51 protein-coding genes are annotated in these 50,687 nt (G+C 68.9%); 29 read left to right on the top strand and 22 right to left on the bottom strand.

Annotated elements, in window-relative coordinates:
* Window positions 1-179: 179 nt before the first annotated feature.
* The 8 genes from GT007_RS15865 to GT007_RS15830 all read right to left on the bottom strand — a co-directional run bounded on the left by GT007_RS15865 (window position 180) and on the right by GT007_RS15830 (window position 8,501).
* Entirely contained in the window at window positions 180-923 is a 744-nt protein-coding gene (locus tag GT007_RS15865) for a glycosyltransferase family 2 protein (protein WP_160122605.1), read from the bottom strand.
* Entirely contained in the window at window positions 920-1,558 is a 639-nt protein-coding gene (locus tag GT007_RS15860) for an HAD family hydrolase (RefSeq protein ID WP_160122604.1), read from the bottom strand. Before GT007_RS15860 ends, GT007_RS15865 begins: the two co-directional genes overlap by 4 nt.
* Before the next feature lie 4 nt (window positions 1,559-1,562).
* On the bottom strand, window positions 1,563-2,183 hold the full coding sequence (locus GT007_RS15855; RefSeq protein WP_160122603.1) for a PI-PLC domain-containing protein: 621 nt from the start codon (window positions 2,181-2,183) through the stop codon (window positions 1,563-1,565).
* A 77-nt stretch (window positions 2,184-2,260) separates the two neighbouring features.
* Window positions 2,261-3,892 carry a CTP synthase gene (locus GT007_RS15850; RefSeq protein ID WP_160122602.1) on the bottom strand — a complete coding sequence of 544 codons (1,632 nt, stop codon included), beginning with the start codon at window positions 3,890-3,892 and terminating at the stop codon, window positions 2,261-2,263.
* Between the two features lie 118 nt (window positions 3,893-4,010).
* On the bottom strand, window positions 4,011-5,495 hold the full coding sequence (locus tag GT007_RS15845; RefSeq protein ID WP_160122601.1) for a tripartite tricarboxylate transporter permease: 1,485 nt from the start codon (window positions 5,493-5,495) through the stop codon (window positions 4,011-4,013).
* The gene (locus GT007_RS15840; RefSeq protein ID WP_160122600.1) at window positions 5,495-5,938 is read right to left on the bottom strand and encodes a tripartite tricarboxylate transporter TctB family protein; all 444 of its coding nucleotides are present in this window, start codon (window positions 5,936-5,938) and stop codon (window positions 5,495-5,497) included. The genes GT007_RS15845 and GT007_RS15840 overlap by 1 nt, the downstream gene beginning before the upstream one ends.
* Window positions 5,935-6,924 carry a Bug family tripartite tricarboxylate transporter substrate binding protein gene (locus GT007_RS15835; protein ID WP_160122599.1) on the bottom strand — a complete coding sequence of 330 codons (990 nt, stop codon included), beginning with the start codon at window positions 6,922-6,924 and terminating at the stop codon, window positions 5,935-5,937. The genes GT007_RS15840 and GT007_RS15835 overlap by 4 nt, the downstream gene beginning before the upstream one ends.
* Before the next feature lie 254 nt (window positions 6,925-7,178).
* The gene (locus GT007_RS15830; protein ID WP_160122598.1) at window positions 7,179-8,501 is read right to left on the bottom strand and encodes an NAD(P)/FAD-dependent oxidoreductase; all 1,323 of its coding nucleotides are present in this window, start codon (window positions 8,499-8,501) and stop codon (window positions 7,179-7,181) included.
* 131 nt (window positions 8,502-8,632) lie between these two features.
* Between GT007_RS15830 and GT007_RS15825 the strand changes: the two genes are divergently transcribed.
* From GT007_RS15825 to sthA, 17 genes are all read left to right on the top strand, one after another.
* Window positions 8,633-9,736 carry an extracellular solute-binding protein gene (locus tag GT007_RS15825; protein ID WP_160122597.1) on the top strand — a complete coding sequence of 368 codons (1,104 nt, stop codon included), beginning with the start codon at window positions 8,633-8,635 and terminating at the stop codon, window positions 9,734-9,736.
* Entirely contained in the window at window positions 9,733-10,671 is a 939-nt protein-coding gene (locus GT007_RS15820; RefSeq protein ID WP_236571693.1) for a 2-hydroxyacid dehydrogenase, read from the top strand. Before GT007_RS15825 ends, GT007_RS15820 begins: the two co-directional genes overlap by 4 nt.
* A gap of 1 nt (window position 10,672) precedes the next feature.
* A complete protein-coding gene (locus GT007_RS15815) occupies window positions 10,673-11,437 on the top strand; it encodes a class II aldolase/adducin family protein (protein ID WP_160122596.1) in 765 nt (254 codons plus the stop codon).
* A complete protein-coding gene (locus tag GT007_RS15810) occupies window positions 11,434-12,513 on the top strand; it encodes an ABC transporter ATP-binding protein (protein WP_160122595.1) in 1,080 nt (359 codons plus the stop codon). Before GT007_RS15815 ends, GT007_RS15810 begins: the two co-directional genes overlap by 4 nt.
* 4 nt (window positions 12,514-12,517) lie before the next feature.
* Window positions 12,518-13,351 (top strand): ABC transporter permease, encoded by an 834-nt coding sequence (locus tag GT007_RS15805; protein WP_160122594.1) that lies wholly within the window; start codon window positions 12,518-12,520, stop codon window positions 13,349-13,351.
* 3 nt (window positions 13,352-13,354) lie between these two features.
* Window positions 13,355-14,143, top strand: coding sequence for an ABC transporter permease (locus GT007_RS15800; protein WP_160122593.1), 789 nt, complete (start codon window positions 13,355-13,357; stop codon window positions 14,141-14,143).
* Between the two features lie 64 nt (window positions 14,144-14,207).
* Window positions 14,208-15,800: an amidohydrolase gene (locus tag GT007_RS15795; protein ID WP_236571692.1), complete on the top strand. Its 1,593-nt coding sequence runs from the start codon at window positions 14,208-14,210 to the stop codon at window positions 15,798-15,800.
* Window positions 15,800-16,741, top strand: a complete 942-nt coding sequence (locus GT007_RS15790) for an ABC transporter permease (protein ID WP_160122591.1) — start codon at window positions 15,800-15,802, stop codon at window positions 16,739-16,741. Before GT007_RS15795 ends, GT007_RS15790 begins: the two co-directional genes overlap by 1 nt.
* Window positions 16,738-17,592 carry an ABC transporter permease gene (locus tag GT007_RS15785; RefSeq protein WP_160122590.1) on the top strand — a complete coding sequence of 285 codons (855 nt, stop codon included), beginning with the start codon at window positions 16,738-16,740 and terminating at the stop codon, window positions 17,590-17,592. Before GT007_RS15790 ends, GT007_RS15785 begins: the two co-directional genes overlap by 4 nt.
* A gap of 41 nt (window positions 17,593-17,633) precedes the next feature.
* Complete coding sequence (locus tag GT007_RS15780; protein ID WP_160122589.1) at window positions 17,634-19,232, top strand: ABC transporter substrate-binding protein; 1,599 nt, start codon at window positions 17,634-17,636, stop codon at window positions 19,230-19,232.
* Window positions 19,233-19,235: 3 nt separating this feature from the next.
* Window positions 19,236-20,669 carry an amidohydrolase family protein gene (locus GT007_RS15775; protein WP_160122588.1) on the top strand — a complete coding sequence of 478 codons (1,434 nt, stop codon included), beginning with the start codon at window positions 19,236-19,238 and terminating at the stop codon, window positions 20,667-20,669.
* Entirely contained in the window at window positions 20,666-21,631 is a 966-nt protein-coding gene (locus GT007_RS15770; protein WP_160122587.1) for an ABC transporter ATP-binding protein, read from the top strand. Before GT007_RS15775 ends, GT007_RS15770 begins: the two co-directional genes overlap by 4 nt.
* Window positions 21,628-22,671, top strand: a complete 1,044-nt coding sequence (locus tag GT007_RS15765) for an ABC transporter ATP-binding protein (RefSeq protein ID WP_160122586.1) — start codon at window positions 21,628-21,630, stop codon at window positions 22,669-22,671. Before GT007_RS15770 ends, GT007_RS15765 begins: the two co-directional genes overlap by 4 nt.
* A 14-nt stretch (window positions 22,672-22,685) precedes the next feature.
* Complete coding sequence (locus GT007_RS15760) at window positions 22,686-23,417, top strand: hypothetical protein (RefSeq protein ID WP_160122585.1); 732 nt, start codon at window positions 22,686-22,688, stop codon at window positions 23,415-23,417.
* Between the two features lie 43 nt (window positions 23,418-23,460).
* The gene (locus GT007_RS15755; protein ID WP_160122584.1) at window positions 23,461-24,630 is read left to right on the top strand and encodes an iron-containing alcohol dehydrogenase; all 1,170 of its coding nucleotides are present in this window, start codon (window positions 23,461-23,463) and stop codon (window positions 24,628-24,630) included.
* An 18-nt stretch (window positions 24,631-24,648) separates the two neighbouring features.
* On the top strand, window positions 24,649-25,428 hold the full coding sequence (locus GT007_RS15750; RefSeq protein ID WP_160122583.1) for an ATP-grasp domain-containing protein: 780 nt from the start codon (window positions 24,649-24,651) through the stop codon (window positions 25,426-25,428).
* A 56-nt stretch (window positions 25,429-25,484) separates the two neighbouring features.
* On the top strand, window positions 25,485-26,984 hold the full coding sequence (gene sthA, locus GT007_RS15745) for a Si-specific NAD(P)(+) transhydrogenase (protein ID WP_160122582.1): 1,500 nt from the start codon (window positions 25,485-25,487) through the stop codon (window positions 26,982-26,984).
* Here sthA and GT007_RS15740 read toward each other — a convergent pair.
* On the bottom strand, window positions 26,981-28,531 hold the full coding sequence (locus GT007_RS15740; RefSeq protein WP_160122581.1) for an AMP-binding protein: 1,551 nt from the start codon (window positions 28,529-28,531) through the stop codon (window positions 26,981-26,983). The two genes, sthA and GT007_RS15740, sit on opposite strands and share 4 nt — an antisense overlap.
* 2 nt (window positions 28,532-28,533) lie before the next feature.
* Window positions 28,534-29,400: an IclR family transcriptional regulator gene (locus GT007_RS15735; protein WP_160122580.1), complete on the bottom strand. Its 867-nt coding sequence runs from the start codon at window positions 29,398-29,400 to the stop codon at window positions 28,534-28,536.
* 168 nt (window positions 29,401-29,568) lie between these two features.
* Between GT007_RS15735 and GT007_RS15730 the strand changes: the two genes are divergently transcribed.
* From GT007_RS15730 to GT007_RS15705, 6 genes are all read left to right on the top strand, one after another.
* Complete coding sequence (locus tag GT007_RS15730) at window positions 29,569-30,465, top strand: NAD(P)H-dependent flavin oxidoreductase (protein ID WP_328798950.1); 897 nt, start codon at window positions 29,569-29,571, stop codon at window positions 30,463-30,465.
* Window positions 30,462-31,442 (top strand): Bug family tripartite tricarboxylate transporter substrate binding protein, encoded by a 981-nt coding sequence (locus GT007_RS15725; protein ID WP_160122578.1) that lies wholly within the window; start codon window positions 30,462-30,464, stop codon window positions 31,440-31,442. The genes GT007_RS15730 and GT007_RS15725 overlap by 4 nt, the downstream gene beginning before the upstream one ends.
* Window positions 31,443-31,517: 75 nt before the next feature.
* Entirely contained in the window at window positions 31,518-32,243 is a 726-nt protein-coding gene (locus GT007_RS15720; protein WP_160122577.1) for a TenA family transcriptional regulator, read from the top strand.
* A gap of 3 nt (window positions 32,244-32,246) precedes the next feature.
* Window positions 32,247-32,537, top strand: coding sequence for a 2Fe-2S iron-sulfur cluster-binding protein (locus tag GT007_RS15715; protein ID WP_160122576.1), 291 nt, complete (start codon window positions 32,247-32,249; stop codon window positions 32,535-32,537).
* 5 nt (window positions 32,538-32,542) lie between these two features.
* Window positions 32,543-32,836: a ferredoxin gene (locus GT007_RS15710; protein WP_160122575.1), complete on the top strand. Its 294-nt coding sequence runs from the start codon at window positions 32,543-32,545 to the stop codon at window positions 32,834-32,836.
* The gene (locus GT007_RS15705; RefSeq protein ID WP_160122574.1) at window positions 32,836-33,138 is read left to right on the top strand and encodes a 2Fe-2S iron-sulfur cluster-binding protein; all 303 of its coding nucleotides are present in this window, start codon (window positions 32,836-32,838) and stop codon (window positions 33,136-33,138) included. The genes GT007_RS15710 and GT007_RS15705 overlap by 1 nt, the downstream gene beginning before the upstream one ends.
* Window positions 33,139-33,160: 22 nt before the next feature.
* Here the strand turns inward: GT007_RS15705 and GT007_RS15700 are convergent, their stop codons facing one another.
* A complete protein-coding gene (locus GT007_RS15700) occupies window positions 33,161-34,504 on the bottom strand; it encodes a glutamate--cysteine ligase (protein ID WP_160122573.1) in 1,344 nt (447 codons plus the stop codon).
* A gap of 29 nt (window positions 34,505-34,533) precedes the next feature.
* Window positions 34,534-35,247 (bottom strand): 16S rRNA (uracil(1498)-N(3))-methyltransferase, encoded by a 714-nt coding sequence (locus tag GT007_RS15695; protein ID WP_236571691.1) that lies wholly within the window; start codon window positions 35,245-35,247, stop codon window positions 34,534-34,536.
* A gap of 30 nt (window positions 35,248-35,277) precedes the next feature.
* On the opposite strand from GT007_RS15695, the gene ubiA reads away from it, so the two are divergent.
* From ubiA to GT007_RS15680, 3 genes are all read left to right on the top strand, one after another.
* Window positions 35,278-36,174, top strand: a complete 897-nt coding sequence (ubiA, locus tag GT007_RS15690) for a 4-hydroxybenzoate octaprenyltransferase (RefSeq protein ID WP_160122571.1) — start codon at window positions 35,278-35,280, stop codon at window positions 36,172-36,174.
* On the top strand, window positions 36,171-36,815 hold the full coding sequence (locus tag GT007_RS15685) for a class I SAM-dependent methyltransferase (RefSeq protein ID WP_160122570.1): 645 nt from the start codon (window positions 36,171-36,173) through the stop codon (window positions 36,813-36,815). The genes ubiA and GT007_RS15685 overlap by 4 nt, the downstream gene beginning before the upstream one ends.
* A 121-nt stretch (window positions 36,816-36,936) precedes the next feature.
* On the top strand, window positions 36,937-37,500 hold the full coding sequence (locus GT007_RS15680; RefSeq protein ID WP_160122569.1) for a HupE/UreJ family protein: 564 nt from the start codon (window positions 36,937-36,939) through the stop codon (window positions 37,498-37,500).
* Here GT007_RS15680 and GT007_RS15675 read toward each other — a convergent pair.
* The 4 genes from GT007_RS15675 to GT007_RS15660 all read right to left on the bottom strand — a co-directional run bounded on the left by GT007_RS15675 (window position 37,497) and on the right by GT007_RS15660 (window position 41,720).
* Window positions 37,497-38,228 carry a hypothetical protein gene (locus tag GT007_RS15675; RefSeq protein ID WP_160122568.1) on the bottom strand — a complete coding sequence of 244 codons (732 nt, stop codon included), beginning with the start codon at window positions 38,226-38,228 and terminating at the stop codon, window positions 37,497-37,499. The two genes, GT007_RS15680 and GT007_RS15675, sit on opposite strands and share 4 nt — an antisense overlap.
* A gap of 69 nt (window positions 38,229-38,297) precedes the next feature.
* Window positions 38,298-39,008: a ribonuclease activity regulator RraA gene (locus GT007_RS15670; RefSeq protein WP_160122567.1), complete on the bottom strand. Its 711-nt coding sequence runs from the start codon at window positions 39,006-39,008 to the stop codon at window positions 38,298-38,300.
* 8 nt (window positions 39,009-39,016) lie between these two features.
* Window positions 39,017-40,765, bottom strand: a complete 1,749-nt coding sequence (araD, locus tag GT007_RS15665; protein ID WP_408015555.1) for an L-arabinonate dehydratase — start codon at window positions 40,763-40,765, stop codon at window positions 39,017-39,019.
* A gap of 4 nt (window positions 40,766-40,769) precedes the next feature.
* On the bottom strand, window positions 40,770-41,720 hold the full coding sequence (locus GT007_RS15660; RefSeq protein ID WP_160122565.1) for a Bug family tripartite tricarboxylate transporter substrate binding protein: 951 nt from the start codon (window positions 41,718-41,720) through the stop codon (window positions 40,770-40,772).
* 82 nt (window positions 41,721-41,802) lie between these two features.
* Between GT007_RS15660 and GT007_RS22825 the strand changes: the two genes are divergently transcribed.
* The gene (locus GT007_RS22825) at window positions 41,803-42,492 is read left to right on the top strand and encodes a GntR family transcriptional regulator (protein ID WP_160122606.1); all 690 of its coding nucleotides are present in this window, start codon (window positions 41,803-41,805) and stop codon (window positions 42,490-42,492) included.
* 16 nt (window positions 42,493-42,508) lie between these two features.
* Here GT007_RS22825 and GT007_RS15650 read toward each other — a convergent pair whose 3' ends face one another.
* From GT007_RS15650 to GT007_RS15630, 5 genes are all read right to left on the bottom strand, one after another.
* Complete coding sequence (locus GT007_RS15650; RefSeq protein ID WP_201451942.1) at window positions 42,509-43,264, bottom strand: hypothetical protein; 756 nt, start codon at window positions 43,262-43,264, stop codon at window positions 42,509-42,511.
* A gap of 339 nt (window positions 43,265-43,603) precedes the next feature.
* A complete protein-coding gene (gltA, locus tag GT007_RS15645) occupies window positions 43,604-44,911 on the bottom strand; it encodes a citrate synthase (protein ID WP_160122564.1) in 1,308 nt (435 codons plus the stop codon).
* A 128-nt stretch (window positions 44,912-45,039) separates the two neighbouring features.
* Window positions 45,040-45,564, bottom strand: a complete 525-nt coding sequence (locus GT007_RS15640; protein ID WP_160122563.1) for a thermonuclease family protein — start codon at window positions 45,562-45,564, stop codon at window positions 45,040-45,042.
* Window positions 45,565-45,680: 116 nt separating this feature from the next.
* A complete protein-coding gene (locus tag GT007_RS15635) occupies window positions 45,681-46,880 on the bottom strand; it encodes a CHAD domain-containing protein (protein WP_160122562.1) in 1,200 nt (399 codons plus the stop codon).
* A 4-nt stretch (window positions 46,881-46,884) separates the two neighbouring features.
* Window positions 46,885-47,433 carry a SixA phosphatase family protein gene (locus GT007_RS15630; protein WP_160122561.1) on the bottom strand — a complete coding sequence of 183 codons (549 nt, stop codon included), beginning with the start codon at window positions 47,431-47,433 and terminating at the stop codon, window positions 46,885-46,887.
* A 159-nt stretch (window positions 47,434-47,592) separates the two neighbouring features.
* Here GT007_RS15630 and GT007_RS15625 point away from each other — a divergent pair, with 159 nt between their 5' ends.
* Window positions 47,593-48,207 (top strand): DUF6134 family protein, encoded by a 615-nt coding sequence (locus GT007_RS15625; RefSeq protein ID WP_160122560.1) that lies wholly within the window; start codon window positions 47,593-47,595, stop codon window positions 48,205-48,207.
* Entirely contained in the window at window positions 48,207-49,724 is a 1,518-nt protein-coding gene (locus GT007_RS15620) for a cryptochrome/photolyase family protein (protein ID WP_160122559.1), read from the top strand. The genes GT007_RS15625 and GT007_RS15620 overlap by 1 nt, the downstream gene beginning before the upstream one ends.
* Here the strand turns inward: GT007_RS15620 and GT007_RS15615 are convergent.
* A complete protein-coding gene (locus GT007_RS15615) occupies window positions 49,721-50,449 on the bottom strand; it encodes an arginyltransferase (RefSeq protein ID WP_160122558.1) in 729 nt (242 codons plus the stop codon). The two genes, GT007_RS15620 and GT007_RS15615, sit on opposite strands and share 4 nt — an antisense overlap.
* Between the last annotated feature and the right edge of the window lie 238 nt (window positions 50,450-50,687).

The raw sequence follows: 50,687 nt of genomic DNA, 5'->3' as shown, positions 1-50,687 counted from the left end.
CTCTCGGCGACTGTCCATGATCGATACAGGCTTCCAGGGCATCGCTCCGCTCCCGCGAAACTCTCACCCAAAAACCGTCAACCATCTCTCCGAACATCAGTCAGGGATGTGTCCGGTCTGAACAGGGTTGAAAGCCCCCACGAACCAGCCCCGCACCATGTCCTCGATCCGCGCGGTCTTCATGCCGGCACCCGGGCGGGGAAGCGGCTCTGCGCCGTCACCTCGAACTGTTCCAGCTGGCGGGCGGATTTCACCGGGTAATACTGCTCGGCGGAGATGGCGTGCATGCCGATCCGCGCGCCTTCCAGCACCAACTCGTTCAAGGCGGGGCAGATGTAGAAGACGCCGTCCAGATGGCCGTCCTTGCGGATCATGCCCTCCGCCGCGCGGCGGAAATCCCGGCCGTGGCGGAACCAGTAGAAGCCCACCGTGGCGTTGCGGCTGATGGGGTTCTTCTCGGCCGCCTCGATCACCATCCCCTCGGCATCCAGCCGCACATAGGAATAGCGCGGATGCACGGAGGGGAAGGCCGCCACCCCCGCATCCAGCCCCTGGGCGCGGAATCCCGCCAGCACCGCGGCGAAATCGAAATCCAGCACCTCATTGGCGTTCAGGATCAGCAGCTCCTCATCCCCGCTGATATGCGGGGCGGCGAGCAGCGCGGTGCAGGCGGCACCGGCCGTCTGGCCATGCACCTGCACCAGCTCGGCATCCGGGGCCACCTGGGCGATCACGCTGTCCAGCCGGAAGCGCCGGACCTCGGCCTCCTGGATGGCGAAGATCACCTGCGCGTCGCCGCAGGACCGGACCATGCGCTCCAGCAGCAATTCCTTGCCGAGTTCGGCCAGCAGCACGGGGTAGCCGCCATCATCGCTATCGGCTTGGCGCTCCAGCGGGGCCGCCGCCAGGATCAGGACCTTCATGCCGCGACATCCCCCTGGGCGTTGCATTCCGCGATCCGCTGCTGGATGGCCTGCAGGTTCACCTCATCGACCGAACCCACCACCAGCACATGCGCGCCCGAGGCCCGGGCGGCGCGGATGCCGTTCTCGTTGTCCTCGACGATCAGTGTCTCATGCGGGGCCAGGCCCAGCAGGGTCATGGATTTCAGATAGATCTCCGGGTCCGGCTTCGCGCGGGAGACATCCTCGTTGGAGAGCATGGCATCCAGGTATCCGGCCAGGCTCGCCTTCTGCATCATCACCTCCACCGTATTGCGCACGGAGTTGGAGGCGACGGCGAGCTTCATGCCCGCCTGCTTCGGCCGCGACAGGGCGTATTCATGGGTGAAGCGCGGGCGGCAGAGCTGGTGCACCAGCTCCATCGTGTAGATCTGCTTCATTTCATTGATGAAGCTGTGCAGTTCCTGGGGCAGCCCCCGGTCCACCGACAGCATTTCCAGCTTCTTCTTGGTCGGCAGGCCATCGAAGGTGGTCAGGTGTTCGTGGCGGCTGATCTCGTGCCCGAACAGGCGAAGGGCGCGGTTCAGCGCGGCGTAATGCCAGTCCTTCGCCTCGATCAGCACGCCATCCATGTCGAAGACGACGCCTCGGATCATGCCTTCATGCCTCCTTGAAATACGCTTGCGCCTTTTCCGGCACGTCGGTGCACAGCATCAGGTTCGGATGCCCGGCCAGGGGCCGCAGCACCTGCCACGCCGCCGTCGTGTCCCGGCCATGCAGTTCCGAGGAGACGACACACACCCGCTTGCCGGTGGCGAGGAGGTGTTCGACAGTCTGGCGATCCCACCACTCCGGGCCGAAACTGTCCAGCCAAATGCCCTGGGCCTGGTCCAGCAGCAGCGCCTCGGGCTCATGGTCCGACAGGCGGGTATAGACCGGCACCCCGGCCCGCAGCTGCATGATGGTGTCGGGGATGGACATGTCGAAGGCGAACCAGTGGCGGTGCCCCGCCGCCTGCATGGCGGCCAGCAGGGGCTTGGCCAGCCCGTCCGCCTTCACGTTCATCGCCAGGGGCAATTCCGGGTCCGGCAGCAGGGCCAGGAATTCCTCCAGGCTCATCTCGCCGCCGGTGGGCGGGTCGTGGGAGATCACCAGCCGGCCGCCGGCGTCCCGCACATCCGTCTCGGTTCCGAAACCAAACCCGAAGGAACGCTCGAAGGCCGCGCGCGTGTTTTTCTCCTGAGGAGAAAGCCAGTAACCGCGATGCGAAAGAATGATCATGCCCACAGCCTTAAACGATGAAAGGCTGTGGGCAACATGAAGATTTGCGGTGGTTTCCCCAGCATGGGAAGCCGCTGTCAGACCAGCCGGGCCTTTTTCACCGCGGCACCCACAAAACCAGCGAAAAGAGGATGCGGTTCGAAGGGCTTGGATTTCAGTTCCGGGTGGAACTGCACGCCGATGAACCAGGGATGGTCCGGGATCTCCACGATTTCGGGCAATTCCCCATCGGGGGACATGCCCGAGAAGCGCAGACCCGCGCCTTCCAGCCGGTCACGGTAGGCCACATTCACTTCATAGCGATGGCGGTGGCGTTCCATGATGGTGGCGCTGCCATAGATCTGCCGCACCAGCGAATCCTCAGCCAGCACGGCGGGGTATTGGCCCACGCGCATGGTCCCGCCCAGGTCGCCGTCGGCGCCGCGCTTCTCCTGCGCGTTGCCGCGCACCCATTCGGTCATCAGCCCCACCACCGGCTCCGCGCAGGGGCCGAATTCGGTGGAGGAAGCGCCCGCGATGCCCAGCTGGTTCCGCGCGCTCTCGATCACCGCCATCTGCATGCCGAAGCAGATGCCGAAGAAGGGCAGCTTGCGCTCACGCGCGAAGCGCACGGCCTCGATCTTGCCCTCGGTGCCGCGTTCGCCGAAGCCGCCGGGCACCAGGATGCCGTGGACATTCTCCAGCCGCTGCAGCGCGGTGGCGTCATTCTCGAAGATGGCGCTGTCCACCCAGTCGAGCTTCACGCGGGTGTTGTGCGCGATGCCGCCATGCACCAGCGCCTCGGCCAGCGACTTATAGGCATCGAGCAGCCCGGTGTACTTGCCCACCACCGCGATGGTCACTTCGCCCTCGGGGGCGGTGATGCGCTCCACGATGCGTTCCCAGGCCGACAGGTCGGGCTCGCCATAGATGGAGAGGTTGAAGTGCCGCAGCACCTCGCGGTCCAGCCCCTCACGGTGATAGGCGAGCGGGACCTCGTAGATCGAACGCGCGTCCAGCGCGGGGATCACGTTCTCGGGCCGCACATTGCAGAACAGCGCGATCTTGCGGCGCTCATTCTCCGGGATCGGGCGGTCGCAGCGGCACAGCAGCAGCTGGGGCTGGATGCCGACGCCCAGCAGTTCCTTCACGGAATGCTGCGTGGGCTTGGTCTTCAGCTCGCCGGCCGAAGGGATCCAGGGCACCAGCGTCAGGTGCATGAACAGGCTGCGGGTCGGGCCCAGCTCATTCGCCAATTGGCGGATGGCCTCCAGGAAGGGCAGGCTTTCGATGTCGCCCACCGTGCCGCCCACCTCGACCAGCACGAAGTCATAGTTCTCCGTGCCCGCCGTGATGGCTTCCTTGATCGCATCCGTGATGTGGGGAATGACCTGTACGGTAGCGCCCAGGTAATCGCCGCGGCGTTCCTTGGCGATCACCTCGGAGTACAGTCGCCCCGTGGTCCAGTTGTCCGCCTTTTCGGCATGAACACCGGTGAAACGTTCATAGTGACCCAGGTCGAGGTCGGTTTCCGCCCCGTCATCGGTCACGAACACTTCGCCGTGCTGATACGGGCTCATGGTGCCCGGATCGACGTTGAGATAAGGGTCCAGTTTGCGCAGGCGCACGCGATAGCCGCGTGCCTGCAACAGGGCCCCGAGAGAAGCCGCAGCGATGCCCTTGCCAAGCGAGGAGACCACGCCGCCGGTGATGAATACGAACCGCGCCATGGGCGTCCCTTCTAGCGATCAAGACAGGGTCCAGGAACCCCCTGAGTGCACCATGGCAGCCATGCGGCCCCGCCCCCCGGGAATCGATTGACCCTGGGGGGCGATCCGCGCGACCAAGCTACCCCCGCCGCCGCAGAACCATGATCAGCGGCCACACCAGCGCGCCCGCCGTCAGCACCCACAGCCCGATCGAGACCGGGCTTTCCACCAGCGCCACCACATCCCCGCCCGAGAGCGAGAGCGCGCGGCGCAGGTTGTCCTCCAGCATGCGGCCCAGCACGAAGCCCAGGATGATCGGCACCAGGGGGATGTCCGTCTTGCGGAACAGCCAGCCCAGCACGCCGAAGACGATGGCCATCAGCAGGTCGAAGGCGGAGTTGGAGGCGGCGTAGACACCCGCGAAGGACAGCGCCAGCACGCCCGGATACAGCACGCTGGCCGGCACGCTCAGCAGGCGCGCGAACACCCCCACCAGCGGCAGGTTCAGCGCCAGCAGCAGCACATTGCCCACATACATCGAGGCGATCAGGCCCCAGGCCACCTCCGGCCGCTGCTCGAACAGCAGAGGGCCGGGGGTGATGTTGTACATCAGCAGCGCGCCCAGCAGCACGGCCGTGGTGCCCGAACCCGGGATGCCCAGGCTGAGCATGGGCACCAGATTGCCGATCTGGGCCGCATTGTCGGCGGTTTCGGGCGCCGCGACACCGCGGATGTCGCCCTGGCCGAACTTGCCGTTGCTCTCGTTCAGCCGCTTCTCGGCGGTGTAGGAGAGCGCGGAGGCGACCGAGGCCCCCGCACCCGGCAGCACGCCGATGACGAAGCCGATGCCCGTCGCCCGCATCATCGCGGGCAGGCAGAAGGCCACTTCCTTCAGCGTCAGCCGCTGGCCGCCGCCGATCTTGGCGGCCTCGGCCCGCATGGTGGTCTCCACCAGCAGCAGGATCTCGCCGATGGCGAACAGGCCGATCGCCAGCACGGTGAAGTCGATGCCGCCCAGCAACTCCAGGCTGCCCAGGGTGAAGCGCTCCACCCCCGTGCCGCTGTCCACGCCCACCAGCGCCAGCATGATGCCGAAGCAGCCCGCCCCCCAGGCCTTGGGGGCCGAAACGCCGCCCACCGCCCCCAGCAGGGACAGCGCGAAGGCGATCAGCGCCACATAGTCGGCCGGCGAAAACGCCACCGCCACGCGCGCCAGCGGCACCGACATGAAGGTCATCGCCACGACCGAGAGCGTAGCGCCGATGAAGCTGCCGATGCCCGAAATCGCCAGAGCCGCCCCGCCGCGCCCCTGCTTGGCCAGCGGGTGGCCGTCCAGCGTGGTCAGCACGGCCGATGGCTCGCCCGGCATGTTCAGCAGGATCGCGGTGATCCGCCCGCCATAGCCCGAACCGTAATAGACCGCCGTCAGCAGGATCAGCGCGCTTTCGGGCGGCAGCCGCAGCGCCAGGCAGAAGGGCAGCAGCAACGCGATGGCGTTCAGCGGGCCAATGCCCGGCAGCACGCCGATGGCCGTACCCACGATGCAGCCCATCAGGGCCAGCATGATGTTGAAGGGCGTGAGCGCGACCGCGAAGCCGCCGCCCAGCGCCGAGAAGGTTTCCATCACAGCGGCAAAATCCCCTTGGGCAGCGGCAGGTCCAGCAGCTTGTCGAACAGCAGCCACAGCGCCACGGCGGTGATGATGCCCACCCCGCCTGAGAACACGATGCGCGCGCCGAACAGCAGCGCCACGGCACAGGCCATCAGCGCGGTGGCCGGCATGAAGCCCAGCGGCTCCATCAGCAGCGCATAGGCCGCCATGGCCACCACCATCAGCGGGGGCGCGGCCGGGCGCTCGATCGGTTCGAACCGGTGCACCGGCTTCAGCACCAGCAGCCCGCCGCAGACCAGCAGGATCAGCGCCACGGTGACGGGGAAGGGGGTGGGCCCCAGCGGGTCCGCCGCGAAGGGCACCTGCAGGGTCCAGGCGGAATAGGCCGCCAGAACCCCCAACACCATGAAACCCAGGCCGAGCACGCGGTCGGCGATCAAGCCCTTGCTGCTCATTGCGGTTGGATCAGGCCCACGTCGCGCGCCAGCTGGCGGTATTCCGCCGTGCGTGCCTTGGCGAAGCGGGAGAATTCCTCGCCCACCATCGTGAACTCGAACAGGCCCTGGGCATTGCGCTGCTCGGCCCAGACGGGGTTGGCCTGCAGGCGCCGGATCGCATCGACCCACCAGTTATAGGCGGCGTCGGGCATCTGCGGCGGGCCGTAGAAGCCGCGCACGATGGGCCATTCCACATTCACGCCCTGTTCCTTGGCGGTCGGCACATCGGCCAGCACGCCGGGCAGGCGGTTGGGGGAAAGCACGGCGAGCAGCTTGATCTCGCGCGCCTCCACCTGGCCGCGGATCTCGGAGGCATCGCCGGGGAAGACCTGGATATGGCCGCCCAGCAGCGCGGCCATCGCCTGGCCGCCGCCCTCGAAGGGCACATAGCGCATGCGGCGCGGGTCCTGGCCGGCGGCGCGCGCGATCAGCGCCACCTTGGTCCAGTCCTGGCTGCCCACGGCGCCGGAGGAACCCACGGGGATGCCCGCCACATTCTGCCGGAACGCCGCCACCAGATCCTGCAGGGAGTTCATCGGGCTGTCGCGCTTCACCGCGATCACGCCGTAGTCGGCGCCGATCGCGCCGATCCAGCGCACGTCATTCTCGCCGAAGCGGCCGAAGCGGCCCTGGGCCATGTTCAGCCAGGAACCGGTGGAGAAGGCCACGATCACGTTCGGGTCGGCGCGGCGCTGGGCGTTGATGTTGTTGATGGCCACGGCACCGATGCCGCCGGGCATGTTCTGCGTGCGGATGGGCACGGGGGAGATGCCGGTTTCCTGCAGCACGCGGGTGGTCAAGCGGCAGGTGATGTCGAAGCCGCCGCCCGGGGCGGCCGGGGCGATGCATTCGGGGTTCTGCGGCGAGAAGCCTTGCGCCGCGACCAGCGCGGGCGCCGAGAAGGGCAGGGCGGTGGCTGCTGCGATGACGCTGCGGCGTTGCATGCGGAGGCTCCCAAACGGTGGCGGCCGGCACCGCCGTTGCGGGCCAGCCCATGCGCACTCGTTGCAGCAATCCACCAGGGCAGGCAAGACAGGATATTGCGGTGAAGGGGGGCTCCGCATGCCCAATGTTGCGATGCAGCAAAAGGCTCGGCCGCATCATGCCTTGCCCGGATTTCAGCCATGCTGCGCTGCGCAAGCGATGGCATATGCGGGGCGGCGGGCAAGGCAGCCATGCCTCGCCCGCATGCGAGATATCAGGCGGCCATGCGCTCCAGCCGGTCCAGCAGGCGGTACCAGTTGCCCACGAAGGGCAGCACCAGGTTCGGGTTGCCTCGGTACAGCGGGCGGGTGGGAAAGGGCATGCCGTCCAGCGCGAAGGGGGCATTGGCCGCCCCCGCGATCTTCAGCCCCACCTGATGGCCGATCCAGCTGGCCATGGCCACGCCATTGCCCTGGCAGCCGCCGGCGTAGAACACGCCTTCATGCTCACCGATATGGCGCAGCCCGTCGAAGGTGAAGGAGACATTGCCGGTCCAGGCATGGGTGATCTTCGTGCCCACAAGCTCCGGGAAGACGCTGGTCATCATGCGGTACAGGCCGGGGGCGGCTTCCTCCGGCTTCATGGGAGAGAAGCTGACGCGCCCGCCATACAGCACGCGCTTGCCGTCCGGCGAGGGGCGGAAATAGCTGAGCACCCGGCGCGTGTCGCCGATCATGCGCTTGCCCGGGAACAGGCGCTCGATCAGCGCGGGGTCCAGCTCCTCGGTGGCGATGATGAAGCTGGCGAGCGGGACCATCCGGCGCGCGAACCAGGGGTTGGGGGTCTTGCCCTCGGGCGACAGGCTGTAGCCGTTGGTCGATGTCAGGATCTTGGCCGCGCGCATCTCGCCCCGGCTGGTCACCAGGCGCCAGCCGCTGCCCTCGGGCTTCCAGGAATGCACTCGGGCGCGGTCCACCAGCCGAACGCCCGCGCGCTCGGCGGCGGCGGCCAGGCCGCGCGCGTATTTCGCCGGGTGCAGGCTGCCGCTGGCCTCGGCGATCATGCCGCCGTGATAGTAGTCGCTGCCCAGCGCCTCCCGCTGGCGCGCCTTGGGCAGCATGCGGGTGGGCATGCCGGTGATGCGCGCCAGCGTGGCGGCGCCCGCTTCCTGCGCGCTGTAGTGCTTGGGCGTCCAGGCGGCGGTGAAACGGCCGCAGCGCACATAATCGGCGTCGATCCCCTCGCGGGTCAGCAATTCCTCGATGAAGGGGAAGCTGGCGTTGCAGGCGGCGGCGATCTCCTCGGCCTTTTCCTCGCCGAAGGCGGCGCGCGCCTCGGCCAGGGACAGCTTCATGCCGCCCGAGACCATGCCGCCCGAACGCGAGGACGCGCCCCAGCCGATGCGCTCGGCATCCAGCACCGTCACGTCATGGCCGAGCCGCGCGAGGGTGAGGGCCGCGTTCAGCCCGGCATAGCCCCCGCCCACCACCGCGACCTGGGTTTCCGCCGGCAGGTCGGAGGGCCGTTCCGCGGGCTCCGCCGCTTCCCACCAATAGGGGGTGGTCTTGAAGCCCGGGGCGAAGATGTCGCTGCTCATGGTGCTGTCCGCTGAAAATTCCACGGTGGAGCATTTCCGCGGTGATGCAATTCGTGCAACCCTCCAATGCGGGTTGGCGTGGTTTTTGCATGAGCGGCGCCACAGCTCGTCGGGAGCAGGGGAGAGTTTTCATGTTGCAGAGTTTCCAGCAGGATTGCGTCGCGCTGCTGCGCGAGAGGCTGGCCAAGGGGCAGATCGACCGCCGCCAGCTTCTGGCCGGCCTCGCGGCGCTGGGCGTGGCGCCCGCCGCCGGTGCCCAAGCACAAGGCACGCGTGACCTGGTGATGGTCAATTGGGGTGGCCTGGCCAACCAGGGCTTCGGCCAGTTCTACGGCGACCCGTTCGTGGCCGCGAACCCGGGCTATCGCGTGGTGCAGGACAGCACCGGCCCCTCCATCGGGCGCATCCGCTCCATGGTCGAGAGCCGCCGTGTGACCTGGGACATGTGCGACAGTTCGGCCACCGGCGCGGTGCTGCTGGGTGGGCTCGGGATGGCGGAGAAGATCGACTATTCCATCGTGAAGCGTGCGGACGCCATCGGCGACACCTTCACCATGGAATACGGCGCGGCGCCGTACTCCTTCTCCTCGGTGCTGGTCTATGACAGCTCCAAATTCCCCACGGCGCCGACCAGCTGGGCGGATTTCTTTGACCTGCGGAAGTTCCCGGGCAAGCGCCTGCTGCGCCGGGACGCGACCTGCGTGCTGGAGGCCGCCTCCATGGCGCTCGGCAAGCCGATGGGCAGCGTCTATCCGATCGACACCCGCGCGGCGCTGGGCCTGATCGAGCGCACGCGCCGCGACACCGTCTATTGGAACGGTGGCGCCGAGAGCGAGCAGTTCATCCGCACCGGTGAGGCGGTGATGGGCCAGATCTGGCACACCCGCGCCTCCGTCCTGCAGCGCGAGAGCAATGGCCGGTTCAAGTTCATCTGGAACCAGGGCATCCTGCAGCCCGGCATCCAGGTGATCCCGAAGGGCAATCCGGGCGGTGTCGCGGCCCAGCGCCTGCTGGCCAGCATGATGGCGAACGCCGATGGCCAGGTGGGCCTGCTGGGCCTGCTGGGCAACGGCCCGACCAACCCGGCCGCCGCCGGCAGGGTCCCGCCCGAGCTGAAGATGTTCAACCCGACCGACCCCGAGAACGTGCGCGTGCAGCTGCCGTTGGACGGCAACTGGTGGGGTGCCAACTACCAGCGCGTGAACCAGGACTTCCTGGACACCGTGACGGGTTGAGCACGCTCGTTATCAAGTCGGGCGGGGAGAAGGGTTTCGCGGAGTGGCAGCGCCACTTCGCCGAACTGGCCCCGGGCCTGACGACGCAGTTCTGGGACGATCCGAACATCGATCGCGCCCAGGCGGATTACGCCTTGGTGTGGGAACCCGAGCCTGGCGCGCTGGCCGCCATGCCGGGCCTGCGCTGTATCTTCAGCACCGGCGCGGGCGTGGATCATGTGGTGCATGATCCCGCCTTCCCGAAGCACATACCCCTGTATCGCATGACGCCGGGCGGGGCCGCCCAGCGCATGGGCGAATTCGTCTGCTGGGCCGTGCTGCACCTGATGCGCGACGGCCCGCGCATCACAGCCCAGCAGCGCGACCATGTCTGGCAGGAATTCACCCACCCCGCGGCGAATGAGCTGCGGGTGGGGGTGATGGGCCTCGGCGCGCTGGGCGCCCGGGCGGCGGAGATGCTGGCCGGCCTCGGCTTCCAGGTCGCGGGCTGGTCGCGTTCGGCCAAGGATATCCCGGGCGTCAAAAGCTATGCCGGCGAGGCGGAGCTTCCGGCCTTCCTGGCGCGCACGGATGTGCTGGTCTGCCTGCTGCCCAGCACGCCGGCCACGCGGCATATCCTGTCGGCGCCGCTGTTCGCGCAGCTGCCCCGGGGTGCCATGCTGGTCAATGTGGCCCGTGGCGCGCACCAGAAGATCGGGGATGTGCTGGCCGCGCTGGACGACGGCACGCTGAGCGCCGCGCTGATCGACGTGTATGAGACCGAGCCCCTGCCGGCCGACAGCCCCGTCTGGTCGCACCCGCGCCTGGTGGTGACGCCGCACATCGCCAGCATCCCCTCCCGCCGGGAGCGCGCGGTCCATGTGCTCGGCCTGATCCGCGAGATCGAGGCGGGGCGCGAGCCGCCCAACCGCTATAACCCAGAGATCGGTTACTGACATGCTCCCGCCTCCCGTCAAACCCGACCCGAACCGCGTGCAGACCGAGCAGGAACTGCGCGAGGATCTGGCCGCCGCCTATCGGCTGGTGGCGCATTTCGGCATGACCGACCTGGTCTTCACCCATCTCTCCGTGCGCCTGCCGGGTGAGGGGCACCGCTTTCTGGTGAACCCCTATGGCATGCTGTTCGATGAGATCACCGCCTCCTCCCTGGTGGTGGTGGATGCGGATGGAGAGCCGTTGCAGGAGACGAGCTGGCCGGTGAACCCGGCCGGCTTCGTCATCCATTCCGCGCTGCATCGCGGCCGGCCGGACGCCGCCTGCGTCATGCACACCCACACGCTGGCGGGCATGACCGTGGCGGCGCTGGAAGGCGGCCTGCTGCCGCTGAACCAGATGAGCATGGAGTTCCCGGGCAAGGTCGCCTACCACGACTACGAAGGCGTGGCCGACACCGACAACATGTCCGAGCGCGACCGCTTCGTTCACGACATGGGCGACAAGCCCTGCATGATCCTGAAGCATCACGGGTTGATGACGGCAGGCCGCACCGTCGCCGAGGCGTTCTACTGGCTGTATTACCTGGAGATGAGCTGCCGGATCCAGGTCTCGGCCATGTCCACCGGCGGCAAGCTGCTGGTCCCGTCGGACCAGGTGGTCGCGCGCACCGCGGCCCAGTTCAGCACCGGCCCGACCAAGGGCTGGCTGCCCTGGCAGGCGCTGCGCCGCATGCTCGACCGCACCCAGCCGGACTACAAGGCATGACGCTGGAACTGCACGGCCTGGCGAAAAGCTATGGCGGCTTCGTCGCGGTGGAGGGCGCCGACCTGAAGGTTGGGCGCGGCACCTTCCTCACGCTCCTCGGCCCCTCGGGCTCGGGCAAGACCACGATCCTCAGCATGATCGCGGGCTTCACCGAGCCGACCTCCGGCCAGATCTTCCTGGATGGGCGGGAGGTGACGCAGGAACCGCCCGAAAAGCGGCAGTTCGGCATGGTGTTCCAGGGCTATGCCCTGTTCCCGCACATGACCGTCGCCGAGAATGTGGCCTTTCCGCTGCGCGTGCGCGGCATGGCCAAGGCGGAGCGCGAGGAGAAGGTGAAGGGCGCGCTCGATCTCGTGCAGCTCTCCCGTTTCGCGGACCGGCTGCCGAAGCAGCTCTCGGGCGGCCAGCAGCAGCGCGTGGCGCTGGCCCGCGCGCTGGTGTTCGAGCCCGCGCTGCTGCTGCTGGACGAACCGCTCTCGGCACTCGACAAGAAGCTGCGCGCGGAGTTGCAGGAGGAATTGCGCGCGCTGCACCGCCGCATCGGGCGCACCTTCATCAACGTGACGCATGACCAGGAGGAGGCGATGTCCCTCTCGGACAGCGTCGCCATCCTGAACCACGGCCGCATCATCCAGCTCGGCGCGCCGGAGGCCCTGTACGAGCAGCCGCGCACGCGCTTCGTGGCGGACTTCCTCGGTAAGTCCAACTTCCTGCCCGGCACGGTGCGGGAGGTGACGCAGGGTGCGCTCGGCGTGCAGGTGGGCGCGCTGCGCATCCGCCAGGCGGCGGGCGCGGCCAAGGCCCCGCTGGGGGCCAGCGTGCTGCTCTCCCTCCGGCCCGAAAAGATCCAGGTGCTGGAGGAAGGCGAGGCGGCCGACAATGTGCTGGAGGCGCGGGTCGTCTCCTGGTCCTATCTGGGGGCTGGCTACTCCATCATCGTTGATACGGCGCTGGGGCCGTTGCGGCTGGCCATGTCGGCCTGGCGCGCGCCCTTCCACCCCGCCGAGGGGGCCGCGATCCGCCTGGGCTGGTCGGCCGAGGCCGCGACGATCGTGGAGGACGACGATGTTTCCTAAGGGAATGCCGCGCAATGCCGGCTGGTGGGCGTTGCTGATGCCCGCCTTCCTGCTGCTGACGGTGTTCTACGTCGCGCCGATCCTGCAGGTGCTGTCCATCTCCTTCACCGAGCCGGAACTCGGCTTCGGCAATTACGAGCGCATCCTGACCAACCGCTCGGTGCAGCGCACGCTGATGACCACCGGGCGGATCGCGGGCATCACCACGGTGCTGGCGCTGCTGCTGGGCTATGCGGTGGCCTATTCCGTGACCATGGCCAGCGAGCGCGCGCGGCGCTGGTGGATTTTGTGCGTGCTGGTGCCGCTGTGGATCTCGGTGTTGGTGCGGGCCTTCGCCTGGGTCACGCTGCTGCGCCGCCAGGGGCTGATCAACGACGCGCTGATGGGCGCCGGCGTGATCCAGGAGCCGCTGGAGCTGGTCTGGAACGAGTTCGGCATCATCGTGGGCATGGTGCACTACATGGTGCCCTATGCGGTGCTGCCCATGCTCTCCACGATGCGGGAGATCGACCCGCGCCTGATGACGGCCGCGCGCGGCATGGGGGCCTCCCGCTGGGTGGTGTTTTCCCGCGTGTTCCTGCCGCTGTCCCTGCCGGGCGTGGTGGCGGCGGCGGTGCTGGTCTTCATCTTCTCGCTGGGTTTCTACGTCACGCCCGCCATCCTGGGCGGCGGCAAGACGCTGATGGTGGCCGAATGGATCAGCGTGCAGATCCTCGACCTCATCCGCTGGGGCTTCGGCACCATGATGGCGACGGTGCTGGTCGTGACCATCCTGGTCACGCTCGGCGGTTTCTCGCGCGTGGTGAACATGCGCAAGCTGTTCGGCGGAGGGGGCTGAGCGATGGAAGGGGCCTATAAACCCGGCTGGTTCGCGCGCTCCACCGGGCTGATCGTGGCGCTGTATCTGGTGCTGCCGATCCTGATCGTGCTGCCGGTGTCGCTCACCGACCAGCGCTTCCTGTCGCTGCCGCGTGAGACGCTGTCGCTGCAGTATTACCGCAACCTGTTCAGTTCGCCCGAATGGTTCAGCTCCATCCTGCAATCCTTCTGGATCGCGCTGGGGTCGACCACGCTGGCGGTGGTGGCGGGCACGCTGTTCGCCATCGCGGCCTGGCGGCTGGACCGGCGGCTGGTGAACTTGATGCGGGCGCTGATGCTGCTGCCGCTGATCGTGCCCAGCATCGTCTACGCCATCGGCCTGTACCGGTATTTCCGCTGGTGGGACCTGCTGGACCGCGTGCTGGGCGTGATCATCGCCCATGGCGTCACGGCCATTCCCTATGTGGTGATCACCGTCTCCACCGCGCTGGCGGCCTTCGACCCGCGGCTGGAACAGGCGGCGCGCGGCATGGGCGCCAGCCTGCCGCAGCTGCTGCGCTGGGTGATCCTGCCGCGCATCATGCCGGGCATCGTCTCGGGGGCGATCTTCGCCTTCATCCACAGCTGGGATGAGCTGGTGATCGTGCTGTTCATCGCCAGCCGCGACGTGTTCACCCTGCCGCGCCGGATCTGGGACGGCATCAACGAGAATGTGGACCCCACCATGGCCGCCGTGGCGGTGCTGCTGGTGGTCTTCACGGTGCTGCTGCTGCTGGCCGACCTGACGGTTCGGAAAAAGCGCGACAGTTGACGATGCATGATTCACGCATGAGCATGGTGATATGACAGCAGAAATTATACTGCAGGGGGGAAGCGTGTTTCGGGGCCTGGGCGCCGGAACCGCGGAATCCCTGGCGATCGCCGGCGGCAAGGTGCTGGCAGTTGGCAGCCTGGCGGAGGTGGAACACGTCGCCGGCCCCGACACGAAGCGAATCGATCTGGCCGGCCGTCTCGCCATTCCAGCCTTCAACGAAGCGCATATGCATCTTCTGCCGGTGGGCCTCGGCCTGACGCAGGTGAATCTGCGCGCGGAGGAAGTGCGCAGCCTCGACACGCTGCTGGGCCGCATCAAGGCTGGCGCCGATGCTGCGCAGAAGGGCCAGTGGGTGCTGGGCCGGGGCTATGACCACGGCGCGCTGGATGTGAACCGCCACCCGACCATCGGTGAGCTGGACGCGGCGGCGCCCGACAATCCTGTCTTCATCGTGCGCACCTGCGGGCATATGGGCGTGGCCAACAGCGCGGCGCTGCGGGCCGCGGGTGTGGGCCACAACACCCCCACGCCCGAGGGCGGGGTGATCGAGCGCAAGGGCGGGCAGCTGACGGGCCTGATCCAGGAACGCGCCATGCACCTGATCAAGGTGGCGATGCCGCGCCCGGACCGCGCGCGCATGGTCGATGCGATCGAGGCCGCTGGCCAGCACCTGGCCAGCTACGGCTTCGCGTCGGCCACCGACATGAATGTGGGCATGACCGCCGATCTGGAGGAGATCGCGGCCTATGAGGATTGCCTGGCCCAGGGCCGCCTGAAGCAGCGCATGTGGCAGGTGCTGGCCGGCAACCCGGAAGGCATCGCCAAGAAGGCCTGGGACGCCGGCATGCGCCCCTGGATGCCGGGCGACGACACCGCCGCCATGCTGCGCTGGGGCGCGGTGAAGGTCTTCGCCGATGGCAGCGCCGGCGGGCTGACCGCCGCCTTCTTCGACCCGTATCTGGAAAGCGCCGGTGGCGGAACCGGCGTCTTCACCTTCCCCACCGAGACCATCCACGACCTGCTCTCGCATTATCACGGCCAGGGCTGGCAGCTGGACATCCACGCCATCGGCGACGCCGCGATCGAGCAGGTGCTGGTGGGCATGGAGGAGGCGGGGGCCTCTCCCGCGCGGCGGCACCGGATCGAACACTGCGGCTTCGTCACGCGCGACCAGCGCCGCCGCATGAAGGCCCACGGCATCCTGCCCGTGCCGCAGCCGGTGTTCATGTATGAGTTCGGCGACCTGTACGTGGAGAACCTCGGCCTGCCGCGCGCCGAGAACGCCTATCCGATGAAGACCTGGTTCGAGGAAGGGGCGATGCCGAGCGCGTCCTCCGACGCGCCGGTCTCCAGCTATGACCCGTTCATCAACCTGTTCACCATGACCACGCGCCGCACCAACAAGGGCACGGTGCTGGGCGGGCATGAGGCGCTGACGCTGGAACAGGCGCTGCACTGCTACACGGTGAACGGGGCCTACAGCACCTTCGCCGAGGGTGCGCGCGGCACGTTGGAGCCGGGGATGGATGCCGATATCGCCGTGCTGTCGCGCGATATCTTCCAGGGCACGCCCGAGGAGCTGCTGACCACCAGTTGCCACATCACCCTGCGTGGCGGCCAGGTGATCTTCGACCGCCACGCGGAGTTTGGCTGATGGCGCGATACGCCCTTCGGCGCGTTCTGCTGGCGGTGCCGGTGCTGCTGGGCGTGCTGCTGATCGGCTTTTTCCTGATGCAGGTGGTGCCGACGGACCCCGCCGTGATCCGCGCGGGGCCCCAGGCCACCCAGGAAGTCGTCGATGCGATCCGTGAGGAGCTGGGCCTGAACCGCCCGCTCTGGGCACAGTTCGGCTTTTATCTGTGGCGGCTGCTGCAGGGTGATCTGGGCGTGTCCATCATCAACAACATGGCGGTGACGCAGGAACTGAGCGACACCATCGGCCCGACGCTGGAGCTGATGTTCGCCTCCCTGTTCTGGTCCATTCCGCTGGGCATCGGGCTCGGCACGCTGGCGGCCTATTGGCGGGGGTCGATGATCGACCGCTGCATCATGGCGGTCAGCGTGGGCGGCGTGTCGGTGCCGGTGTTCTTCCTGGGGCTGCTGCTGATCTGGCTGGTGGGCTTCCAGTGGCAGTTGCTGCCCTTCACCGGGCGTGGCGGGCCGTTGTGGACATGGGACGGCATCCAGGCCGTGATCCTGCCCGCGGTCACGCTGGGCGGCGTGTTCGTGGGGCCGGTGGCGCGCATGACGCGCACGGCCGTGGTGGACATGTTGACCGCCGACCATGTGCGCACCGCCCGCGCCAAGGGCCTGAGCGAATTCCTGGTGGTGCTGCGCCACGCGCTGCGCAACGCGCTGATCCCGGTCATCACCCTGATCGGCCTGCAGATCGGCTTCCTGCTGGGCGGTGCCGTGGTGACGGAGACCATCTTCTCCTGGCCCGGCGTGGGCCGGCTGGCGGTGGGGGCCATCCTGTCCTCCGATTTCCCGATGGCGCAGGGGACCATCATCGTGCTCTCGGCCGGCTTCATCCTGATCAATCTGGGCGTCGATCTGCTCTATGCGGTGCTCGACCCGCGCGTGAGGCTGTCATGAGCGCGACCGTGGCCGCCCCGCGCCGCCCCTCGGCCCTGCGCATGATGCTGCGCGACACGGGGGCCGCCGTGTCCCTGGTCTTTGTCGTGCTGATCGTGCTGGCCGCGATCTTCGCCCCCTTCCTGGCGCCGAAGGACCCGTATGAGACGGATCTGATGGCCATCATGCAGCCGCCCTCGGCCGAATACTGGTTCGGCACGGACGGGCAGGGCAGGGACCTGTTCGCGCGCACCCTGTACGGCTTGCAGGTGACGCTGTTCATGGGCCTCGCCTCCCTGATCGTGGGCGGGGTGATCGGCGCGGTGGTGGGCTTCCTCGCCGCCTATTACCGCAGGCTGGACGGGCTGCTGATGCGACTGATGGACATCCTGCTGTCCTTTCCGGCCATCCTGTTCGGCCTGGCGCTGGCGGCCATCTTCGGCCCGGGCCTGACCAGCGTGATCTTCGCGCTGTCCATCGCCACCATCCCGCTGATGGCGCGCATCGTGCGCGGCGCGGCCGTGGTGGTGATGGGCCTGGACTACATCGAGGCCGCGCGGGCCATCGGCATGAAGGATGCGCGGCTGATCCTGCGGCATCTGGCGCCCAACTGCCTGTCGCCCATCTTCGTCTTCGCCACGCTGCGGCTGGGGCAGGTGATCCTGCTAGGCTCGGCGCTGTCCTTCCTCGGCCTCGGCGCGCAGCCGCCGGTGGCTGAGCTGGGAGCGATGGCCTCGCAGGGGCGCAACTTCCTGTTCATCGCGCCGCATATCAGCGTGATACCGTCGGTCGCCATCTTCCTGGTGGTGCTCGCCTTCAATGTGCTGGGCGATGCGTTGCGCGACGCGCTCGACCCGCGCCTGCGTATCTGACCCCCCTTATGTCCGGGAACTTCTGGGAGAGAATGATGACAATGCGTTGGAAGACCCTTGCCGCGGCGGCCATCGGCCTGGCCGTGGCGCTGCCGGCGGCGGCTCAGCAGCAGCCGCGCAACCAGATCACCATCATGCGTGAGATCGACAGCGACCGCTACGACCCGCACCGCACCACCGCGCTGGCGGGCGGCGAGGTGCTGACCATGCTGTCCGATACGCTGGTGAGCATGGACTTCGACATGCGCACCATCCGCCCCGGCCTGGCCGAGCGGTGGGAGGTGAGCCCGGACGGCAAGACCTACACCTTCCATCTGCGCCGCGATGTCACCTTCTGCGACGGCAAGCCGCTGACCGCGGAGGATGTGGTCTATTCCATCAACCGCTGGATCGGCCGCACCACGCCGCGCGTGACCTCTCCGGTCGCCTGGCGCGCGGGCAATGTGAAGGAAGTGCGCGCCGTCGATCCCTATACGGTCGAGTATGAGCTGAACGAGCCCTTCGGCGAACTGCTGTCGCAGCTGACGCAGTTTTTCGGCTCTATCGTGGACCGTGCCACGGTCGAGCGCCTGGGCGACAATTTTGGGGTGCAGGGCTTCAACGGCACCGGCCCCTATTGCTGGGCCAGCTGGACGCCGCGCAGCGAACTGGTGCTGACGCGCCACCCCACCTATCGCTGGGGCCCGCCGGTGCTGCAGAACCAGGGCCCCGCCCATGTGGAGCGCGTCGTGTGGCGTGTGATCCCTGAAGCGGCCGCCCGCGTCGCGGCGCTGCAGGCCGGGCAGGCCGATGTCGCACAGTACATTCCCGAGGCCTTCTGGGATGCGCTGCGCCGCGTGCCCACCATCCGCACCTCCACCCAGGAGAACTATTTCTGGGACGTGTTCATGGGCTTCAAGGTGGACAAGCCCGTGGTCAGCGACGTGGCCATCCGCCGCGCCGCGCATATGGCCGTGGACCGCGTGGGTCTGGCGCGCGCCGTGTGGTCGGGCCACGCCCTGCCGGCGCGCAACATCGTGAACCCGAACGCGCTGGATTACGATGCGCAGTCCGATGCGATGGTGCCGAATTATGATCCCGCCGCCGCCCGTCGGCTGCTGGACGAGGCTGGCTGGCGCATGGGCTCCGACGGCGTGCGCGTGAAGGATGGCCAGCGTGCCACCTTCCTGATGTATGCCATCAACAACCTGGCCAATCAGCGCGCGGCCGAAATCATCCAGCAGGGCCTGCGCCAGGTCGGCATCGAGATGCGCGTGCAGATGTTCGACGCGACCGTCGCCTGGGGCCGCCTGGCCACGCAGGAATTCGACGCCTACATCCTCAGCTATCCCTACATCTCGGCCACAGACGCACTGTCGCTGTACTGGCACAGCCGCAACCGGCCCTCGCCCAACCGGATGAACTGGAACGATCCTGAGACGGATGCCTGGCTGGAGGAAGCCCGCCGTGGCGTGACGCCGGAGGCGCGCGCCCAGGCGACCGCCAATATCCAGCGCCGCCTGGCCGAGCAGGCCCCCTGGCTGACGCTGGCGCGCAACCAGCTCGCGGTGTTCTCCACCCAGCGGGTGGAAGGCGCGCGGGCCCATGGCCTGTACGGCATCGGCATCTATCGCGGGCTCGACCTGCGGGTGGTGCGCTGAGCCATGGCCATCACGCTGATCCGAGAGGCTGATCTCGTCGTTGCCTGGGACGCGGGCGAAAAGCGGCATGCCTATCTGCCCGGTGGAGACGTGGCCTTCGAGGGCGGCGTGCTGCGCTTCGTCGGCCGGGGCTATGAGGGGCCGGCCGACACCATCATCTCCGGCAAGGGGCTGCTGGTGATGCCGGGGATGGTGAACATCCATTCCCACCCCACCAGCGAGCCGATGAACAAGGGGCTGCTCGATGAGCTGGGCAGCCCGGGCCTGTATAATTCCTCGCTGTACGAATACATGCCGATCTTCCGGGGCGATGCCTCGGCGGTGCAGGATTGCGTGCGGGTGGCGCTGAGCGAGCTGCTGCTCTCCGGTGTCACCACGCTCGCTGACCTGTCCATGGCGCATCCCGGCTGGCTCGATCTGCTGGCGGAGGCGGGGATGCGCGTGTGCATCGCGCCCATGTTCAAATCCGCCCGCTGGTTCACCAAGAATGGCCATGTCGTCGAATACGAATGGGACGAAAAGGCCGGCGAGAAGGCGATGGAGGAGGCGTTCACCCTCATCCAGCGCGCGGAGCAGCACCCTTCGGGGCGGCTGTTCGGCATGGCCTGCCCCGCCCAGATCGACACCTGCGCCCCCGGCCTGCTGCGCGACAGCCGCGCCGAGGCGCGGGCGCGCGGCATTTCCTGGCAGATCCACGCCGCGCAATCGGTGGTGGAATTCCACGAGATCACCCGCCGCCACGGCTTCACCCCCATCCAGTGGCTGCATGAAATGGGCTTGCTGGATGAGCGCGCGGTGATCGGCCATGGCATCTTTCTGGACGACCATCCCTCCACGCCCTGGCACACGCGCCGCGACATGGACATCCTGGCCGATACCGGCACCACGGTGGCGCATTGCCCGACCGTGTTCGCCCGGCGCGGCATCACCATGAAGGATTTCGGCCGCTATCACCGCAGTGGCGTGAACATGGGCGTGGGCACCGACACCTATCCCCACAACATGCTGGATGAGCTGCGCCTGGTGGCCTATCTGGCCCGCACCCAGGCGGGCGACCCGCGCACCACCAGCACCACCGATATCTTCAACGCGGCCACCATCGGCGGCGCCCGCGCGCTGGGCCGTGACGATATCGGCAAGCTGGCCCCGGGGTGCCGGGCGGATTTCGTGGTGGTCGATGCCACCCACCCGCGCATGCAGCCCAATTACGACCCGGTGCGCGCGCTGATCTATGCCGCCGGCGACCGGGCGGTGAAGGATGTATATGTGGATGGCGAGAAGGTGGTGGGCGACGGAAAGGTCCTGACCATGGATTTCGCCGCCGCCGCCGCCAACCTGTCCGAAGCGCAGAAGCGCGTCGTGGCGAAGGCCCCCGAACAGGATTGGGCGCACCGGCCCACGGAGAAGATCTCTCCGCCGACCTTCGCCTGGCTATGACGCTGCTTTCGGTCGAAAATCTGGTCACCTCCTTCCGCACCTCGGCGGGGGAGGTGCGCGCCGTCGATGGTGTCTCCATCACGGTGGAGCGCGGCCAGACGCTGGGTATCGTAGGCGAGAGCGGGTGCGGCAAATCCGTGCTGTCGCTGTCCATCATGGGGCTGCTCGCGCATCCGGGCCGGGTGACGGAGGGGCGGGTGATGCTGGAAGGGCGCAACCTGCTCGACCTGTCATCCCGGCAGATGCGCGACGTGCGCGGGCGCGAGATCGGCATGATCTTCCAGGAGCCGATGACCAGCCTGAACCCGGTCTACAGCATCGGCTACCAGATCACCGAGGCGATGCGCGCCCATGACCCGAAGGCGAGCAACGCCGAACTGCGCGCGCGCGCCGTCGCGGTGCTGGACCGGGTGCGCATCCCCTCCGCCGCCAGGCGGTTCGACGAATACCCGCACCAGCTCTCGGGCGGCATGCGCCAGCGCGTGATGATCGCCATGGCGCTGGCCTGCAAGCCCAAGCTGGTGATCGCGGACGAACCCACCACTGCGCTCGATGTGACGGTGCAAGCGCAGATCCTGGAACTGCTGCGGGAGCTGCAGGCCGAGACCGGCATGGGCATCATCCTGATCACCCACGACCTGGGCGTGATCGCGGAAATGGCCGACAAGGTGGCGGTGATGTACGCGGGCCGGGTGGTGGAGCGTTCGGCATCGGCCGATCTGTTCGACGATCCGCAGCACCCCTACACGCTGGGCCTGCTGGGCTCCATTCCGCGCGTGGATGAGGACAAGACCCGGCTGACCGCCATCGAGGGCACGGTGCCGCCGCCCTTCGCCTGGCCGCCGGGCTGCCGCTTCGCGCCGCGCTGCCCCTTCAGCGTCGAGGCCTGCACCGTCTCGCCCCCGCCGCTGCGGGAGGTCGCGCCCCATCATTCCGCCGCCTGCCTGGAGGCGCCGCTGTGACGCATCTGCTGGAAGTCATCGACATCGCCAAGCACTATCCGGCCGGCAAGGGCGCGGTGAAGGCGGTCGATGGGGTCTCCTTCACCCTGGAGCGCGGCGAGACGCTGGCGCTGGTGGGGGAATCGGGCTGCGGCAAATCCACCACCGCGCGGCTGGTGCTGCGGCTGATCGAATTGTCGGGCGGGACCGTGCGCTTCAACGGAGAGGACATCACGGCCCTTTCCCCCGCCGAGTTGCGCCGCTTCCGCCGCAAGGCGCAGATCATCTTCCAGGACCCCTATGCCAGCCTGAACCCGCGCCTGCGGGTGGGCGACACCATCATGGAGCCCATGGAGGTGCATGGCATCGGCACCCCCGCCGAGCGCCGTGCCCGGATGGAGGAATTGCTGGGGCTGGTGGGCCTGGCGCCCTATCACGCGCAGCGCTACCCGCATGAATTCTCGGGCGGGCAGCGCCAGCGCATCGGCATCGCCCGCGCCCTGGCCGTGCAGCCGGAGCTGGTGGTGTGCGATGAGCCGGTCTCGGCGCTGGATGTGTCGATCCAGGCGCAGGTGGTGAATTTGCTGAAGGATCTGCAGGCGCGCTTCGGCCTGTCCTTCCTGTTCATCGCGCATGACCTGGCGGTGGTGAAGCACATGGCGGACCGTGTGGCGGTCATGTACCTGGGCCGCATCGTGGAGGTCGCGGAGAAGAACGCCCTGTTCGACAACCCGCGTCACCCCTACACCCGCGCCCTGCTGGCCGCCATTCCGCACCCCGATCCGGGGCGGCGCGGCCATGTGACGCCGCTGGGCGGGGATCTGCCCAGCCCCCTGAACCCGCCGCCGGGCTGCCATTTCCACACCCGCTGCCCCTTCGCCACCGAGATCTGCCGCAAGGACGACCCGGTGCCGACCGGCGGCGCGCACAGCGTCACCTGCCACCACGCGGACACGTTGCCGCCGATGGGTGCCGCCTATCAGGGCCATATCAGCGAGACCGCGGTGCGGCGGCTGGCACTGTACGCGGAGGCCTCAGCGGCACGCGCCGGGGCCGAATAGCCCGCATGCGCTGGATGAGGTTTTCCCCGGGCCGCCGGATGATGGCGGATGTGTCCTCGGCTTCGCTGCGGATGCCGCGCGCCATCATCACGGTGCGGCTGCACCTGCCGCAGGCCCTGGCGGCACGGGCGGCCTGCGCCGCGCCGCGCCCGCCCTGGCCCGTCATCTTCGCCAAGGCTTTCGGCATGTTGGCGCGCGAACGCCCGGTGCTGCGGCGGATGTATGCGTCGCTGCCCTGGCCGGGGCTGGTGGAGCTGAACTCGGCCGCCGCCTGCATCCTGGTCGAGCGCGAGCATGGGGGCGAGACGCTGGTCAGCAGCGCCCGCATCCGCGACCCGGGCGGCGAGGCGCTGGCGGCCATCGCGCACCGGCTGGCCAGTGCCAAGACCGCCCCGCCCGCCGAAGACCCCGCGCTGCGCCGCCTGCTGCGCTTCGCGCGGCTGCCCTGGTTTCTGCGGCGCCCGCTGCTGCGCCTGGCGATCATGACGGCGCTGCCGCTGCATCGCTATTGCGGCAGCTTCGTGGTGTCGGCGCTGGGCGGGCAGGGGGCGCTGATCCTGGACAGCACCAGCGTGATGCCGGTCTTCCTCAGCTTCGGGCCGATCGGCGCGGATGGCGGGGTGGAGGCGGTCATCGCCTTCGACCACCGGGTGATGGATGGGGCCGAGGCCGTGCGGACGCTGCGCGGGATGGAGGCGATGATCGAGGGGCCTCTCGCGTCCGAACTGGCCGGGGGCTTGGCGTAGCCCGCATCGCCCTGCGATGCTGTCCCCAGAAAAGGGAAACGCCATGATCCAGAACATCCAGTCCCCTCGGCAATTGCTGATCGGGGGCGGTACCGTCGCCCGCGTGGCGGAGGTGCTGGCCGGGCTCGGCCTGTCCCGCCCGCTGGTGGTGACCGACCCCTGGATGGTGTCCTCCGGCACGGTGGAGAAGCTGCTGGGCCCGCTGGCCAAGGCCGGCATCCGCGCGGGCGTGTTCCACGAGACAGTGCCCGACCCCACCGACACGGTGGTGATGGCCGCGGCCCAGGCCTTCCGCGCGGGCGACTACGACAGCCTGATCGGCTTCGGCGGCGGCAGCCCGATGGACACGGCCAAGGCCGTGGCGCTGATGGCCCACCCGGACGCCCCCGCCCATATCCGCGCGCTGAAGGTGCCGCACGCGGCGAACCTGGCCGCGGCCCCCGTCATCTGCGTGCCGACGACGGCGGGCACCGGCAGCGAGGCCACGCGCTTCACCGTCATCACCGACACCGGGACCGACGAGAAGATGCTGATCGCGGGGCTCGGCGCGCTGCCGCTGGCGGCCGTGGTGGATTACGAGCTGACCCTGACCGTGCCGCCCCGCACCACCGCCGATACCGGCATCGACAGCTTCACCCATGCGCTGGAGGCCTACGTCTCCCAGCGGGCCAACCCCGTGGCGGACATGTTCGCCGAGCGTGCGATGAAGCTGATCGGCCCCCATCTGCGCGCCGTCTATCACAACCCCGGCGACCGCGCGGCGCGGGAGGCGATGATGCTGGGCGCCACGCTGGCGGGGCTGGCCTTCAGCAATTCCTCGGTGGCGCTGGTGCATGGCATGAGCCGCCCGATCGGGGCGCATTTCCATGTGCCGCACGGGCTGTCCAACGCTATGCTGCTGCCGGCGGTCACGCGCTTCTCCCTGGCCAGCGCGCTGCCGCGCTATGCCCAGGCGGCGCGGCTGATGGGCTGCGCCGCGCCCACCGATGCCGACCAGGTGGCCGGCGCCAAGCTGCTGGACGAACTCGCCGCCCTGAACGCGGAGCTGAAGGTGCCGAGCCCGGCCGGCTATGGCATCGACGCCGATGCCTGGAACCGCCTGCTGCCCACCATGGCCAAGCAGGCGCTGGCCAGCGGCAGCCCGGGCAATAATCCCTCCGTGCCGGATGCGGAACAGATCATGGCGCTGTATCAGGAAGCCTATGGTGGTTAGGCGTTCGAGGGCTGTCTGATGCGGCGTGTGTTGTTCGGTGGGCGGCCGGAATGGGAAGAGCGCCTGCGAGAGGGGGCCGCCGAGGCCGGCTGGTGCCCCAGCATGGCGCCGTTCGAGGCCACGGACCTCACGGCCTTCGACCTCGTGGTGCCGCTGACGTTGCATGACCGGCCGATCCTGCAGCGCGCCAGGGCGAGGAACGCGCTGTTCCCCAGCGCCGCGGCCGAAGCGCTGTGCCACGACAAGCTCGCCTTCAATCGGGCGGTGATCGCGGCCGGGCTGGGCGTGCATATTCCGCCCATGCTGGCGGCGCCGCGCGACTTTCCCGTCATCCTGAAGCGCCGCTGCGATGCCTGGGGCACGCATTCCCGCATCCTGGCCGCGCCGCCCGACCAGCCCATCGACCCGGAGCTGGAGTTCCTCCAGACCTATGTACCGGGCAGCGAGGAGCGGGCCACGCATCTGCTGCTGCGGGATGGCGAGATCCTGTTCGAGGCCACGATCCGCTACGAGATGCCGCCCGGCCCCCATGTGAAGGGCATGCGCACGGGCGAACTGGCCTCGGAATGGCTGGCCGGGCCGGTGCCGTATCTGGACTGCTTCCGGCGCATCCTGCGCGCCGTGGGCTTCACCGACGGCACCTGCTGCTTCGATTATCGCGTGCGGGACGGCCTGCCGCTGGTGTTCGAGTTGAACCCGCGCTTCGGCGGGTCTCTGATGGGGCGGATCGGGCCGTATCTGGCGGCCTATCAGGCGGCCCTGGCCTGGAGAGACGCCGAACTGCCGGCCCACACTTGACAAGAACCGCTCCAGGGTAATCTAGCTCGCCCGATCAGGACGAGGCGCCATTCTGAATGCGGTATGATTTCGTGGTGATCGGCAGCGGCCCTTCGGGGCGGCGGGCCGCGGTGCAGGCCTCCAAATTCGGGCGCTCCGTGCTGGTGATCGAGAAGGGGCGCCGCGTCGGCGGCGTCTCGGTCCATACCGGTACCATTCCTTCCAAGACCTTGCGCGAGACGGTGCTGAACCTGACCGGCTGGCGTGAGCGCGGCTTCTACGGCCTCGGCTATCGCGTGAAGCCCGATATCGTTGCGGGCGACCTGATGTCGCGCCTGCACAAGACGCTGGAGCATGAGGTCGAGACGCTCGACCACCAGTTCGCCCGCAACCGGGTACATGTGCTGCGCGGCTTCGCGCGCTTCCTGGACCCGAACCGCATCGAAGTGCAGCTGGAGGCGGGCGAGACCCGCATCATCGAGGCCTCGCGCATCGTCGTCGCCGTGGGCACGCGCCCGCTTCGCCCGGCCCATATCCCCTTCAACGGGGAAACCGTGGTCGATAGCGACGAATTGCTGGAGCTGAAGAAGGTTCCGCGCTCGCTCACCGTCGTGGGGGCCGGCGTCATCGGCATGGAATACGCCACCATCTTTTCGGCACTCGATGTCCGCGTGACGCTGGTGGAGCCGCGCGAGCGCTTCCTGGATTTCGTCGACCAGGAGCTGGTGGATGATTTCGTCCATCAGCTGCGCGATCGCGGCATGGGCTTCCGCATGGGCTCCAAGGTGGAGAACATCCAGTTCGAGAACGGCCAGCCCGTGGCGATCCTGGATGGCGGGCGGCGCGTGCGCTCGGAGATGCTGCTATTCGCGGCGGGCCGCGTGGGCGCCACCGATACGCTGGACCTGCAGCATGCGGGGCTCAGCGCCGATGACCGTGGGCGCCTGACGGTGAACCCCACCACCTTCCAGACCAAGATCCCGCATATCTACGCCACGGGCGATGTCATCGGCTTCCCGAGCCTGGCCTCGATGTCGATGGAGCAGGGCCGGGTCGCGGCCTGCCATGCCTGCGAACAGCCGCTGCCGGCGACGCCCAATTTCTTCCCCTACGGCATCTATTCGGTGCCCGAGATCTCGACCGTCGGCATGAACGAGGAGGAGGTCCGCAAAACCGGCACCCCCTATGAATGCGGCATCGCGCGCCTGCGGGAGACCTCGCGCGGGCACATCATGGGCCTCAATGGCGGCCTGCTGAAGATGATCTTCTCGATCGAGACGCGGCGGCTGCTGGGCGTGCACATCGTGGGCGAGGGCGCGACGGAACTCGTGCATATCGGCCAGGCGGTGCTGAACCTGGGCGGCACGCTGGACTATTTCATCGACAACACCTTCAACTATCCGACGCTCGCCGAGGCCTACAAGATCGCGGCGCTGGATGCCTGGAACCGCATGACGCCCCGGCGCGAGCCGGAGGCCGAGGCGCTGGCGGTGGCGCCGAAGCCTGGCTCGCAGATGCCCATCCCGCCGAGCATCGCGCCCCTGCGCGACCCGGAGGAGGACGAGGAGCAGGACTAAGCCACTCCGCGCGCCTGCCCCGCCCAGGCCGCCGCCCGCAGCGCCTTCTTGTCCAGCTTGCCGAGCGGCGTCAGCGGCAGGCTGGCGGCGAATTCCACCTGCTTGGGCGCATGCACCGCGCCCTTGGCGTTGCGCACCAGCGCCGTCAGCTCCTGGGCGGCCACCTGGCTGCCGGGCTTCAGCACGACATAGGCCTTCACGGCCTCTCCCCAGCGGGCATCGGGCACGCCCACCACGGCGGCCAGCGCCACGGCGGGGTGGGTGGCCAGCACGTCCTCCACCTCACGCGGATAGACGTTGAAGCCGCCGGTCACCACCATGTCCTTCTTGCGGTCCACGATATACAGCCGGCCCTGCCCGTCCTGGCGGGCCACGTCGCCGGTGTGCAGCCAGCCATGAGCGAAGGCTTCCTCGGTCGCCTCGGGCTGCTTCCAATAGCCGCGCATCACGATGGGGCTGCGCACGCAGATCTCGCCGGGCTCGCCCGGGGGCACCTCCTGGCCGTCCTCGTCCAGCAGCGCCACCTGGCTGGCGGCGGTGGCGAAGCCGCAGGCGGTCAGCAGTTCCGGCCGGGCGGGGTCATGGTCGGCGCGGGGCAGGGCGGCGATGGGGTAGCATTCGCTCTGCCCATACAATTGGGAGAAGACCGGCCCGATCCGCTCCAGCGCCTCCGCCAGGCGCGAGGGCGCCATGGGGGAGGCACCGTAGAGCAGCAATTCCAGCGAAGAGGTGTCGTGCCGCGCCAGCGCCGGGTCATCCAGCAGGCGATAGACCATGGTGGGCACGGTCAGGGTGAAGTTGATCCGCGCGCGCTCGATGGTGGTCAGCAATTCCTCCGGGTCGAAGGCGGGCAGCAGATGCGCCGAGCCGCCCCGCAGGAAGCACGGCACCAGATTGGTGCCGCTGACATGGCTGATGGGGGCCGCGGCCAGATAGCGCGGCGTGGCGGGCAGTTCGAAGGCCTCGCCGATCGTCAGCGCCATGGCCGACAGTGCCGCGCTGTCCCGCAGCACGCCCTTGGGCCGGCCGGTGGTGCCGCCGGTGTAGTTCAGCGCCGCGATGTCGTCGGGCCGCGACAGGTCGCGCGCCGTCTGGCTGCCGGCCGCATCCGCCAGGCCCAGCAGCGGCGTGCCATAGGCGGCCCGGCCCAGCGTCAGCACATCCAGGCTGGGCAGCTTCGCCGCGATCTCCGCGCCGCGCGGGCCGAAGGCGTCGGCGTCGATCACCAGCGCCGAGACCTCGGCATCCTCGATCTGGAAGGCATGGGCATCGAGCGAGCCCATCGGGTGCAGCCAGGTGGTGGCCGCCCCCAGCGCCTGGGCGGCCAGCCCCGCCACCCAGCTTTCCCACCGGTTCGCCGAGAGCAGCGCCACCCGCTGCCCCCGCCCGATGCCGCGCGCGGCCAGCACCGCCTGGAAGCGGCCGAGCAGGTCCAGCACCCCGCCATGCGAGACACCCCCGCGCCCATCCTCGAAAGCCAGTGCCTGCCGGTGCCGGGTGAAGGCCCGGATGGCCAGCGAAGGAAAGCTGGGCGCGTGGTGTTGCATCGCTAGCTCCCGATCAGGGGTGAGAGCTTCGCGGCCAGTTCGACCAGCCGCGGCCCCACCTCGTTTTCCAGAATCTCGTTGGTGATGGTGTAGCCGGGGGCGCCGGCCATCAGGCCCATCACGCCATCGGCGGTGATCAGCGGGCAGGCGGCGGTGCGCACGTCGCGCTGCCATTCGCCGTCCACGATGCAGAAGCCGCGCGCGCGCACCTGCTCGATGCCATCGGCCACGCGCGGGCCCAGCGCCTCCCACTCCGCGCCATGGCGCAGGGCCAGGCGGCCGAGGAGGTAGTCGCGCTCCGCCTCACCCAGCCCCGCCAGGAAGGCGCGGCCCAGCGCGCTGGTGGCCATCGGCACGCGGCTGCCGGTGCCCAGCCGCAGCGTGACCAGCCAGGAGGGCGGCGTGCATTCCGCGAACACCATCGAAAGGCGGTCCCGCGCGCCCAGGCCCACCAGGCAGCCCGTGGCCTCGGCCAGTTCGCGCATGGGGGCGGTCGCCACATCCTGCACCTTCAGCGCCGACAGCACCGGGTAGCCCAGCGTCAGCACCGCGGGGGTGGGCGCGTAATGCCCGCGCTTGTCCACCACGCGCAGATAACCCAGTGCCGCGAGCGTGTGCGTGAGGCGCGAGACGGTGGGCTTGGCCATGCCGGTCATGGCCGAAAGCCGGCCGACGCTGAGGGCCGTGCGCTCCGGCCCGAAGGCGCGCAGGATCTCCAGGCCCCGGGCCAGCGCCCAGACGAAGCGCCGGTCCTCCGCATGGGCGGCGCCGATGCCTTCCTCGTCATCGAGCAGCGGAACGGCGGAGCGCGAGGTGCTGTCCTCACGCCCGCTCATCACCGCGAGCGCGCGCCCCGGCTTACCCTTCATGGTTGTCTCCTCTGGCTGAGAGTGTGGCATGGCTGTTTCGCTAGGCAACACAAAAATGACGGAGTAGGCTGCCCCCACGTCCAGGACAAGGCGTGGCGGCAAGCCAGCGCCATAACGCAAAGGGTTGAAACCATGCCACTTCCGCAAAGCTGGCAGGGCAGGCTATCGGTGCCTGTCGTCGCGGCGCCGCAATTCCTCGTCTCCGGCCCCGATTACGTGGTGGAGGCCTGCAAGGCCGGGGTGGTCGGCACCTTCCCGGCGCTGAACCAGCGCACCAATGAAGGCTTCGACGCCTGGCTGACCGAGATCGAGGCCCGCCTGCCCGCCGGCGCCGCGCCCTATGGCGTGAACCTGATCGTGCACCGTTCCAACGCGCGGCTGGAGGCCGATCTGGCCACCGTGGTCCGGCACAAGGTGCCGCTGATCATCACCTCGCTGGGGCTGCGGCCGGAGCTGATCCAGGCCATCCAGGCCTATGGCGGGCTGGTGTTCCATGATGTGACGACCCGCCGCCACGCGGAAAAGGCCATCGAGGCCGGGGTGGATGGGCTGATCGCCGTCTCCGCCGGGGCGGGCGGGCATGCCGGGCGCATCAGCGCCTTCGCCCTGGTGCCGGAGTTGCGGACGATCTGGCAGGGCCCGCTGCTGCTGGGCGGGGCCATTTCCACCGGCAGCCAGATCGCGGCCGCCCGGCTGCTGGGGGCGGATGCGGCCTATATCGGCACGCGCTTCATCGCCGTGAAGGAAAGCATGGCGCCCGAGGGCCACAAGCAGATGGTGCTGGCCGCCAGTGCCGCCGACATCGTCTACACGCCCGCCATCAGCGGCGTGCCCGCCAATTTCCTGCGCGCCAGCATCGAGGCCGCGGGCCTCGACCCCGACCACCTGCCAGAAACCCGCAGCGAGCATGTGGGCGACCACGACAAGCGCCCCTGGAAGAACATCTGGTCGGCGGGGCAGGGGGTGGGCGCCATCCAGGATGTGCCCAGCATGGCCGATCTGTGCGCCCGCATGGGCGCCGAATACCGCGCGGCGCTGAACGCGGCGCCGGGGTTGGCCGCGTGATCCGCGCCACCCGCCGCGCGGCGCTGGCCCTGCCCTTGGCGGCCGGCCCCGCCCTGGCCCAGCAGGAATACCCGCAGCGCCCGCTGCGGATGCTGGTGCCCTATGCCCCCGGCGGCATGACCGATGTGCTGGCCCGCAGCGTGGCCCAGGGCATGGGCGCGCCGCTGGGCCAGGCCGTGGTGGCCGAGAACCGCCCCGGCGCCAACACCATCATTGCCAGCCAATTGGCCGCCCAGGCCGCGCCCGATGGCTACACCATCCTGATGACCAGCGGCGCCGGCTATATCGTGAACCCGCTGATCTACGCCCGCATGCCGGTGGATGTGCGGCGCGACCTGCGCGTCATCGCCATCCTGGTGGACATGCCCTTCGTGATGGTGGTGAACGGCGCCTCGCCCATCCGCAGCGTGGCGGACCTCGTGGCGCATGGCCGCGCCAAGCGCGAGGGGCTGACCTTCGCCGCCGTGGGCCGCGGCAATCCCTTGCAGCTCTCGGGCGAGATGTTCCGCCTGGCTGCCGGCGTGGACATGACGAGCGTGATCTACAACGGCTCCGCCCCCAGCTATCTGGCGCTGCAATCGGGCGATGCGGATTTGATGTTCGACGTGGTGGGCAGCGTGCGGCCCTTGCTGGCCGATGGCAAGCTTCGCGCCATTGCCATCACCTCCGCCGAGCGGCTGCCGCAGCTGCCCGATGTGCCCACCATGGCCGAGCAGGGTTTCCCGCAGATCCAGGCCAGCACCTGGTTCGGCATCGCCGTGCCGCGCGCGACGCCAGAACCCGTGGTGGAGCGGCTGCGCGGCGCGATCGCCGACGCCACCGCGGGCAGCGCCTTCCAGCAGCGTTTCGCCAATTTCGGCGTGCAGGTGCGCCAGCCGGAGCCGCAAGGGGTGATCGACGGGCTGCTGGCCACCGAAAGCGACCGCTGGGCGCGGGTGATCCGGGAGGCCAACCTCTCGCTGGAGGAGTTGAGATAGCGCAAACAAAGCCGTTGCGCCCCGTTTGTAGATTGTATACCGTTTGGGCAGCCACCAGCCAGCCGGAGTCAGGCCATGCCCGAAGTGATGAATCCCGACGAGTTCCGCACCGCGCTCGAAAACGCCATCAAGGGCAAGAGCGCGAACGGCTCTCCCTTCTCCAAGGCCTGGGCCTCCGGCACGCTGACGCGCGCCCAGCTCTCCCGTTGGGCCGAGAACCACTACCACTATGTCGGCCCCTTCGCCGAATACCTGGCGCTGGTCTATGCCCGCATGCCGCACGAGTATCTGGAGGCCAAGGACTTCCTGCTGGCCAACATGTATGAGGAAGAGATCGGCGGCACCCGCCACACCGACCTGCTGATCCGCTTCGCCGAGGCCTGCGGCACGACGCGTGAGCGCGTGATCGACCCCGACAACATGTCCACCACCACCCGCGCCCTGCAGGCCTGGTGCTACACGGTGGCCCAGCGCGAGCACCCGATTGTGGCCGTCGCCGGCTTGGTGGTGGGCCTGGAAAGCCAGGTGCCCAGCATCTATCGCCGCCAGACCCCGACCCTGCGCGAGAAGTATGGCTTCACCGACGAGGAGGTGGAGTTCTTCGACCTGCACATCGTCTCCGACGAGATCCATGGCGAGCGCGGCTACCAGATCGTGCTGGAGCACGCGACCACGGTGGAGCTGCAGCAGAAGTGCCTGCGCATCTGCGAGATCGGCGCCGAGATGCGCCTGCTCTACACCAACGCGCTGTATCGCGATTACGTGGAGCCCGAGCAGGGCACCGTGGCGCAAGCGGCCTGATCCTTGCCGCAGGTCACTGTCCGCAGGGCCGGCGAGGATCACACCGGCGAGGTTCCCGACAACGCGAACCTCGTCGTCCGCGCCGGCATCAAGAAGTTCCCGTTTCCGCACCTGAAATACGGGTGCGGCATGGGCAAATGCACCAAGTGCACGTCGCGCGTCATCGCGGGGGCGGAGCATCTGCCGGAACCCAACTGGAAGGAGCGTGAGCGCCTCGGCGCCAAGCTCGACGAAGGGTATCGGCTGATGTGCCAGCTGTGGCTGACGCATGACCTGACGATCGAGCAGGAGTGAGCGCGATGTACGTGATCCTGACCAGCAAGCCCGGCCAGTTCCGCACCGAGCCCGGGCCGGGCCTGACGCCGGTGGAGGCGTGGGACTATCTGTTCTGCGGCAACATCCGTGCGAAATTCGTCATCGCCGAACTATCCGCCGCCAGCCGCGTGCGGATCATCGACGAGACGGGGCCGGTGAACTCCGTGCCCACCAAGTTCCTGGAAAGCTTCGACAGTGTCGAGGATGCCCGCAAGGAACTGCGCACGCTGACCACCTACGGCAACATGCCTGCCGAGCTGAAGGCCGCGGCCGCCTGATGGAGGCTGCCGAGCGGATCAGCGTGACGTTCGCCACCAACGACAACAAGGTGGTGCAGGCGGATAAGGGTGCCAACCTGCTGCGGGTCTCGATCCGGGAGAAGGGTGGCGTGCCGTTCAAATGCGGCGGCGGGCTGTGCGGCACCTGCCGCTGCCATATCGATGTCGGCATCGAGCACGCCGACAAGGTGAAGCCCAAGGAATTGAAGCACCTGACCCAGGAAGACCTGGACGCCGGATACCGGATGGCGTGCCAGACCTTCGTGAGCGGGGATGTGACGATCAGCTGGGTGAAGAAATAAGGGGGGCTCCGGCCCCCCTTTTTCATGCCTCGGTCGCTGTCAGCGCCTTGCCCGCATCGCCCTTCCAGGCACCGTGGAACAGGTCCAGCAGCCGGTCGGCCTGGGTCTTGCCGCTGGCCACGATCTCATTCAGCGGCGCCAGATAGACGTCCTCGCCCAGGCCGCGCGCCTTCAGCCCATCGCGCGCGATGGCCAGCACATCGGCCGCCACTTCCCGCACGCTACGGCCCTTGATGCGCGCCTGCAGGCCGGTCTTGGGCGCGTCCAGCCGCAGCTGGCGCACGTCCTCCAGCGTCCAGTCGCGCGTGAGCGCCGCGGCGGCCTTCTGGGCGGCGTCGTCATAGATCAGCCCCACCCACAGCGCGGGCTGGGCCTGCAACATGGCGGGGGAGCCGGCGTCGGAGCCGCGCATCTCCAGGAAGCGCTTCAGCCGCACATCGCTGAACACGGTGGTCACATGGTCGGCCCAGTCGCCCATGGTGGCGACCTCGCCGGGCAGGCCGGGCAGGCGGCCCGCCATGAAGTCGCGGAAGCTCTGCCCCGCCACGTCGATCAATTCGCCCTCGCGCGCCACGAAATACATCGGCACGTCCAGCACATACTGCACGAAGCGCTCGAAGCCGAAGCCCGGCTCGAACACGCAGGCCGGGATGCCGGTGCGGTCGGGGTCGGTGTCCGTCCAGACATTGGCGCGCGCGGAGAGCAGGCCGGAGGGCTTGCCCTCGATGAAGGGGGAATTGGCGAACAGCGCGGTCGCCACCGGCTGCAACGCCAGCGACAGGCGCAGCTTCTCGGCCATGTCGGCCTCGGTGCCGAAATCCAGGTTCACCTGAACGGTGCAGGTGCGCAGCATCATGTCGAGGCCGAGCTTGCCCTTCAGCGGCATGTAGCGGCGCATGATCTTGTAGCGGGATTTCGGCATCCACGGCATCGCGTCGCGCGTCACCAGCGGGTGGAAGCCCAGCAGCGAGAAGCCGAGGTCGAGCGGCCCCGCGATCTGGTGCACCTCCCGCAGATGCGCCTTCAGCTCATCCCAAGCGGCGTGCAGGTCGGGCATCATCCCGCCCGAGAGTTCGAGCTGCCCGCCCGGCTCCAGGCTGACGGAGGCGCCGTTGCGCTTCAGGCCGATGACATGGCCCTGGTCCTCGATCGGCTCCCAGCCCAGCCCCATCAGGCCGTGCAGCATCGCCTCGATGCCCCGGGGGGTATAGGCGGGGGGCGTGAGGTCCGCGCGGCGGAAGCCGAACTTCTCGTGCTCGGTGCCGATGCTCCAGGCACTGCGCGGCTTCTCGCCGGCGGCGAACCACTCGGCAAGCTGGCGCGCATTCTCGACCGGCGTGGGGTCGGCTTCGCCGGGGTTGGACATGACTGGCTTCCTGCAAGAACGTTGAACTACTAACCGGCCCAGTCCCCGGCCAGCGCCTGAAGCGCCGCCAGCCCCGCTACCGCCGCCGTCTCCGCCCGCAGGATACGCGGGCCAAGTTGGCAAAGCGATACAATGGGGCGGGCGGCAAGGTCGTCAAGCTCCGCCCCTGTGAAGCCGCCTTCGGGGCCGATGAGCAGTGCCTCGCTGCCCACGGCCAGGGCCGCGATCGGGGCGGACTCGCGCCGCTCCGCCGCGGCCAGGATGCGCCCGCCGCGCCAGGCGTCCAGCACGGTGTGCAGGGGCTGGGTCTCCTTCACCTCCGGCACCGAGAGGCGTTCGCATTGTTCGGCGGCGGCGCGCGCGATGGCGGCCAGGCGCTCGGTGTTCGCATGGCTGGCGACCGTGCGGCGGGTGAGGACGGGCTGGATGCGCGCCACCCCCAGCTCCGTCGCCTTTTCCACCAGCCAGTCCATGGGCTCGCGCTTCAGGGCGGCGACGATCAGGCTGGGGCCGGGCTCCGGCGCGGGGGGGCGCACGCGCTCCAGCAGGCGCATCGCGCCCTTGTCCTTGCGCAGGGCGGTGATCTCGGCCGCCCATTCGCCGTCGCGCGGGTTGAAGGCGTGCAGGGGCTCGCCGGGGGCGCGCCGCAGCACGGCGCCCAGGTGGTGCGCCTGGGCGGGGGTCAGGGGTAGCTCGGCGCCGGGCGCGAGCGGAGCGTCGGTGTAGAGACGGGGGATGGACACGGGGCCACCCATCACGGATTCATCGTCCTTATGCAAGGCTGGACCGATATCCGTTGGGACCTGATGGCGAGGCTGCCGCCCGCGGCGCGGCCTTATGCCAATCTGATGCGGCTCGACCGGCCCATCGGGGTGTGGCTGCTGCTGCTGCCGGGGTGGTGGGGGATCGCGCTCGGCGCCTCGGCCCTGTGGCAGGCGCTGTGGCTGGCGCTGCTGTTCGCGCTGGGGGCCATCATCATGCGCGGCGCGGGCTGCGTGGTGAATGACCTGTGGGACCGCGAGCTGGACCGCAGCGTGGAGCGCACGCGTGGTCGGCCCTTGGCCTCGGGCGCGGTGTCGGTGAAGCGGGCGCTGCTGTTCCTGGCGGCGCTGTGCCTGGTGGGGCTGGCCATCCTGGTGCAGCTGAACGGGCTGTCCATCTGGCTGGGCGTCGCCTCTCTGGGGCCGGTGGTGGTGTATCCGCTGGCGAAGCGCGTGACGGACTACCCGCAGGCGGTGCTGGGCATTACCTTCGGCTGGGGCGCCACGCTGGGCTATACGGCGGCGGCCGGCGTGTATGGCTGGGCGCCCTTCCTGCTGCACGCGGCGGCCTTCTTCTGGATCCTGGGCTACGACACGATCTATGCCCATCAGGACCGCGAGGACGATGTGCTGGTGGGCATCCGCTCCACCGCGCGCCGGTTCGAGCACACGACGCGGCCCTTCCTGATCGTCTGCTATTCCCTGGTGATGCTGCTGCTGAGCCTGGCCGGCTGGGCGGGCGGGTTGTCCTGGCTGTATGCGCCGGCGCTGGTGCCAGCGGCGGTGCTGCTGGGCTGGCAGGTGGCGCGGGTTGATATCCATGACCCCGCGCGCTGCCTAGGCCTGTTCAAGCTGAACCGCGATGTCGGGCTGCTGGTCACGCTGGCCGTGCTGATCGGGCGGTTGTGACGCCCGAAGCCTTCATCCTGGCCCATACCGTGCCGGGCCACGACGCGCTGGTGCCCGAGATCACGCTGCATCTGGCCAGCGAGATCACGCCCATCTGGCAGGCCACCGAAACCTGGCTGGCCGAGAACAACATCGAGCCGCCCTTCTGGGCCTTCGCCTGGCCGGGCGGGCTCGCGCTCGCGCGGATGCTGCTGGACGACCCGGAGCTGGTGCGCGGCAAGCGGGTGCTGGATTTCGCCTCGGGCTGCGGTATCGGGGCCATCGCGGCGGCCATGGCGGGTGCCTCGCTAGTCGAGGCCAGCGAGATCGACCCGCTGGCCGTCGCCGCCACCGCGCTGAACGCGCGCGCCAATGGCGTGGCGGTGACGGCGCTGGATGCGGATCTGGTGGGCAGCCCCTGCCGCTGGGATGTGATCATGGCGGGCGACGTGTGCTACGAGGCGCCGATGACCGCGCATATCCTGCCCTGGCTGCGCGCCATGGCGGGGCAGGGCGCCCGGGTGCTGCTGGCCGATCCTGGCCGCGCCTATCTGCCGCGAGAGGGGATGCCCCCCCTGCGCCACTTCCGCGTGGCCACGACGCGGGAGCTGGAGGACCGCGACAGCCGCGAGGTGGTGATCGCCGCCTTGCTGCCGGGCTGAGCGCTGGCGCGAATTTGGGCGTTTCGCGCGGCGGCCCGGCCGGAAATGCGCGCTCCGCCGTTCCGGCCCGCGCGCGCCCGTGCCAAGCTGCCTTCAGGAATCCGAAGCGCGGGGAGAGGCCATGAGCGGCATGTGGCGGGCGGTGATGTTCACGATGGCGGCGTTGCTGCCCAGCGCGGCGATGGCCCATCCGGGGTTGGGCGCGGCCGGTCTGGAGCATGGCTTCGCGCACCCCATGCTGGGGCTGGACCATGTGCTGGCCATGGTGCTGGTGGGCGTGTTCGCGGCGCAGTTGGGTGGGCGGGCGCTGTGGCTGGTGCCCGGCAGCTTCCTGGCGGTGATGGCCGTGGGCGGCGCACTGGGCGCGGCCGGCGTGGCGCTGCCTTATGTCGAGACGGGCATCGCGCTGTCCGTGCTGGTGCTGGGTGCCGTGGTGGCGCTGGGCGCCCGGGCGCCGGTGGCCGCCGCGATGGGGCTGGCCGGGCTGTTCGCCCTGTTCCACGGCCATGCCCATGGCGCCGAGATCCCGGAGAATGCGGGCGGCCTGGCCTATGCGGCGGGCTTCCTGGCGGCGACCGCGCTGCTGCATGCGGCGGGCCTGCTGGCCGGGCGGTTCCGGCCCGCGGTGCTGCGCGTGGCCGGGGGTGCTGCGGCGCTGACCGGGGTTGTGCTGCTGCTGGGTTAAGCGGGCTGCTCGATCAGCCCGACATTCCACAGCCCCCAATCCTCGAAGGGGGCCTCGCGCAAATCGGTGCGCGGTGCCTCGGCCAGCCAGGCGGCGGCGGCCGTGCGGGCGCGGTCGATGCGCTCGTGTTCTTCCTGCGCGCCAGCGGGGGCGGGCGGGGCGGGGATCGCGCCGCAGCCGCTCCAGGGCAGCTCCGTGCGCCAGCGCGCGACGCGGCTGGGCACCCGGTGGTTGGGATGGTCCAGATCCGTGCGGACCACGACACTGACGGCAAAGCCGCGTGGCGTGCCGGTCACGGCACCCAGCACGCTGCGGTTGGCGCTGGTGATCTGGCTGTCCTGCGCTTCCAACGTCTCGATGCCCAGCACGCGCAGGCGGCGCTTGTCATCCATGCCGATCAGCGCGCCGAGGCGCTGGGACACGCCGGTGCCGTGGTTGCCCTCGAAGCTGGCCAGCAGCACCTCCCGCCCCTGGGCGGTCAGGCGGCCGACGATCCGGGCATTGCCATAGTGCGAGGGCAGGACGACCTGCCCCACATCCCGCAGGCGGATGCGCAGGCACAGCGCCCCGTTGGGTTCGCTGACCATCTGCGCGCGGCAACTGACACCCGCCTCGTCGCCGGGCAGCAGGCGTAGGTTGCGCAGCGTGGACTGCGGCGTGGGGCTGGCCGAGCCCCCACGCGACAGGATGAGGGCCGGCAGGCCGACCATCAGCAGGCGACGATTCATGCGCCTATGATGCACGCACTCCCCCAGCACTTGCCAGGGGATGGATATTGAGAGTGTGTAACCCCGCGTTCAGCGCCCGTTCGCCATACGCCATTCCTTGAACAGTTCCAGGTTGGCCGGGTCCGTCGCCGGATACAGGCCGCGGATGGTATGGCCCGCCCGCACCCGCTCCGTGGCGAAATCCTCATAGGCCGTCATTTCAGTGGCTTCCTCGGCCAGTTGCTCGGCCAGATGCGCGGGCAGCACGATCACGCCATCGGCGTCGCCCACCAGGATGTCGCCCGGAAAGACCGGCGCGTCGCCGCAGGCGATCGGCTCATTCAGCGCGATGGCGTGGTTCAGCGTCAGGTTCGTGGGCGCCGAGGGCCGGGTGTGGAAGGCCCAGATATCGAGCCCCGCGATCTCCGCGCTGTCGCGGAAGCCGCCATCGGTGACGACACCCTCCACGCCCCGCGCCATCAGGCGGGTGACGAGGATGCCCCCGGCGCTGGCCGCCCGGGCGTCCTTGCGGCTGTCCATCACCATCACATGGCCGGCGGGGCAGGTTTCCACCCCCAGGCGTTGGGGATGGTTGGGGTCGCGGAAGGCATCCAGCGTGTTCAGATCCTCCCGCGCGGGGATATAGCGCAGGGTGAAGGCGGGGCCGACCATGCTCTCGCCGAAGGTGCGCAGCGGCTGCACGCCCTGGATCATCTGCTGGCGCAGGCCGCGCTTGAACAGCGCGGTCGCCAGCGTGGCGGTGGAGACGCGCTTCAGCTTCGCGCGGGTTTCGGGGTTCATCGCGGCCCTCAATAAATGACGGGTTCGGAGACCGGCGCGCCGAAATCGGTGCGCAGGAAGTCGAAATCGGCGCCGATATGCGCCTGTTGGATGTGCTGGCTGAACATCCAGCCATAGCCGCGCTCATAGCGCTTCGGTGGGGGCGTCCAGGCGGCACGGCGGGCGGCGAGCTCTTCCTCGCTCACCTCCATGTCGATGCGGCGGGCATCCACATCGATGGTGATGATGTCGCCCGTGCGCAGCAGCGCGAGGGGGCCGCCCACATAGCTCTCGGGCGAGACATGCAGCACGCAGGCGCCATAGGAGGTGCCGGACATCCGCGCATCCGACAGCCGCAGCATGTCGCGGATGCCCATCTTTAGCAGCTTCTTCGGCATGGGCAGCATGCCCCATTCGGGCATGCCGGGGCCGCCCTGCGGGCCCGCGTTGCGCAGCACCAGCACATGGTCGGGCGTGATGTCGAGGTTCTCGTCCTCCACCGCCTTCTTCATGCTGGGGTAGTCGTCGAAAACGAGCGCCGGGCCGCTGTGCTTCAGGAACTTCTGGTCCATCGCCCCCGGCTTGATCACGCAGCCATCGGGCGAGAGATTGCCCTTCAGCACCGCCAGCGACCCCTCGCGGTAGATCGCGCGGTCCTGGGTGCGGATCACGTCGTCGTTGTAGACGCGCGCACCCTCGATGTTCTCGGCCACCGTCTTGCCGGTCACGGTCAGGCAATCCAGGTGCAGATGCTCGCGGATATTGCCCATCAGGGCGCGGATGCCGCCGGCGTAGAAGAAATCCTCCATCAGATACTGGCTGCCGGTGGGGCGCACATTGCCGATGACCGGCACCCGGCGGGAATAGTTCTCGAAGTCATCCAGGCTGACATCGAGCCCGGCACGCCGGCCCATGGCGATCAGATGGATGATGGCGTTGGTCGAACAGCCCATGGCCATGGCCACCGCGATGGCGTTCTCGAAGGATTGCTTGGTCAGGATCTTCGAGGGCTTCAGATCCTCCCACACCATCTCCACGATCCGCCGCCCGGATTCCGAGCACAGGCGGATATGGCCCGAATCGGCGGCCGGGATGGAGCTGCCGCCCGGCAGGGTCAGGCCGACCGATTCGGCGATGGCCGTCATGGTGCTGGCCGTGCCCATGGTCATGCAGGTGCCGTGGCTGCGGGCGATGCCGGCCTCCACACCCGCCCAATCGGCCTCCGTGATGGTGCCGGCGCGCAGCTCATCCCAGTATTTCCAGCTGTCGGAGCCCGAGCCCAGCGTCTTGCCCTGGAAATGCCCGCGCAGCATCGGGCCCGCGGGCACGAAGATGGTGGGGATGTCCATGCTGATGGCGCCCATGGTCAGGCCCGGCGTGGATTTGTCGCAGCCGCCCAGCAGCACCGCGCCGTCGATGGGGTGGGAGCGCAACAGCTCCTCCGTCTCCATCGCCAGGAAGTTGCGGTAGAGCATGGTCGTGGGCTTCTGGAAGCTCTCGGAAACCGAGATCGCCGGCAGTTCGATCGGCAGGCCGCCGGCCATCAGGATGCCGCGCTTCACGTCCTCCGCGCGGGCGCGCAGATGGGTGTGGCACGGGTTGATGTCCGACCAGGTGTTGACGATGCCGATGATGGGCTTGCCGCGCCATTCCTCGGGCGACAGGCCCATCTGCATGGCGCGGGAGCGGTGGCCGAAGCTGCGCAGATCGGCAGGTCCGAACCAGCGGGCGGAGCGGAGCTCCCCCGGGCTTTTTCTCATTGGTGGACTTTTCCTCATGGGTTCAATCCAGGCGGATGTTGGCCGCGCGCGCAACCCCACCCCAACGGGTGGTCTCGGCGGCGATGAAGCGGGTGAAGTCGGCGGGCGTGCTGCCCACGGGCGTGATGCCGAGCGCCGCGAAGCGGTCCCGCACCGCCGGGGTGGCCAGCGCGGCCACGGCCGACTGGTGCAGCCGGGCGATGATCGGCGCGGGCACGGCCGCGGGCGCGAACAGCCCGTGCCAGGAGACACTCTCGAAACCCGGCAGGGTCTCGGCCAGGGCCGGGATGCCGGGGGCGGCCGGGTTGCGGGTGGTGGAGGTGACGGCCAGCACGCGCAGCTTGCCCTCCTGCGCCAGGGGCAGCACGGAGGAGAGGTTGTCGAAGGCCATGGGCAATTCGCCCGACATCAGCGCGGTGGCGACGCCCGCGCTGCCGCGATAGGGCACATGGGTCAGGCTGACGCCCGCCATCTGCGCGAACAGCGCGCCCGCCAGATGCACGGAGGTGCCGACGCCCGAGGTGCCGAAGGCCTCATCGCCGCGTTCCCGCAGCCGGGCGATCAGGGTGGGGATGTCGCGCGCGGGGAAATTGTTGCTGACCGCGATGGCGTTGGGTTGGGCCGCCAATTGGGTGACCGGCGCGAAATCCCGCGCCACGTCATAGGGCAGGCGGGCCATGATCGCCGGGTTGATGGCGTGGCTGGAAATGGTGCCCATGCACAGGGTGTAGCCATCGGGGGCCGCGCGGGCGCAGGCCTCGGCCCCCAGCGCGCCGCCGGCGCCGGGGCGATTCTCGGCCACGATGGTGGCGGGCAGGGTCTTGGCCATCTCGGCCGTGACCAGGCGGGCGACCGTGTCGGTGGTGCCGGCGGCGAAGGGGATCAGCAGGCGCACGGGCTGGCTGGGCCAGCCCTGCGCGGCGGCGGGCGCGGCTAGGCCGATGGCAAAAAGGCTGCGGCGAGGCAGGCGCATGATATGGGGTGTCCTGGACGTTTGATTTTATGGTTTGAAATCTAATATATCAGTTTCTCAGTCGCAAGGCGAGTTTTCCGTGATGGATGGCAGCGCACTTCCCCCGATCCCCGCCCGCCCCTCGGCCGCCGAGGGCGCGTATCAGGCCCTGCGCCGCGCCATCGTGGCGCTGGAACTGCTGCCGGGCGCGCGGCTGTCGCGGCAGGAACTGGCAACCTCCCTGGGCGTGAGCCAGACCCCGGTGCGGGAGGCGCTGATCCGCCTGGGGGAGGAAGGGCTGGTGGAGGTGGTGCCGCAATCGGCCACCCGCGTTGCGCGGATCGACCTGCATCAGTGCCGGGAGGCCGCCTTCCTGCGCATGGCGGTGGAATGCGCGGTGGTGCGCCGGCTGGCGGAAAAGGCCGACCCCGGCCTGCCGGCGCGGCTGGAGGGCGACCTGGCCCGGATGCGCGGTGAATTCCTGGCGGACGACATGGCCGGTTTCAGCGCGGGGGATGAGACTTTCCACGCCCTGCTGCATGAGGCGGCCGGGGTGGGCGGGCTGCGGGCGCTGGTGGCCAGCCGCTCGGGCCATCTGGACCGGCTGCGGCGGCTGCACCTGCCGGAGCAAGGCAAGCCGGAAGCGATCCTGGCCGAGCATGGCGCGGTGATCGCGGCGATCGCCGCGGGGGATACCGCGGCGGCGGAGGCGGCGATGCGCCGCCACCTGTCAGGCAGCCTGGCGGAAGCGCCGCGGCTGCAGGCAAGGTTTCCTGGGTATTTCAGTAACTAATGGGGCTTTTCTAAAGTCAGGCCTTACGTTTTTCCTGGTACATGCTGTCGATGAAGCGCATGGAGGGTGGCTCCGCCGAAAGCCGCCGCTTGCGCCGGATGGTGCTGGCCGGGCTGGGGGCTGCGGGGCGCGCTTGCTCAGAAGGCACTTCAATGGGTTCTGGTAACTGCATGAAATTGGCGGCGGCGCTGGTGCGCGCCACCAGCGCCTGCATGGCGGGGTTCTGGTGGCCTTCCTCGTCCATCAGGGCCTCCATGGGGTAGAAGAACTCATGCGGGGCCGGCATCTGGGTCTCGCAGAAGCCCCGATAATGCTCATTCCGCAGCCCATACAGCACGCGCACGTCGCGCACCGAGAGCACCACGGCGGCGGTCGGTTCAGTCTGGAACATGGTGATCAGGCGCCAGCGCGGCAGGTGGGTTTCCGGCAGCGCCGGGGCCAGCAGCCAGGGCAGGGGGCAGAACACTTGCAGGCTGCCGGTGGAAGGCGCGAAGCGGCTGCGCTTGTCCAGCAGGTTCGACAGGGAGGAACAGGCCTCCACGCACAGGATGTCCGCGTAGGGGTCTTCCGGGTCCGTCGAGAAATGCAGCCAAAGCCCATCGGGCAGGGTGCGCAAGTGGCGGCTGCCCGGCAGCTTGATGAAGGGCTGGGTGCCCTCGACCCAATTGTCCGGCCTTGCGCGCAACCAGGTGCCGGGCTGCTTGATCGTGCGCGGCATCCCCGGCGGGCGCTGTGGCCAGGCCGAGAGGGATCGACGGACACGGGCATCCATCGAGAGGGCATTGGGGGGCGGGGGGATATCGCGCATGCGATCTACGAGTGCTCTGCCTGTTCAACACAACCTATGCGCGAGATGATCACAACGACCTCCTGCTGAGAAGCAAAGTTTGCTACTGCAGGTTAAGAATTACCCTTAAAAGTTGCATATCAAAGCCAGATGCCCGCTAACTGGGTAAAATTTAATGCTTTGGCATAAAATGGCCGCATCCATCTTTAGAGATGAGTTAAGCATTGCCCCGTATTTGTTCTGGTTGGCGGACGGGGTGGCGCACAAACGAAAACGGCGCGGCCGGTGGGCCACGCCGTCTCATCGACATCATCGCAGGGCGGTTCAGCCGCGGGTGGCGATGTCCGTGTACTGGCGGTCCACGCCGCCCGTGTAGACCTGACGGGGGCGGCCGATGCGCTGCGCCGGATCCTCGATCAGTTCCTTCCACTGGCTGATCCAGCCGATGGTGCGGGCCACGGCGAAGATCACCGTGAACATGCTGGTCGGGATGCCCATCGCCTTCTGGATGATGCCCGAATAGAAATCCACATTCGGGTACAGCTTGCGGGAGACGAAGTACTCGTCCTCCAGCGCGATCTTCTCCAGCGCCATCGCGAGTTCGAGCAGCGGCTCGTTCTTCACGCCCAGCTCCGCCAGCACCTTGTGGCAGGTTTCCTTCATGATCTTCGCGCGCGGGTCGAAGTTCTTGTACACTCGGTGGCCGAAGCCCATCAGCTTGGTGTGGGAGTTCTTGTCCTTCACCTCGCTGATGAACTGCGGAATGTTCTTCACATCGCCGATCTCGGCCAGCATCTTCAGCACGGCCTCATTGGCGCCGCCATGGCTGGGGCCCCACAGCGCCGCGATGCCGGCCGCGATGCAGGCGAACGGGTTGGCGCCGGTCGAGCCGACCAGCCGCACCGTGGAGGTGGAGGCGTTCTGCTCGTGATCCGCATGCAGGATCAGGATGAGGTCCATCGCCTTTTCCAGCGTCGGGCTCACCTTGTATTCCTCGGCCGGGACCGAGTTCAGCATGTAGAGGAAGTTGCCGGCGTAGGAGAGGTCGTTGCGCGGGTACACGAAGGGCTGGCCCTGCGAGTACTTGTAGGCCATCGCCGCGATCGTCGGCACCTTCGCCACCAGGCGGAAGGCCGCGATCTCACGCTGCTTGGCGTCGTTGATGTCCAGGTTGTCATGATAGAAGGCGGCGAGCGCGCCCACCACGCCGCACATGATCGCCATCGGGTGGGCGTCGCGGCGGAAACCGTCGAAGAAGCGGCGGATCTGCTCATGCACCATGGTGTGGCGCGTGACGCCGGCGCGATAGGCTTCCAGCTGCGCCTGGGTCGGCAGCTCGCCGTACATCAGCAGGTAGCAGACCTCGACGAAGTCGCTCTTCTCGGCCAGCTGCTCGATCGGGTAGCCCCGGTACTGCAGCACGCCGGCGTCGCCGTCGATGTAGGTGATCTTGCTCTCGCAGCTGGCCGTCTCGCCATAGCCGGGATCGAAGGTGAAGATGCCGAGATCGTTGTAGATCTTGCGGATATCGGCCACTGGCGTGCCGGCGCTACCTTCGTACAGCGGCAGGCTTGCCGTCTTGTTCGACCCATCGAGGGTGACAGTCACGCTCCCGGTTTTCTGCATGCTCATGCGGCCCTGGTCCTATTCCTTGCGCGCCGAACAACCGGCGCGAAACCATGTTGCGACGCACCTTAGTCCTTGGCGCGACCTTGTCCATCACCCCCCGGGAATGGCCCGGGAGGCGAACAAATTTGCTGTCAGCGGGAAGGTTCGGCCCACATGCCGCGCCGGCCCTGGCGGGCGGACGCTTCCAGCGGGCCAAGGGCCGGCACCGCCGACGCATCGGCGCTGCCCCAGCCCGCGGCGATGAGGGAGGCGTTCACCTCCACCCCTTCGGCGCGGCAGATGCCCAGGCCACGGCCGAAATTGTCCCGGCCATGGATACGGCATTCCAGCGCGCGATCGCGCGTCAGCCTGGCCAGTTCGGCGGTCGCGGCCGCGCCGCAATCGCTGACGGCCCCGCAGGGGGTGCCGCGCGGCGGCGTGTTCACGCCGAACAGCCGGATGACGCGATCACCGAGCCGCAGGGTTTCGCCATCCACCACCGCCACTTCGGCGGGCAGGGCCCGCCAATCCTGGGTGCGTGGGGCGGAACCGAACAGGTCGCTCGGGCGCAGGGCCGCAGTCAGCACCGCGAGGGTGGCTGCGGTGGCGAGAATCGCAAAAGCTCCGCCCATACGGCGCGGGGTTTTCGCGGGCTTGAAGATGCGGCGACGACGCATAGGGCACCGGTTAACCCAGCCTCGGCAGGGCTGGCAACCCGCTTGTTTCGTCATATTTCAAAGCTGTGAGCAATCAACCATTTAGGGGATGAAGCTCAGACTTCATCACAGCAAGTTCAACCCTCGCTGGGCCAAAACCGCTTGCACTTGCGCCAGCCGGCCCAGCTTTCCAGCGCCAGATCGCGGCTGCCGGCCCCGCGCGCGAGGGCGAAACCCTCCGCGGCACCCCCGGCCCAGTTGCGCACGCCCAGGCTGCGCACCAGCGCCGCCGCCACGGAGGCATCATTGGCCAGCCCCAGCGCATCCTGCAGGCGCGACAGGCGGCGGGTGTAGCGTTTGGTGGCCTGGCCCGGCCACAGCGGGGCCAGCAGCTCCGCCGCGTAGCGCAGGCGCTTGGCCAGCAGGCGCAGCGCGTGCAGTTCCTCAGGCGGCAGGGCCTCGATGTGCTCGCCCGCGCGCTTCAGGCGGCGGTGCCGGCGCGTCAGCACCTGGGCCGCGAAGCCGTGCAGGTCGTCGGCGCGGGGCAGGGCCTCCAGCGTCTCGATCAGCGCCACGCCCTGCCAGGCCATGGCGCGGAAGCCCGGGCCCGCCAGATGCGGCATCAACTGGGCATAGGCGTCCCGCCGGGTGGCCTCGGCGCGGCGCAGCAGGGGGCGCAGGCGCTTTTCCCCGGGCATGGCGGCCGCAAGCTGGGCGCCGATGCCGCCCGTGAACACGTCCCAGTCCCGGGCCGGGCCCAGGGCCGCGGCCAGGTCGCGCAATTCCCGCTCGAAGCGTTCCGGCAGGCCGGGGTCGGGCAGGCCGGGGCGCATCAGCTTGATGATGCTGCGCATGCGCCGGGTGGCCACGCGCGTCTGATGCACGCCATGGGCCGGGGCATCCGGCCGACAGCTGGGCGCGTGGTGCAGCAGCAGCGCCAGCCCCCCGCGCAAGGCCGCCGCCAGCGCGTGGGGCAGGGAGGTTTCCTCGGCGATCGAGGGCGGGTCGGGTAGGGCGAAGCCCGAGGCCACATCGGCCTCCTGCTCCAGGCTCCAGAAAGCGGGCAGGGCGGGGGCGGTTTCGGCCAGCCGGGCGCCGAGTTCGGCCGCGCCCTCGCCTTCCAGCCGCAGGCGCAGCACCGGGGTGGCGCGGCCCTCGGTGGGCAGGCCGCCTTCTATATAGGTTAGGTGCAGGCCATCGCGCGCGACCTCCGCGCTGCGGCCCCGGAAGCTGCCTTGTTCCAGCGGGTGCCAGGCCGGGCGCGCGGGGGTGAAGCCGGCCAGCGCCGGGTTGCGCCGCAAGCGCGCCAGATAGCCTGGCGGCAGGGAGATCTCCATGGGACTAGCCTTCGCCCTCATTGGCGAGCGCCGCGGCTTCCGGCAGGTCGCGTGGCACCACATAGCGCACCAGCCGCGCGCCCCCGGGTGAGAGCCCGTGCCAGGGCGCGGCCAGGCTGAATTCCGCCAGGCTGCCGGTCGGGTATGCTTCCCGCAGGCGGCCCAGGGCGCGGGTTTGCGGGTGGTCGGGTGTCAGCAGTTCCAGCGCCAGTTCGTGCAGCCCGGGGTTGTGGCCGATCACGAGCACGGAGCGCGCGGTGTCGGGCACGGCGTTCAGGGTCTCCAGCATGCCGCGCCAGGGGGCCAGGTAAAGCCCATCCATGACGTTCACGATCGGGCTGCCCTCGAAGGGATGCAGCGCTTCCATGGTTTGCAGCGTGCGGCGGGCGGAGCTGACGAGCACCACATCGGGCGACAGGCCCAGCCGCTGCATCTCGGCCGCCATCGCCTGGGCCGCCCGGCGCCCGCGCGCGTTCAGCGGCCGGGCATGGTCGGGCAGGGCCGGATCATCCCAGGAAGACTTGGCGTGACGGAGCAAAAGAAGTTGTCGCATCTCTGCGAACATCATGGCATGGCCCCGCGCCGCTTGCCATCTCGCAAGGCGGTGCCAACTGTCCCGGGCGCATGACGATTGCAGGAAATGGCCGATGCGCGGACTTGCCGGCCGTCGCGCGGGGGTGAAAGGGAGGGGATGAGCCTGTTGGAGTCGCCCATGAACCTGCCCCGCCGCGCCCTGCCTGCCCTGGCCATGGCCCTGCCCGCAGGCGCGCATGCCCAGGACGTGCCGCCGGCCTATCTGTGGAAGGTGATGCGCAATGGCACCGAGATCGGCAGCCATACCGTCACCTTTTCCCGCCGGGGCGGGGATCTGGTGGCGGTCTCCGATGTCTCGGTCACGCCCCGGGTGCTGGGGGTGGTCGTGTACCGGTTCGAGCACCGCTACACCGAGGTCACGCGCGATGGGCGTTTCGTCTCTGTGGAAAGCCATCTGAACCGCAACGGCCAGATCGTGGATGTGCGCGGCGAGGCCAGGGCCGACGCCGTGCTGCTGCAGGGCGGCCCGGACGGGCCGCAGCGCCTGGCCGCCAACGCCGCGCCGCTGTCCTGGTGGGAGCCCCAGCGCTACACCCGCGTGCCGATCTTCGGCACCACCACCGGCAAGCTGATGGACGTGACCTTCCGCCAGGAAAGCCGGCCGGGCGGGGGCGCGCGCTGGTCCACGACGGGCGAGGTGGAGGCGGTGCTGGACTACAACGCCGCCGGGCGCTGGGTGGGATACCGCGTGAAGGGCGATGACGGCAGCACCGTGATCTACGCGCCCGGCTGATGCGGCTGCGCCTCGTCCTGGGGGACCAGCTCAGCCGCACCTTGTCGGCGCTGGAGGATCTGGACCCCGCCCATGACGTGGTGCTGCTGGCCGAGGTGATGGAGGAGTGCCGCTATGTGCCCCATCACCCGCAGAAGATCGCGCTGGTGCTGTCGGCGATGCGGCATTTCTCCCGCGCGCTGGCGGTCCGGGGTGTCACGGTGCGGCATGTGCGGCTGGACGACCCCGCCAATACCGGCAGCCTGGGTGCCGAGGTGGCGCGCGCCGTGGCGGAGCTGCGCCCCGAGGCCGTGATCGCCACCGAGCCCGGCGAATGGCGGGTGCGCCAGGCCATGCTGGGCTGGGAGCAGGCCCTGGGCATCCCGGTCGAGATCCGCGCGGATGGCCGTTTCCTGTGCCCGCTGCCCTGGTTCCGGCAATGGGCCGACGGGCGGAAGCAGCTGCGCATGGAGTTCTTCTATCGGGAGATGCGCCGCCGCACCGGCCTGTTGATGGAGGGCGACGAACCCGCCGGCGGCCGCTGGAATTTCGACGCCGACAACCGCAACCCCCTGGCGCCCGGGCTGCGCCCGCCCGCACCCCCGCGCTTCGCCCCCGATGAGACGACGCGGGAGGTGCTGGCCCTGGTCGCGGAGCGGTTCGGCGGGAATTTCGGCACGCTGGAGGGGTTCAACTGGCCCGTCACGGCCCGGGATGCCGAACGCGCCCTGGCGCATTTCATCGAGACCCGCCTGCCGCATTTCGGCGAGGCGCAGGATGCGATGGCCGAGGGCGAGGCGACGCTGTTCCATTCCCTGCTCTCCACCAGCCTGAACCTGGGGCTGCTGCTGCCGGGCGCGGTGTGCGAGGCCGCCGAGCGCGCCTGGCGCCAGGGCCATGCGCCGCTGAACGCCGTGGAGGGCTTCATCCGCCAGATCCTCGGTTGGCGGGAATATGTGCGTGGCCTGTATTGGCTGAAAATGCCGGAATACCGGGAGATGAACGCGCTGGGGGCAGGGCGGCCCCTGCCCGGTTTCTACTGGGGCGCGCCCACCTCGATGGCCTGCGTTTCGGCGGTGGTGCGCCAGACGCGCGAACTCGCCTATGCCCACCATATTCAGCGCCTGATGGTGACGGGCAATTTCGCCCTGCTGACCGGCATCGCGCCGGAGGCGGTCAATGCGTGGTATCTGGCCGTCTATGCCGATGCCTTCGAGTGGGTGGAACTGCCCAACACCCATGGCATGGCGATCTGGGCCGATGGCGGCATCATGGCCAGCAAGCCCTACGCGGCCAGCGGCGCCTATATCAACCGCATGAGCGACCATTGCCGGGGCTGCGCGCATGACGTGAAGGCGCAGACCGGGCCCAGGGCCTGCCCCTTCAACTTCCTCTACTGGGATTTCATCGCCCGCCACGCGGCGCGGTTCGAGGGCAACGCGCGCATGGCCATGCCGCTGTCCACGCTGCGGAAGATGGCGCCCGGCAAGCTGGCGGCGATGCGGGAGGAAGCGCGGCGGTTTCTGGAGGCGCTTTAGCCTATGTCCTGCGGTTCCATCCGCCGCCAGCCGCCGCCCTGCAAAATCTCGGCCGGCTGGAAGCCCGCCTTGTAGGCCATCTTGCGCGACCCCGGCACCCAATAGCCCAGATAGACGTAAGGCAGGCCGATCCGCCGCGCTTCCTCGATCAGCCACAGGATGGCCAGCGTGCCGAGCCCCGCCTGCTCCGGCCCATAGAAGGAATAGACGGCGGACAGGCCGTCGCTCAGCCAATCCGTCAGGCAGGCGCCCAGCAGCTGGTCGGCCTCGTCGCGGAATTCGACCAGGCCGGAGGAGATCGGCGTGTCCTCCACCATGGCGCGGTAGTCGTAGAAACCCATCGCCGCCATGTCGCCATCCGAATGGCGGGCCTGCTGATAGCGCTGGAACAGGGCGAACTGCTCGGCGGTGGCGCGGGCGGCCATGCGGTGGGCCGTGACCCCCTGGAAGCGGCGCAGCAGCTTGCGCTGGGTGCGGCTGACCGAGAATTCCGCCACCACGATGCGGATAGGGATGCAGGCCTGGCAGCCCGGGCAGACCGGCGAATAGGCGATGTTGTGGCTGCGGCGGAAGCCCGCGCGCGACAGGCGGTCGTGCAGCGTCTCGGCGCCAGGGCCCGAGAGCTCGGTCACGATCTTCCGCTCCGTGCGTCCGGGCAGGTACGGGCAGGGCAGCGGCGCCGTCGTGTAGAAGAACTGGGGCCTGCGGGTGCGATGAATGGTCATGGGGTGCGACTGCGAACATCGCGGCCTGGGGCCGGAAAATCAAGCGTCTCGCGACGATTCCGATGCAACCGGCGGGGCGCGCGGGTGTTCATGTTGCGGACGTAACGGAGACTCCCCCATGCGCTTTATCCTTCCCGCCGCGATGGCGCTGCCCCTTCTGGCCGTCGCCTGCGCGCCAGAGCCGCCGCCGCGCCCGGCGCCGCCCGCCCCCGTGGCGGCCCCGCCGGCCCCCGCGCCG

This window comes from Rhodovarius lipocyclicus (genome assembly GCF_009900765.1).
GTDB classification, from domain to species: Bacteria; Pseudomonadota; Alphaproteobacteria; order Acetobacterales; family Acetobacteraceae; genus Rhodovarius; species Rhodovarius lipocyclicus.
This window is presented reverse-complemented; position numbering and strand designations above follow the sequence as displayed.

Bases quoted from the DNA above. Each gene is read 5' to 3' on its own strand.
- GT007_RS15810 (WP_160122595.1), top strand. From the start codon at position 11,434: ATGACGCTGGAACTGCACGGCCTGGCGAAAAGCTATGGCGGCTTCGTC.
- GT007_RS15775 (WP_160122588.1), top strand. From the start codon at position 19,236: ATGGCCATCACGCTGATCCGAGAGGCTGATCTCGTCGTTGCCTGGGAC.
- GT007_RS15850 (WP_160122602.1), bottom strand. From the start codon at position 3,892: ATGGCGCGGTTCGTATTCATCACCGGCGGCGTGGTCTCCTCGCTTGGC.
- gltA (WP_160122564.1), bottom strand. From the start codon at position 44,911: ATGAGCATGCAGAAAACCGGGAGCGTGACTGTCACCCTCGATGGGTCG.
- GT007_RS15825 (WP_160122597.1), top strand. From the start codon at position 8,633: ATGTTGCAGAGTTTCCAGCAGGATTGCGTCGCGCTGCTGCGCGAGAGG.
- GT007_RS15705 (WP_160122574.1), top strand. From the start codon at position 32,836: ATGGAGGCTGCCGAGCGGATCAGCGTGACGTTCGCCACCAACGACAAC.
- GT007_RS15790 (WP_160122591.1), top strand. From the start codon at position 15,800: ATGGCGCGATACGCCCTTCGGCGCGTTCTGCTGGCGGTGCCGGTGCTG.
- GT007_RS15860 (WP_160122604.1), bottom strand. From the start codon at position 1,558: ATGATCCGAGGCGTCGTCTTCGACATGGATGGCGTGCTGATCGAGGCG.
- GT007_RS15760 (WP_160122585.1), top strand. From the start codon at position 22,686: ATGAGGTTTTCCCCGGGCCGCCGGATGATGGCGGATGTGTCCTCGGCT.
- GT007_RS15630 (WP_160122561.1), bottom strand. From the start codon at position 47,433: ATGCGACAACTTCTTTTGCTCCGTCACGCCAAGTCTTCCTGGGATGAT.
- GT007_RS15815 (WP_160122596.1), top strand. From the start codon at position 10,673: ATGCTCCCGCCTCCCGTCAAACCCGACCCGAACCGCGTGCAGACCGAG.
- GT007_RS15640 (WP_160122563.1), bottom strand. From the start codon at position 45,564: ATGCGTCGTCGCCGCATCTTCAAGCCCGCGAAAACCCCGCGCCGTATG.
- GT007_RS15720 (WP_160122577.1), top strand. From the start codon at position 31,518: ATGCCCGAAGTGATGAATCCCGACGAGTTCCGCACCGCGCTCGAAAAC.
- GT007_RS15700 (WP_160122573.1), bottom strand. From the start codon at position 34,504: ATGTCCAACCCCGGCGAAGCCGACCCCACGCCGGTCGAGAATGCGCGC.
- ubiA (WP_160122571.1), top strand. From the start codon at position 35,278: ATGCAAGGCTGGACCGATATCCGTTGGGACCTGATGGCGAGGCTGCCG.
- GT007_RS15625 (WP_160122560.1), top strand. From the start codon at position 47,593: ATGAACCTGCCCCGCCGCGCCCTGCCTGCCCTGGCCATGGCCCTGCCC.
- GT007_RS15855 (WP_160122603.1), bottom strand. From the start codon at position 2,183: ATGATCATTCTTTCGCATCGCGGTTACTGGCTTTCTCCTCAGGAGAAA.
- GT007_RS15735 (WP_160122580.1), bottom strand. From the start codon at position 29,400: ATGAAGGGTAAGCCGGGGCGCGCGCTCGCGGTGATGAGCGGGCGTGAG.
- sthA (WP_160122582.1), top strand. From the start codon at position 25,485: ATGCGGTATGATTTCGTGGTGATCGGCAGCGGCCCTTCGGGGCGGCGG.
- GT007_RS15620 (WP_160122559.1), top strand. From the start codon at position 48,207: ATGCGGCTGCGCCTCGTCCTGGGGGACCAGCTCAGCCGCACCTTGTCG.
- GT007_RS15755 (WP_160122584.1), top strand. From the start codon at position 23,461: ATGATCCAGAACATCCAGTCCCCTCGGCAATTGCTGATCGGGGGCGGT.
- GT007_RS15635 (WP_160122562.1), bottom strand. From the start codon at position 46,880: ATGGAGATCTCCCTGCCGCCAGGCTATCTGGCGCGCTTGCGGCGCAAC.
- GT007_RS15770 (WP_160122587.1), top strand. From the start codon at position 20,666: ATGACGCTGCTTTCGGTCGAAAATCTGGTCACCTCCTTCCGCACCTCG.
- araD (WP_408015555.1), bottom strand. From the start codon at position 40,765: ATGAGGAAAAGTCCACCAATGAGAAAAAGCCCGGGGGAGCTCCGCTCC.
- GT007_RS15660 (WP_160122565.1), bottom strand. From the start codon at position 41,720: ATGCGCCTGCCTCGCCGCAGCCTTTTTGCCATCGGCCTAGCCGCGCCC.
- GT007_RS15835 (WP_160122599.1), bottom strand. From the start codon at position 6,924: ATGCAACGCCGCAGCGTCATCGCAGCAGCCACCGCCCTGCCCTTCTCG.
- GT007_RS15740 (WP_160122581.1), bottom strand. From the start codon at position 28,531: ATGCAACACCACGCGCCCAGCTTTCCTTCGCTGGCCATCCGGGCCTTC.
- GT007_RS15800 (WP_160122593.1), top strand. From the start codon at position 13,355: ATGGAAGGGGCCTATAAACCCGGCTGGTTCGCGCGCTCCACCGGGCTG.
- GT007_RS15780 (WP_160122589.1), top strand. From the start codon at position 17,634: ATGCGTTGGAAGACCCTTGCCGCGGCGGCCATCGGCCTGGCCGTGGCG.
- GT007_RS15710 (WP_160122575.1), top strand. From the start codon at position 32,543: ATGTACGTGATCCTGACCAGCAAGCCCGGCCAGTTCCGCACCGAGCCC.
- GT007_RS15840 (WP_160122600.1), bottom strand. From the start codon at position 5,938: ATGAGCAGCAAGGGCTTGATCGCCGACCGCGTGCTCGGCCTGGGTTTC.
- GT007_RS15805 (WP_160122594.1), top strand. From the start codon at position 12,518: ATGCCGCGCAATGCCGGCTGGTGGGCGTTGCTGATGCCCGCCTTCCTG.
- GT007_RS15680 (WP_160122569.1), top strand. From the start codon at position 36,937: ATGAGCGGCATGTGGCGGGCGGTGATGTTCACGATGGCGGCGTTGCTG.
- GT007_RS15865 (WP_160122605.1), bottom strand. From the start codon at position 923: ATGAAGGTCCTGATCCTGGCGGCGGCCCCGCTGGAGCGCCAAGCCGAT.
- GT007_RS15675 (WP_160122568.1), bottom strand. From the start codon at position 38,228: ATGAATCGTCGCCTGCTGATGGTCGGCCTGCCGGCCCTCATCCTGTCG.
- GT007_RS15845 (WP_160122601.1), bottom strand. From the start codon at position 5,495: ATGGAAACCTTCTCGGCGCTGGGCGGCGGCTTCGCGGTCGCGCTCACG.
- GT007_RS15785 (WP_160122590.1), top strand. From the start codon at position 16,738: ATGAGCGCGACCGTGGCCGCCCCGCGCCGCCCCTCGGCCCTGCGCATG.
- GT007_RS15750 (WP_160122583.1), top strand. From the start codon at position 24,649: ATGCGGCGTGTGTTGTTCGGTGGGCGGCCGGAATGGGAAGAGCGCCTG.
- GT007_RS15615 (WP_160122558.1), bottom strand. From the start codon at position 50,449: ATGACCATTCATCGCACCCGCAGGCCCCAGTTCTTCTACACGACGGCG.
- GT007_RS15670 (WP_160122567.1), bottom strand. From the start codon at position 39,008: ATGAACCCCGAAACCCGCGCGAAGCTGAAGCGCGTCTCCACCGCCACG.
- GT007_RS15830 (WP_160122598.1), bottom strand. From the start codon at position 8,501: ATGAGCAGCGACATCTTCGCCCCGGGCTTCAAGACCACCCCCTATTGG.
- GT007_RS15650 (WP_201451942.1), bottom strand. From the start codon at position 43,264: ATGGATGCCCGTGTCCGTCGATCCCTCTCGGCCTGGCCACAGCGCCCG.
- GT007_RS22825 (WP_160122606.1), top strand. From the start codon at position 41,803: ATGGATGGCAGCGCACTTCCCCCGATCCCCGCCCGCCCCTCGGCCGCC.